The 43916-nt window shown below is 67.6% G+C and carries 36 protein-coding genes (1 of these 36 only partly in view); 18 read left to right on the top strand and 18 right to left on the bottom strand.

Features of this window, described 5'->3' with window-relative positions; genetic code table 11:
- Positions 1-114 precede the first annotated feature (114 nt).
- From JL108_RS00760 to JL108_RS00740, 5 genes are read right to left on the bottom strand one after another with little or no spacing between them, the layout of a single operon-like run.
- On the bottom strand, positions 115-828 hold the full coding sequence (locus JL108_RS00760) for a hypothetical protein (RefSeq protein ID WP_205196473.1): 714 nt from the start codon (positions 826-828) through the stop codon (positions 115-117).
- 28 nt (positions 829-856) lie between these two features.
- Positions 857-2290 carry a glycosyltransferase gene (locus JL108_RS00755; protein ID WP_205196472.1) on the bottom strand — a complete coding sequence of 478 codons (1434 nt, stop codon included), beginning with the start codon at positions 2288-2290 and terminating at the stop codon, positions 857-859.
- A 46-nt stretch (positions 2291-2336) separates the two neighbouring features.
- Entirely contained in the window at positions 2337-3476 is a 1140-nt protein-coding gene (locus JL108_RS00750) for a diguanylate cyclase domain-containing protein (RefSeq protein WP_205196471.1), read from the bottom strand.
- A complete protein-coding gene (locus tag JL108_RS00745) occupies positions 3473-5143 on the bottom strand; it encodes a cell wall metabolism sensor histidine kinase WalK (RefSeq protein WP_205196470.1) in 1671 nt (556 codons plus the stop codon). The genes JL108_RS00750 and JL108_RS00745 overlap by 4 nt, the downstream gene beginning before the upstream one ends.
- Positions 5140-6801: a cell wall metabolism sensor histidine kinase WalK gene (locus JL108_RS00740; RefSeq protein WP_205196469.1), complete on the bottom strand. Its 1662-nt coding sequence runs from the start codon at positions 6799-6801 to the stop codon at positions 5140-5142. The genes JL108_RS00745 and JL108_RS00740 overlap by 4 nt, the downstream gene beginning before the upstream one ends.
- A gap of 263 nt (positions 6802-7064) precedes the next feature.
- Between JL108_RS00740 and JL108_RS00735 the strand changes: the two genes are divergently transcribed.
- The 3 genes from JL108_RS00735 (at position 7065) to mfd (ending at position 11978) form a co-directional block, all read left to right on the top strand.
- A complete protein-coding gene (locus JL108_RS00735; protein ID WP_205196468.1) occupies positions 7065-7730 on the top strand; it encodes a 50S ribosomal protein L25/general stress protein Ctc in 666 nt (221 codons plus the stop codon).
- The gene (gene pth / locus JL108_RS00730) at positions 7727-8293 is read left to right on the top strand and encodes an aminoacyl-tRNA hydrolase (protein WP_143913768.1); all 567 of its coding nucleotides are present in this window, start codon (positions 7727-7729) and stop codon (positions 8291-8293) included. The genes JL108_RS00735 and pth overlap by 4 nt, the downstream gene beginning before the upstream one ends.
- Positions 8294-8486: 193 nt before the next feature.
- Positions 8487-11978: a transcription-repair coupling factor gene (gene mfd / locus JL108_RS00725; RefSeq protein WP_240190444.1), complete on the top strand. Its 3492-nt coding sequence runs from the start codon at positions 8487-8489 to the stop codon at positions 11976-11978.
- A gap of 197 nt (positions 11979-12175) precedes the next feature.
- On the opposite strand, the gene JL108_RS00720 is transcribed toward mfd, so the two are convergent.
- A complete protein-coding gene (locus tag JL108_RS00720; RefSeq protein ID WP_205196467.1) occupies positions 12176-12799 on the bottom strand; it encodes a GNAT family N-acetyltransferase in 624 nt (207 codons plus the stop codon).
- Between the two features lie 181 nt (positions 12800-12980).
- Here JL108_RS00720 and JL108_RS00715 point away from each other — a divergent pair, with 181 nt between their 5' ends.
- The 6 genes from JL108_RS00715 (at position 12981) to JL108_RS00690 (ending at position 17262) form a co-directional block, all read left to right on the top strand.
- Positions 12981-13613 carry a SurA N-terminal domain-containing protein gene (locus tag JL108_RS00715; RefSeq protein ID WP_205196466.1) on the top strand — a complete coding sequence of 211 codons (633 nt, stop codon included), beginning with the start codon at positions 12981-12983 and terminating at the stop codon, positions 13611-13613.
- Entirely contained in the window at positions 13610-14188 is a 579-nt protein-coding gene (locus JL108_RS00710; protein ID WP_205196465.1) for a MazG family protein, read from the top strand. Before JL108_RS00715 ends, JL108_RS00710 begins: the two co-directional genes overlap by 4 nt.
- Positions 14189-14266: 78 nt before the next feature.
- Positions 14267-15544, top strand: a complete 1278-nt coding sequence (gene eno / locus JL108_RS00705) for a phosphopyruvate hydratase (protein WP_205196464.1) — start codon at positions 14267-14269, stop codon at positions 15542-15544.
- 188 nt (positions 15545-15732) lie between these two features.
- A complete protein-coding gene (locus tag JL108_RS00700; RefSeq protein WP_307837143.1) occupies positions 15733-16119 on the top strand; it encodes a septum formation initiator family protein in 387 nt (128 codons plus the stop codon).
- Positions 16116-16616, top strand: coding sequence for a DUF501 domain-containing protein (locus JL108_RS00695; protein WP_205196463.1), 501 nt, complete (start codon positions 16116-16118; stop codon positions 16614-16616). The genes JL108_RS00700 and JL108_RS00695 overlap by 4 nt, the downstream gene beginning before the upstream one ends.
- 202 nt (positions 16617-16818) lie before the next feature.
- Positions 16819-17262, top strand: coding sequence for a hypothetical protein (locus tag JL108_RS00690; RefSeq protein ID WP_205196462.1), 444 nt, complete (start codon positions 16819-16821; stop codon positions 17260-17262).
- 9 nt (positions 17263-17271) lie between these two features.
- Here JL108_RS00690 and JL108_RS00685 read toward each other — a convergent pair whose 3' ends face one another.
- Positions 17272-19221, bottom strand: a complete 1950-nt coding sequence (locus JL108_RS00685) for a M13-type metalloendopeptidase (RefSeq protein WP_205196461.1) — start codon at positions 19219-19221, stop codon at positions 17272-17274.
- 84 nt (positions 19222-19305) lie between these two features.
- Between JL108_RS00685 and JL108_RS00680 the strand changes: the two genes are divergently transcribed.
- Positions 19306-20130 carry a siderophore-interacting protein gene (locus tag JL108_RS00680; RefSeq protein ID WP_307837142.1) on the top strand — a complete coding sequence of 275 codons (825 nt, stop codon included), beginning with the start codon at positions 19306-19308 and terminating at the stop codon, positions 20128-20130.
- Between the two features lie 164 nt (positions 20131-20294).
- Positions 20295-21482, top strand: coding sequence for an L-2-hydroxyglutarate oxidase (gene lhgO / locus JL108_RS00675; protein ID WP_205196459.1), 1188 nt, complete (start codon positions 20295-20297; stop codon positions 21480-21482).
- Between the two features lie 36 nt (positions 21483-21518).
- Here the strand turns inward: lhgO and JL108_RS00670 are convergent, their stop codons facing one another.
- The 5 genes from JL108_RS00670 to JL108_RS00650 form a co-directional block, all read right to left on the bottom strand.
- A complete protein-coding gene (locus JL108_RS00670) occupies positions 21519-22904 on the bottom strand; it encodes a hypothetical protein (RefSeq protein ID WP_205196458.1) in 1386 nt (461 codons plus the stop codon).
- Between the two features lie 11 nt (positions 22905-22915).
- Positions 22916-23617, bottom strand: a complete 702-nt coding sequence (locus JL108_RS00665; RefSeq protein ID WP_205196457.1) for a class I SAM-dependent methyltransferase — start codon at positions 23615-23617, stop codon at positions 22916-22918.
- Positions 23618-23720: 103 nt separating this feature from the next.
- The gene (locus JL108_RS00660; protein ID WP_205196456.1) at positions 23721-24659 is read right to left on the bottom strand and encodes a glycosyltransferase family 2 protein; all 939 of its coding nucleotides are present in this window, start codon (positions 24657-24659) and stop codon (positions 23721-23723) included.
- A 32-nt stretch (positions 24660-24691) separates the two neighbouring features.
- Complete coding sequence (locus JL108_RS00655) at positions 24692-24955, bottom strand: DUF6752 domain-containing protein (RefSeq protein ID WP_205196455.1); 264 nt, start codon at positions 24953-24955, stop codon at positions 24692-24694.
- Positions 24952-26523: a bifunctional 2-polyprenyl-6-hydroxyphenol methylase/3-demethylubiquinol 3-O-methyltransferase UbiG gene (locus tag JL108_RS00650; protein WP_205196454.1), complete on the bottom strand. Its 1572-nt coding sequence runs from the start codon at positions 26521-26523 to the stop codon at positions 24952-24954. The genes JL108_RS00655 and JL108_RS00650 overlap by 4 nt, the downstream gene beginning before the upstream one ends.
- A gap of 137 nt (positions 26524-26660) precedes the next feature.
- Between JL108_RS00650 and ispD the strand changes: the two genes are divergently transcribed.
- On the top strand, positions 26661-27389 hold the full coding sequence (ispD, locus tag JL108_RS00645; protein ID WP_205196453.1) for a 2-C-methyl-D-erythritol 4-phosphate cytidylyltransferase: 729 nt from the start codon (positions 26661-26663) through the stop codon (positions 27387-27389).
- A 4-nt stretch (positions 27390-27393) separates the two neighbouring features.
- Here the strand turns inward: ispD and JL108_RS00640 are convergent, their stop codons facing one another.
- The 3 genes from JL108_RS00640 to JL108_RS19630 all read right to left on the bottom strand — a co-directional run bounded on the left by JL108_RS00640 (position 27394) and on the right by JL108_RS19630 (position 32593).
- Positions 27394-27861 carry an adenylyltransferase/cytidyltransferase family protein gene (locus JL108_RS00640; RefSeq protein WP_205196452.1) on the bottom strand — a complete coding sequence of 156 codons (468 nt, stop codon included), beginning with the start codon at positions 27859-27861 and terminating at the stop codon, positions 27394-27396.
- Between the two features lie 66 nt (positions 27862-27927).
- Entirely contained in the window at positions 27928-28725 is a 798-nt protein-coding gene (locus JL108_RS00635) for an acyltransferase (RefSeq protein ID WP_205196451.1), read from the bottom strand.
- 94 nt (positions 28726-28819) lie between these two features.
- Positions 28820-32593, bottom strand: a complete 3774-nt coding sequence (locus JL108_RS19630; RefSeq protein ID WP_205196450.1) for a CDP-glycerol glycerophosphotransferase family protein — start codon at positions 32591-32593, stop codon at positions 28820-28822.
- 190 nt (positions 32594-32783) lie between these two features.
- Here JL108_RS19630 and glf point away from each other — a divergent pair, with 190 nt between their 5' ends.
- Positions 32784-33953 carry a UDP-galactopyranose mutase gene (gene glf, locus JL108_RS00625; RefSeq protein ID WP_205196449.1) on the top strand — a complete coding sequence of 390 codons (1170 nt, stop codon included), beginning with the start codon at positions 32784-32786 and terminating at the stop codon, positions 33951-33953.
- A gap of 207 nt (positions 33954-34160) precedes the next feature.
- Here glf and JL108_RS00620 read toward each other — a convergent pair whose 3' ends face one another.
- Both JL108_RS00620 and JL108_RS00615 read right to left on the bottom strand, forming a co-directional pair.
- Complete coding sequence (locus JL108_RS00620; RefSeq protein WP_205196448.1) at positions 34161-36050, bottom strand: glycosyltransferase; 1890 nt, start codon at positions 36048-36050, stop codon at positions 34161-34163.
- Positions 36051-36097: 47 nt separating this feature from the next.
- Positions 36098-37045, bottom strand: a complete 948-nt coding sequence (locus JL108_RS00615) for a glycosyltransferase (protein ID WP_205196447.1) — start codon at positions 37043-37045, stop codon at positions 36098-36100.
- A gap of 74 nt (positions 37046-37119) precedes the next feature.
- Here JL108_RS00615 and JL108_RS00610 point away from each other — a divergent pair, with 74 nt between their 5' ends.
- Both JL108_RS00610 and JL108_RS00605 read left to right on the top strand, forming a co-directional pair.
- Entirely contained in the window at positions 37120-38475 is a 1356-nt protein-coding gene (locus JL108_RS00610; protein WP_205196446.1) for a TrkH family potassium uptake protein, read from the top strand.
- Positions 38468-39145 carry a TrkA family potassium uptake protein gene (locus JL108_RS00605; protein WP_205196445.1) on the top strand — a complete coding sequence of 226 codons (678 nt, stop codon included), beginning with the start codon at positions 38468-38470 and terminating at the stop codon, positions 39143-39145. Before JL108_RS00610 ends, JL108_RS00605 begins: the two co-directional genes overlap by 8 nt.
- A gap of 336 nt (positions 39146-39481) precedes the next feature.
- Here JL108_RS00605 and JL108_RS00600 read toward each other — a convergent pair whose 3' ends face one another.
- The gene (locus JL108_RS00600; RefSeq protein ID WP_205196444.1) at positions 39482-39925 is read right to left on the bottom strand and encodes a VOC family protein; all 444 of its coding nucleotides are present in this window, start codon (positions 39923-39925) and stop codon (positions 39482-39484) included.
- A 102-nt stretch (positions 39926-40027) separates the two neighbouring features.
- Here JL108_RS00600 and JL108_RS00595 point away from each other — a divergent pair, with 102 nt between their 5' ends.
- From JL108_RS00595 to leuS, 3 genes are all read left to right on the top strand, one after another.
- Positions 40028-41716: a sodium:solute symporter family protein gene (locus tag JL108_RS00595; RefSeq protein WP_307837145.1), complete on the top strand. Its 1689-nt coding sequence runs from the start codon at positions 40028-40030 to the stop codon at positions 41714-41716.
- A gap of 10 nt (positions 41717-41726) precedes the next feature.
- Positions 41727-41987, top strand: a complete 261-nt coding sequence (locus JL108_RS00590) for a hypothetical protein (protein ID WP_143913793.1) — start codon at positions 41727-41729, stop codon at positions 41985-41987.
- Positions 41988-42125: 138 nt separating this feature from the next.
- Positions 42126-43916: the 5' portion of a leucine--tRNA ligase gene (gene leuS, locus JL108_RS00585; protein WP_307837141.1), read on the top strand. 1053 nt of this gene lie beyond the right edge of the window; only the first 1791 of its 2844 coding nucleotides appear in the window; it begins with the start codon at positions 42126-42128; the stop codon falls past the right edge of the window.

The raw sequence follows: 43916 nt of genomic DNA, 5'->3' as shown, positions 1-43916 counted from the left end.
CCCCCGCGGGGGGGGCCCCCCCCCCCCCCCCCGGGGGTTTTCGGTGGGTGCCCCCCCCCCCCCCCGGGGGGGGGGGGGGCGCCCCCCCCCGCCCAGGGTCCTGGCCCCGCGCGCTCAGTTCGCGTTCTTGGGGATCTCCTGCTGCTCGGTCGGGGTATCGGAGGCGAAGATCGCGATGGGCACCTCCTGCGTGATCACCTGCGGGGTCACATCGGGCTTGCCGGCCGCGTTCTCGGTCCACACGGTCGCCTCGAAGCGCAGCGTGATGCCGATCGTGTCCTCGGGCAGATCGCCGATCGTCTGGTTGCGCAGCTCGAAGGATCCCTTGGGCGAGGTCACGAGCATGCCCCACTGGTTGCTGACCGGCTCGGGATCGAAGGTGATCGCCGCGGCGGTCGCGTCGAGCGTGTAGGGCCCGTCGGTCACATTGCCGGACTCGGTGGTGATCGTGGATGTCACCTTGACGTGCTGCAGGAAGGTCTGTCGTTTGGTGGAGAAGGGATCGCGGAAGTCGCGGCTCATGTCGTAGGCCTGGAAGGTGAACGAGAAGTTCTTGTCGCCCAGGGGATACCAATCGTTCGTGCGCGGGGTCGACTTGGTCGGCCAGATGGTGAAGACGTAGTCGACATCGCTGGTCGTATTGTGCGACTGGAAGGTGCCGTCGTGCGTGAACTCCGAGTCGAATTCGCGCTCCGATGCCGCCGCGCTGGGGGACGGTGTCGGCGAGTCGGCGTCGTCGCCGCCGGGGAACAGTCCGCAGGCCGAGAGCACGACGAGCAGGGTGAGGGCGCAGCCGGCCAGGGCGAGGCGGCGGAAGAAGGCGTTCACGGGACTCCTGTTCGATGGGTCGCGGTGCTCAGACCGTGAAGCCACGATAGTTGCGAAGGATCTTGATGCCCATCCAAGCGGTCTGGGCGATGGTGATGACCCCGAGGACGGGCCATCCATAGGCGAGGAGATCGCTCTGCGTGCCCAGCGACAGCTGGCTCCAGACGCCGATGACGATGGCGATCAGGCCGAGGGCGACCAGATAGGGCAGCAGGTAGGCCTGTCCGGCTCCACGTTCGGCCCGAGCCTGCGCCGCCCAGTTGTCGGTCTGTTGACGGCTGAAGAACTTCGTCCAGGCCCGCACGAAGTGCCCGATCCGGATCCACATGTAGAACTCGGCAGGGAAGAGCAGTAGGGCGAAGAGCGTGTCACGTTTGTTGCGGTAGTGCATCGAGCGCGCCACCCGCATGTTCAGCACGATGGCGGCGGTCGGCGGGATGAGCCACCACCACTGGAAGACGAAGGCGTCGATCCACAGCGAGCAGATCAACAGCGTGACGAAGAGGAAGCGGGTGATGATGTTCAGCACCATCGAGAAGTGCTCGAACCAGCGCAGCCGCAGATTCGGGTGGAAGGGCTGCCCCTTGGTGTCGCCGCGTTGTCCGGGCCACATCAGTTCGATGGCGCCGAAGTTCCACTTGACCTGCTGACCGTCGAGTGCGCGCAGGTTCGTCATCCCGCCGACGTGGGCGCGGGCGGTCGCGCTGATCTTGGTGAGGTAGCCGGCGCTCTTGATCTGCAGCGACAGCAGCGAGTCCTCGACCTCGCTGTCCTTGACCCAGGGTGCCTGCTGGTGCGTGTGCCGCATGACATCGCGGAGCGCCGGGACCGAGAAGATGGAGAACTGCCCGCCGAGCACGGCCATGTTGCGGCCGCGCAGCAGGTTCTGCATGTTGAACGCGGCGAACTGGGCGCGCTGGCCGGCGATGAGGAACTTCTCCATCGGGCTGTTCAGCGCGGTGTCGTCGATCGAGTAGATCGCCGAGATGCCGCCGATGCGATGGTCGCTCTGGATCTCCGCGAGGAGATCGGCGACGGCGGTCGGCTCGGGCGTGGTGTCGCCATCGACGCCCAGCAGGAAGTCGTAGCCCTCGACGAGGAAGAAGCCGTAGTTGAGAGCGCCGACCTTCTTGTCGGGGTTCTCGCCGATGTCGTGGACGAAGACCTCGACCACCTGCTCACCCTCGGCGGTCATCCGCGCGTGCACGCCCGCATAGTGGCTCGCGACCTCCACCGTGTCGTCGGTGGTGTTGTTGACCACGACATGGATGACATCCGGAGGACGGGTCTGAGTCAGCAGGGAGTCGAGCACCGCGGAGATCGTCGCTCCCTCGTTGTAGGCCGGGACGACACAGCCCACCATCGCGCGGGCGGTGACCAGATCGCGCGGATCGTCCGGGACGGTCACCTGGCCGGTGAGGGCAGCGGTGTCGCCGTCGACGAACGGATCGTTGAACTCCATGGGCTGATCATGGCGCGGCCGGCTCACGGCCGGCTGTCGAATTGCCTCAGGATTTGCCTAATCTCTGCTCAAGAAGGGTGGTCTTCAACTCGGCGGCCGTCGCGGCCATCGAGGTGATCGCCTGTTCGAGCAGGGCTCCGTACTCCGGGGTCGCCGAGAAGGTGTCGGCGACTCCGTAGACGGCGCCGATGCGGACGCCCATGACCGTCGCGGTGCGGGACGTCAGTAGCGAGTCCTCGATGTCGCTGACGATCGCGTGGGCGCTCTGCGGTGAGGTCGCCGGGGCGAGGACGGCGAAGTTGCCGGCGCCCAGGTGTCCGATGGGCGCCCACGGCGGGACATGGGCTCGCACGGTCTCGGCGAGCTTGCGGACGGCATCATCGCCGAGCGATCGGCCGAAGGCCGAGTTGAGCGCGCGCAGATCCTCGATGCTGATCAGCAGGAAGCAGGCGTGTCCCCCGACGAGGGTCACCCTGTTCAAGCGGCCCTGTGCGGCGAACCGGAACGACTGCGGTGACAGCACGTCGAGGTCCGCGAGAGGGTTCTCCGACTCCGAGGTCGTGAACCCCCCGGCCTTGCCGCGTTCGCGCAGCAGCTGGACGAGCACGATCGCCGCCACCGTCTGCACCACGGTGAAGCCGACGAGGGCCGACTCGATGCGCGCCGTGCCTTGCCAGGCGACGATCGTCCACCAGATGGCCGATGGGACGCATGAGGCGAGATAGCCCTGGAAGATCCGGGTCACCGGGTGCTGCGCCCACGAGCCGATCTGGAGCTCGTAGATCATCGCGATCGCGGCCGCCATGGTGACGAGAGCGCCGGCGGTGACGACGAGGGCACCGTCCACATAGCCCTCGAGGACCGCCGCCGCGACGATCAGCAGTGCCGCTCCCGCGCCCATCTCGAGCCGGGGTGAGCGGTCGTGGAACAGCCGGATGCCCGACCACAACAGCGTCACGGCGATGGCCGCGCCGCCGATCGCCGCCGCTCCGGCGAATCTGCTGGGAGAGGTCTCGCTGGTCCATGAGACGTAGACGACCATGCTCGCGCTGAACACGAACTGGGCGACGGCCAGGATCCGGGCCGCGCGGGTGGCGTGGGTGAGGATCGCGGAGAGGATGAAGACGACGGTCACGGTGGCACCCACGACGAGTGCTCCCACGGCGACGGCGTGGTACGGGTTCATGCGTGTCTCCCATCGGGTGCGCCCGTGGGGAGGGTGATCGACACGGTCGTCCCCTCCCCGGGCACGCTGCTCAAAGCCATCGTTCCGGCGTGGGACTCGATGATCTGTCGACTGATGTCCAGTCCGAGTCCCGACCCGCCCACGGCGGAGTCGCGGGCCGCAGCGGACCGATAGCCGCGGTCGAAGACCCGTTCGGCGTCGTGGGCGCTCATGCCGCGACCGGTGTCGCGGATCGACAACGCGTAGTGACCGGTGTCGGTGAGGACGGCGTCGACGAAGATCCGGCCGCTCTCCACGTTGTACTTGACGGCATTGGTCAGCACATTGTCGATGACCTGGCGGATGCGCAGCGGATCGGCGTCGAGGACGATATCGGGCAGTGGACCCACGACGATGGCGATGGATCGGGCGATCGCCTGCGGGCGGACGGCGGTGATGGCGTCCTCGACGATCGCCGAGGGCCGGCACGGTTCCATCGTGAGCACCATCCCCGACCTCCCCGAGGGAGAGCGGGCGGCGAGGAAGTCGTTCGAGAGGGTGAGGAGCCGTTCGGTGTTCTTGAGGGCCACCTCGACCATCTCGCGCGGGACGGCCGGCACGCCCGGCTCGTCGAGGGCGAGCTCGAGATAGCCCAGGATGGAGGTCAACGGCGTGCGGAACTCATGGCTGACGGAGGTGACGAGCTCGTCGCGGTCGGCCTGGGCGCGCAGCTGGCTGGTGACGTCACGGGCGAGCACGATGACATTCTCGGTCGAGCCGTCGTCGCCGCGGAGGAACTGGCTGGTCCACTCGATGGCGATCGGTTGCGCACCGCCGACCCAGGTGGTCTCACCGTCGACCTGCTCACCCTGGAGCGCGCGACCGATGGGGCCGTCCGGTGCGAAGATCGGGGAGCCGTAGTCGATCTCGTAGTCCGAGAGCGCGGCCTCGAAGCGCGTGCCGCCCAGGTGGCGGAGGAGTAGCCAGGCGCTGCGATTGGCTGTGCGCAGACCGCCGTCGGCGTCGAAGGAGAACACAGCGAGATCGAGGGAGTCGAGCACCGAGGACGTGAAGCGCTCCTGCAGGCTCGCGCGTTCGAGCGCGCGGGAGAAGGCATCGGACTGGCGGTGCAGCAGCCCGCGTCGGGCCGAGGCGACGCGATTGGTCTGGTAGGCCGCCACGGCGCTGAGCACGATCAGCGAGGTCACCGCGGCGGTGGCCGGGATGCCTCCGATCAGCTGGACCTCGGCCACCTGCGCCTGGGTCCACCAGGCGGTCCAGAGAGCGATGATGGAGGCGGCGACCATGAGGGTCGCCACCAGGCCGCCGAAGGCGATGGCGACCCAGACCACCGGGAGCACCACCAACATCGAGAAGCCTGCCCCTGGGGTGGGGATGTAGAGCAGCAGGACGCCCGGCACATCGACGATCGCGAGCAGCAGAGCCCACCGGCTGTTGGACTGCCGCCAGGGGAAGAGCCCCGCCACGGTCGTGGCGCCGATGATGATCAGCGCGCCGACCAGCAGCGTCGTCGATTCGGTGAAGTCCGGTCGGACCGCGATCGTGGCGAAGAACGGCAGCGCCACGGTGAGGACGAAGAGGAACTGCCAGTGCACGATCGCTCGCGGTGAGATGACGACTCGGCGGAAGTCCCGGTCGACGCGGGCTCTCAGCTGACCGGGGATCATGAAGAGCCTCGTGCCGCGACGCCGACCTGGGTCAAGGAGATCTCGACGATGGCGGTGGTCCCCGCGCCGGCCGCGCTCTCGAGCCGGATCGTGCCCCCATGAGCCTGAGCGATCGAGAGGGCCGTGGCGAGTCCGAGACCGAAGCCGGGCAGCGCGCGACGGATCGCGGTCGGTGCGCGGTAGAACCGCTCGAAGGCGTGCCGTGTCTCCTCGCGGGTCATGCCGAGGCCGTGGTCGGTCACGGTGATCCGAGCGGAGTTCTCGTGCGTGTCGACCGCTACCTCGATGCGGCCGCCCGAGGCGCTGAACTTGACGGCATTGGACAGGACCGCGTCGACCATGCGCTCGGCGAGCTCGCGGTCGAGCGGCACCTGCAGGCGCGATGAGCCGTCCGGGCCCTCGATGACGATGCCGCGTGTGCCGGCGCTCTCGCGCCAGTGGTTCACACGCCGGCGCAGGAGATCGACGACGTCGATGAAGGAGAACGTGGGGGAGGCCCCCGCGACCTCGAAAGGCTCGAGCAGCTCGCGCAGCTTGGCCGACAGGCTCGTGACCCCCTGCTGGGCGCGGCGCAGGAACTCGCGGCCGGTCTCGTCCAGGTCATCGGTCTCCAGCAGGTCCAGATAGCCGACGATCGATGTCAACGGTGTACGCAGCTCGTGCGCGACGGTGGCGCTGAAGGACTCCGCGGCGTGCAGCGCCTCCACCAGATTGGTGATGTCGTGCGCGACGATGACGGCTCCGACCTGCTCGCCCGCCTCGGTCACGGCCGGTAGCGAGGACACCGACACCGCGTGCTGCGCTCCGGGTTCACCCACCCACTGCAGCGACTCCGTCGCGTACTCGCCCTGCAGAGCCCGGGGCAGCAACTGGTCCTCCGGTGGGATGGGGGTGACGCGATCCGGTCCGTAGACCTCGTGGCCGGCCCAGGTGGGGTCCTGCGCGGAGACGCCCATCCGGCGTCCCAGCTCCTGCGCCCGCTGGTTCGCGAAGGTCGAGGACCGGTCCTGCGAGGCGAAGAAGACGGCCGCATCCACGCCGTGTGCGATCGCCCGCATCACCGCGGCATTGCTCTCGGCGCTCGCGAGGGCGTCCTGCTGGGAGCGCCAGGCCTCTTCGGCGATGGCCCGCGATCTGCGCAGGGCATCGGCATTGGCCTGCGTGAGGATGGCGAGCGAGGCGACCACGAAGTAGAAGACGCTGATCGCCACGATGACGCGTGGGCGGCTCGGCATCGGTTCCACGATCAGCCAGAAGGCGATGCAACCGAGTCCGAGCGCCACGATGATCGCGATCGTGTGCGGCCAGTCGAGCTGGAAGGCGATCCACAGCACGGGGATCAGCGCGAGCAGCGGGATGGCGTTGTTGGTCTGGTACAGCGTCCCGGCGAGCAGGATCGTGATGACCAGCTGCGCGAGCGCCAGCCAGAAGGTGTGGCGTCGCGGCAGCCGCCCCCAGGGGAGTGTGAAGGCGACGATGTTCAGGGCGACGAGCGAGATGCCGGCGGAGACCAGGACGATGGTGTGTGGATCGGGTCCCGGATAGGCCAGCGTCATGGCGATGACGACGAGTGCGGCGATTGTGAACAGGACGACGAGCACGCGAATGAAGCCCGCGTGCGGGGCGTGCCAGGACGGTGCGGTGTTCACGTTGGCCATCGTTGTCTCCCACCGCGTTCCGGAAACGCGGTTCCTCGGCTCCGATTGTGGCAGAGCGAGCGGCTCGGCGGGGGCGTATTCGGGGTCGCGGCGTGGACCGATTTCACGGGCCTCGACCCGTGCGGTAGACTCGCGGGGTTGCCTCGGCGAGGGCTACCTCGTAGCCGTGATCGACGTGGCGCTCCTTGAGCGCTGTGCCGACCATGCGCCGGGCGGCCGCCGAGACCTGAAGTGAACGACGTCTGCTGAGGAGCATCACCCCCGTGGCCGAGATCAAGATCGCCGCCGAAACCCGCACCGAGTTCGGCAAGGGCGCCGCCCGCCGCATCCGCCGTAGCGCCAAGGTGCCCGCAGTCCTCTACGGTCACGGCACCGATCCGGTGCACGTGACCCTGCCGGGCCATGACCTCATGCTCGCCCTGAAGAAGCCGAACCCGCTGCTCTCGATCGAGTTGGGCTCCGAGAAGCACCTCGTGATCCCGAAGCAGGTCCAGCGTGACCCGCTGAAGGGCTTCCTCGAGCATGCCGACCTGCTGATCGTCAAGCGTGGCGAGAAGGTCGTCGTCGAGGTCCCCGTCAATGTCGTCGGCGAGCCCGGCCCCGATGCCATGGTCGTCACCGAGAACGCGTCGGTGTCGATCGAGGCCGAGGCCACGCACCTGCCGTCCGAGCTCGAGGCGTCGATCGAGGGCCTGCAGGCCGGTTCGCAGATCACCGCCGCCGATCTGACGCTGCCCTCGGGTGTCGAGCTCGCGAGCGAGCCCGAGCTGCTGATCGTCAACGTGACGCATGCCCCGACCGCCGCGGAAGTCGAGGCCGAGCTGGAAGAGGCCGAGGCCGAGGCCGGCATCGAGCACGACGAGCCGGAGCCCGAGGTCGGTGCGATCACCGACGAGGAGGCCCAGGCTCCCGCCGCAGACGAGGAATGACCTGGCTGATCGTGGGCCTCGGCAACCCGGGGCCCACGTACGCCGCCACCCGGCACAACATCGGGTACTTCGTCGCCGACGCGCTCGCCGAGCGCGTCGGCGGTCGTTTCTCCGCCCACAAGGGCCGGCGGGCCGAGGTGGTCGAAGGACGTCTCCAGGGCGAGCGGGTGGTGCTGGGGCGGGCGCGCTCGTATATGAACGAGAGCGGCGGGCCGGTCGCATCGCTCCTGGCGTACTACGACATCGAGCCCGACCATCTCGTGGTCATCCATGACGAGCTCGACATCGATTTCGGGATGTTGCGGCTGAAGTTCGGCGGTGGCGACAACGGCCACAACGGGCTCAAGTCGATCCGCCAGTCCATCGGTACCGGTGACTATTACCGCGTGCGCGTGGGCATCGGCCGTCCCCCGGGACGCCAGCCCGTCCACGACTACGTGCTCAAGCCATTCTCGTCGACCGAGCGCAAGGAGGTCGGCGTCCATGTCGAAGAGGCGGCCGATGCCATCGAGTCTCTCATCACCCGTGGCCTGGTCGCGACGCAGAGCGACTTCAACCGCTGATCCACGCGCCCCCGCCCAGCGGTAGGCCATCAACCTTTCGTCCGCGTGGGAGGTAGGCCATCAACCCTATCGATGCTCGATGAGGTTGATGGCCTACCTCCACCGGCCGGGGCGCGCGTGACGGGGCTCCCACGGACGGCTTCCAGCGGCGGTCGCCCGAGCATCCTGAGGCCGGCTGAGTAATCTGGACATGATGACCTCCCCCTCCTCTCAGGCCCCCCTCGCCGCTGCGATGGCGCACGAACCGGCGATCGCGGCAGCCGTCGCCGCACGCGACGCCGGCTCGCTCGAGTTCCAGATCACCGGGACCGAAGCCCTCTATCCCTTCGTGAGCACCGCCCTCGTGCGCGATGCCGCCACCGTCCTCGTGGTCACCGCGACCGCACGCGATGCCGAGGATCTCGTCGATCATCTGCGTTGCCTGGTCGACGAGCCCGATCACATCGCCTACTTCCCGGCCTGGGAGACGTTGCCGCACGAGCGGCTCTCTCCACGGTCGGACACCGTCGGGCGGCGTCTGGCGGTCCTGCGACACCTCGTCCACGGCGGCGCGGATCGCCCTCGCGTCGTGGTGGCGCCGGTGCGATCGGTCCTTCAACCTCAGGTCAAGGGGCTCGCCGATCTCGAACCGGTCGAGCTGCGTGCCGGCCAGGACATCGAGCTGGACGTCGTGGTGGCGCGCCTGGCCGCGGCCGCGTACACGCGTGTCGACCTCGTCGAGCGACGCGGAGAGTTCGCTGTCCGCGGTGGCATCGTCGATGTCTTCCCGCCCACGGAGGAGCACCCGTTGCGCGTGGAGTTCTGGGGCGACACCGTCGACGAGATCCGCCACTTCGCGGTCGCCGATCAGCGCACGGTCGAAGCGGTGGACCGGCTCTGGGCGCCGCCGTGTCGTGAGCTGCTGCTGACCGACGAGGTGCGCGAGCGCGCGGCCCGGCTCGCTGTGCAGCAGCCCGGTCTGGCCGAGCTGTTCACCAAGCTCGCCGAGGGGCACGCGGTCGAGGGCATGGAGTCGCTCGCCCCGGTGCTCGTGGGCGAGATGGAGCTCCTCGTCGATCTCCTGCCCGCGTCATCGACCGTCCTCGTGTGCGACCCCGAACGGGTGCGGGCACGGGCCCATGACCTGGTCGCCACGAGTGAGGAGTTCCTGGCGGCCTCCTGGGCGGCGGCGGCGACCGGGGGCGAGTCACCGATCGATCTTGGATCGGCCGCCTTCAAGGAGCTCGATGACGTGCGCGACCACACGGTCCGCGCGGGACATCCGTGGGGGGCGATCGGTCCCTTCGGTATCGGTGACGATGCTTCCGCGGCGGTCGACCCGGCCCCCTTGTACCGCGGAGACATGGACGCGGCGGTGGCCGATGTCCGCCGCTGGCTGGGGGAGGGACACGAGGTACTGCTGACCGTCCCGGGCCCGGGCCAGGTGACGCGGTCGCTCGAGTGGCTCGCCGAGCACGATATCGCGGGTCGGGCCGTGGAGCGGCTCGAGCCGACGAAGGATGGCTCCAAGACGGTGCAGGTCGCCGTCGCGGAGCTCAGCGAGGGCTTCGTCGCGGAGAAGCTCGGCCTGGTGCTGCTCACCTATGACGATCTCGTCGGGCAGAAGGTGGCCGACCGCACCGAGCGCAAGATGCCGGTGCGCCGTCGCAAGCAGGTCGATCCCCTGGAGCTCTCGGCGGGGGACCCCGTCGTGCACGAGCAGCATGGTGTCGGCCGATACGTCGAGCTGATCCAGCGGGTCGTGCAGGGGGCCGCGCGCGAGTACCTGGTGATCGAGTACGCACCGGGCAAGAGGGGCCAGCCGCCGGATCGACTGTTCGTGCCCATGGACCAGCTGGATCTGGTCAGCCGCTATGTGGGCGGCGAGGCCCCCACCCTGGACCGCCTCGGCGGCAGCGACTGGACGCAGCGCAAGAACAAGGCGCGCAAGGCGGTTCGGCAGATCGCCGGCGAGCTCATCAAGTTGTATGCGGCGCGACAGTCCACCCAGGGACACGCCTTCGGACCCGATACGCCGTGGCAGCGAGAACTCGAGGACGCCTTCCCCTACATGGAGACGCCCGACCAGTTGTCGACGATCGACGATGTCAAGCGCGACATGCAGCGCGTGGTGCCGATGGACCGCCTCGTATGCGGTGACGTCGGCTACGGCAAGACCGAGATCGCCGTGCGGGCGGCCTTCAAAGCGATCCAGGACGGCAAGCAGGTGGTGCTGCTGGTGCCGACGACCTTGTTGGTGCAGCAGCACTATGCGACCTTCGCCGAACGGTTCGGACAGTTCCCCGTGACGATCAAGCCGTTGTCGCGTTTCCAGACCGAGAAGGAGTCGCAGGCGGCCCTCGAAGGGCTGGCCGAGGGCACGGTGGATCTGGTCATCGGCACGCACCGGCTGTTGCAGCCGGGTATCCGGATCAAGGATCTCGGGCTCATCATCGTCGACGAGGAGCAGCGCTTCGGCGTCGAGCACAAGGAGGCACTGAAGCACCTGCGCGCCTCGGTCGACGTGTTGAGCATGTCGGCGACGCCCATCCCGCGGACCCTCGAGATGGCGATCACGGGTATCCGGGAGATGAGCACGATCGCCACGCCCCCCGAGGAGCGGCACCCGGTGCTCAGCTTCGTCGGCGCCTATGAGGACCGTCAGGTGATCGCCGCGATCCGCCGTGAGCTGCTGCGCGAGGGCCAGGTGTTCTACATCCACAACCGGGTCAAGAGCATCGACAAGGTGGCGCAGCATCTGCGCGATCTGGTGCCGGAGGCGCGGGTCGCCACAGCACACGGGCAGATGAGCGAGCAGCAGCTCGAGAGCGTGATGCTCGACTTCTGGGAGAAGAAGTTCGATGTCCTGGTCTGCACGACGATCGTCGAGTCGGGGCTGGACGTATCGAATGCGAACACGATGATCATCGAGCGCGCGGACATGTTCGGCCTCTCGCAGCTCCATCAGTTGCGTGGCCGCGTGGGTCGTGGCCGTGAGCGGGCGTACGCCTACTTCCTGTATCCGCCGGAGAAGCCGCTCACGGAGACCGCACACGATCGGCTCTCGACGATCGCGCAGCATTCGGAGCTCGGCGGTGGCATGGCGGTGGCGATGAAGGATCTGGAGATCCGCGGTGCCGGCAATCTGCTGGGCGGTGAGCAGTCGGGTCATATCGCCGATGTCGGGTTCGACCTGTACGTGCGGCTGGTCGGCGAGGCGGTCGCGGAGTTCCGCGGCGAGGAGGAGCCGGAGCGCGAGGTCAAGATCGAGCTGCCGATCGAAGCGCACCTGCCGCACGACTATGTGCCGAGTGAGCGGTTGCGGCTGGAGATGTACAAGCGTCTCGCCGGGGTCCGGTCGGCCGACGACGTCGAGGAGCTGCGCGCTGAGCTGGCCGACCGTTACGGCACTCCGCCCGATCCGGTCGAGGTCCTGTTGGATGTCGCCAGGCTGCGGGTCACGGTGCGCGAGTCGGGGCTCAGCGAGATCACGTCGGCGGGCTCGAATATCCGGTTCTCATCGGTCACGCTGCCGGAGTCGTCGCAGATGCGTCTCGCTCGGGTGTATCCCAAGAGCGTCTACAAGCAGGCCGCGGGCGTGGCGCTGTTGCCGCATCCGAAGACCGCGCCGGTCGGTGGCAAGCCCTTGCGCGATCGCGAGCTGATCGCCTGGGTCGAGACCGCGCTCGACACCATCACCGGCTAGCCCGACGTGTGGGCGGTGAGTTATCACGCACTCCGACGCTGAAGGGCGTGATGGCTCACCGCCCATGAGGAGAGGGCGAGTCTGGCCGACGCACGATGTGCTTCCGCGGTCGCTATGGCAACCACAGAAACACATCCTTCGTCCAGGAGGATGTGCGCGAACCTGATCGGGAGCGAAGGAACCGGGGGTGAGACCCCTCAGCGCGCGGTGCCCGACGCGTCCACCGCGCGGGCGTATGCGGCGAGGCGCTCGGTGAGTCCGTAACGGACGGTGGGCCACTCGCTGTCGAGGATGGAGAACACCACGGTGTCGCGGATGGTGCCGTTCTCGACGATGGTGTGCTGGCGCAGGATCCCGTCCTGTTTCGCTCCCAGCTTCGCGATCGACGCGCGTGACTGACGGTTGTGCCAGTGGGTGCGGAACTCCACGGCGATGCAGCCCAGATCGGTGAACGCCCGCTCCAGCAGCAGGAGCTTCGCCGCCGGATTGATCGCAGTGCCCTGCGCACTGCGGCCGAGCCAGGTCGATCCGATCTCCAGTCGGCGGTTGGCGGGATCGAGGTTGAGGTAGGTCGTCATGCCGACGGCCCTGTCGTTCGCCGGATCGACCACGGCCCAGGCGGCGATCTCGCCGGCGGCCTGCCGCTCGCGTCGGCGTTCGATCTCGTCCCCCATGTCTTCAGGGGAGGGGATGTGGGTGTACCAGGTCCGCCAGAGGTCGTCGACGTGTACCGCTTCTACGAGGTCGTCGTGGTGCGCCCCGGCCAAGGGCTCTAATACGACGAAATCGCTCGCCAGGATAGGCGTCTGCGCATACGACATAGGGTCACGCTAGTGCCTCGAACGCGACGGGCGGTGAGTTATCACGCACCCCGATGCTGAAAGTGCGTGATGGCTCACCGCCCACGGTCGAGGTGCGTGATGGCTCACCGCCCATGGGCGCACACGACGTGACCCAGGTCATGGGTAGGCTGGGCTCGTCCTGTGGGTATGAGGAGGTTCCATGACCGTCCGGTGTCGTCTGGCTCTGCTGGTTGTCGCAGGTCTCGTCCTGACCGGATGCGGGTCGGTGCACAGCGGCAATGCCGCAGTCGTCGGGGATGAGCGGATCTCGATGAACGAGGCCGATGAGGTCACCGAGGGCTACTGCACGCTGGCGGCGCAGAACGCCGCCGCACAGGGAACGACCTCGATCCCCGGTGCCGAGGTGCGCCGGGGAGCGCTCTCGCTGCTGATCCTCGAATCCGTCGCCGAGCAGGTGGCCGAGCGCGAGGACATCTCGATCACCGTGGCGGAACTCGATCGCTCCGACCTGGCCCAGGCGCGACAGGTCTTCGGCGACCAGACCGATCTGGTCGTCTCGACGATCAAGCGCAACGAGCGTGCGCTCGCCGTGGCCATGGAGCTGGCCCGGCGGCAGCTCGGCGACGAGGCCGACGACCTCAGCGAGCAGGAGCTCGGGCAGATCGGACAGGAGATCCTCCGCGCGGAGGCCGACTCCATGGACCTCTCGATCGATCCCCGGTTCGGCATGGAGGGCATCGGCGAGGTCGTGGCACCGTCGGGGTCGTTGTCGGTCGCGGGTCCGGTGCTCGAGGGCCAGGAGCTTCCCGAGGCGCTGAGCTGCTCGGCATGACCGATGACCCTGTGCACGACCTGATCGAGGTGATGGCGCGGTTGCGCGCCGAATGCCCCTGGACGCAGCAGCAGACGCACACCTCCCTGCGCCGCTATCTGATCGAGGAGGCGTACGAGACGCTCGAGGCGCTCGATGCAGGGGACAGCGAGCATCTGCGCGAGGAGCTCGGCGATCTGCTCATGCAGGTCGTGTTCCATGCCGAGATCGCCCGCTCCGATGGTGAGGGCTGGGGGATCGACGAGGTCGCCGAGGGGATCCGCGACAAGCTCGTCCATCGCAATCCACATGTCTTCGGCGATGTCGTGGTGAGCTCGGCGGCCGAGGTCGACGCGAACTGGCAGCGTCTCAAAGCAGAACGGCAGCAGCGCACGAGCGCCCTCGAGGGCATCCCCGAGCAGCTGCCGGCACTGCTCTACGCCGAGAAGGTGCTCGCACGCACCGGGATCGACCTCGATGCGAGCGACGACCTCGGCGATCGGCTGCTCGCACTCGTCGCGGAGGCGCGGGTCGAGGGGATCGATCCGGATCTGGCATTGAAGCAGGCCGCGCGCCGGCACGCCGAACGCGCCTGACAGGCGGCCGCTTCCGGGGTGGGCGACGCGCTAGGCTGAGAGCAGTCGGACCCCACCCTCACACCCCAGGAGACGGCCTTGGCCACCATCGATGCCATCGGCGCACGTGAAATCCTCGACTCGCGAGGCAACCCGACCGTCGAGGTCGAGGTCGCGCTCGACGACGGCACGATCGGCCGCGCGGCGGTCCCCTCGGGTGCCTCGACGGGCCAGTTCGAGGCCGTGGAGCTGCGCGACGGCGGCGACCGTTACGGCGGCAAGGGCGTGCTCAAGGCGGTCGAGGCCGTCAACGGCCCCATCGCCGATGCGCTGCGCGATTTCGACGCCGACGACCAGCGCGCGATCGACTCGGTCATGATCGAGCTCGACGGCACCCCCAACAAGGCCACCTTCGGGGCCAACGCCATCCTCGGCGTCTCCCTGGCGATCGCCAAGGCCGCCGCGGAGTCGGCCGTCCTGCCGCTCTTCCGCTATGTCGGCGGCCCCAACGCGCACGTCCTGCCGGTGCCGATGATGAACATCCTCAACGGCGGTGCGCATGCGGACTCCAATGTGGACGTCCAGGAGTTCATGATCGCCCCCATCGGCGCGCCGACCTTCGCCGAGGCGTTGCGCCAGGGCACCGAGGTCTATCACGCGCTCAAGGCCGTCCTCCACGAGGAGGGCCTTTCCACCGGCCTCGGCGACGAGGGCGGCTTCGCCCCCAATCTGTCCTCGAACCGGGCTGCGCTCGACTACATCGCCAAGGCCGTCGAGAAGACCGGTCTCACCGTCGGCACCGACATCGCCTTCGCGCTGGATGTCGCCGCGAGCGAGTTCGAGTCCGACGGCGTCTACACCTTCGAGGGCGAGTCCCGCAGCGCGGAGCAGATGACCGCGTACTACGCCGAGCTCGTCGCGTCCTACCCGATCGTGTCGATCGAGGACCCCCTCAACGAGGAGGACTGGAGCGGCTGGACGACCATCACCTCCGAGCTGGGCGACAAGGTCCAGCTGGTCGGCGACGATCTGTTCGTCACCAATGTCGAGCGTCTCTCGCGAGGTATCGCGGAGGGCGCCGCCAACTCGCTGCTGGTCAAGGTCAACCAGATCGGCTCGTTGAGCGAGACCCTCGACGCCGTCGACCTGGCTCATCGCGCGGGCTTCACGTGCATGATGAGCCACCGTTCGGGCGAGACCGAGGACACCACGATCGCCGACCTCGCGGTGGCGACCAACTGCGGTCAGATCAAGACCGGCGCCCCCGCCCGTTCCGACCGTGTCGCCAAGTACAACCAGCTGCTGCGGATCGAGGAGCTCCTCGGCCCCGCCGCCGCGTACGCCGGTGCGTCGGCGTTCCCGCGCCTGACGCGCTGAGGCCGATGGCCGCGTCCCGACGACCTCCAGCCCGCGGATCGGCTTCCGGCTCGCGCCGGACCAAGCCACCGGCGGGTGCGACGCGGAGCACCACGAGTGCTCCGCGTCGCCCCGCGGCGGCGGCGCGTCCTTCCGCCCCGCCGTCGTCGGGAACGCGGTTCACCGCTCGCGCCATCATCCTGTTGGCGGTGGTCGTGCTGCTGGTGGCCTCGTACACCACCACGGTGCACGCCTGGTGGCAGCAGCGCAGCGAGATCGGGGCGTTGAAGGCCGCGAACCGACAGGCCGAGCAGGATATCGACGATCTCCACGACGAGATCGACCGCTGGGACGACCCGGCGTTCATCAAGCAACAGGCACGGGATCGCTTCGGGTGGGTGCTGCCGGGCGAGGTCGGCTACCGCGTCGTCGGTATCGACGGCCAGCTGCAGGGCGAGGTGGGCCGTCTGGAGGAGCCTCCCGCGGCCGCCGACGACCCCTGGTACGGCAAACTGTGGGGGAGCGTCGAACAGGCCGGCAACCCGCCGGATCCGCAGGAAGAGGCGCGTCCCGACGACGTACTGGAGAATCCGTGACCCTGAGCGATGACGACCTGACGACGATCGCCGAGCAGTTGGGCCGGCCGCCGCGGGCCATCGTCGAGGTGGCGTCGCGCTGTCCGTCCGGGCACCCGAATGTGGTCAAGACCGAGCCGCGACTTCCCGATGGCACTCCGTTCCCCACGCTCTACTACCTGACCTGTCCGCGGCTGGCCGGTGCCATCGGCACCTTGGAAGCCTCCGGCCTGATGGCCGAGATGTCGCAGCGGCTCACCGAGGACGCTGATCTCGCGGCCGCCTATCGATCAGCCCATGAGTCGTATCTGGCCGAGCGCGAGGCGCTGGGGCATGTCGAGGAGATCGACGGGATCACCGCCGGCGGCATGCCGACCCGCGTGAAGTGCCTGCACGTGCTGGTGGGCCACTCGCTGGCCAAGGGGCCCGGGGTCAATCCGCTCGGTGACGAAGCCATCGCGCTGCTGGGCGACTGGTGGACGAACTCCTCCTGCGCCGACCCCTCGGTGGTCGAGTAGGAAGCTCGCCCTGCGCCGACCCCTCGGTAGTCGAGCAGGAAGCTCGCCGCGCCCCCTCGGTGGTCGAGTAGGGAGCTCGCTCCGCGAGCGACCGTATCGAGACCACACCACACGGGAGGTCCACAGATCTCCTGGGCCCTCTGGCCGTCCACAGATCCGTGTCAGCGCCACCGCGGCGGTGGTGCGGCCGTCACCTTTCGCCATGGGAATCCGCTATCACGCCTACCAGGTAGAGCCGCACTTCATCGGCCTCGCGCGGCACGATCCGAGTCTGTTCCTGTCGGCCGACGCGTCGACCGGCGGTGCCAGCCGGTCCGATGGCTCGATCGTCGGGCTGGACCAGCGCCGGCGCCAGCTGTACCGGTTGACCACGGGCGGCGCTGAGCCGCGCCCCTCCTCTCGGCTGTTCGCGGGGGACGCACGACATCCAGGTGACGATGCATCGTGGGTGCCCTGTATCCGTGTACTGGAGCCGGACGAGGTGTCGGAGATCGCCGCGGATCTGGTGCTAGTGGGGGAGAAGGACGTGTGCGCGATGTTCCGTGATGAGGAGATCGCCGGCGTGATGGCCTTTCTCACCCGGGTCCAGCACTTCGTCGTCGATACCGCCCGCGCCGGAAACGGCATCGTCTATCTCATCGGCTGAACACCGGTTTCACCAGATGGTGACGCGATCGGCGGGGTCGAGCCAGAGGTCGTCGTCCTCGGTGACCCCGAAGGCGTCGTAGAAGGCGTCGATATTGCGCACGACCTGGTTGCAGCGGAACTCCGGCGGGGAGTGCGGGTCGACGGTCAGGCGGCGGATGGTCTCGGCCGGGCGCACCTTGCTCTGCCAGGCCTGCGCCCAGGCCAGGAAGAAGCGCTGCACGTCGGTGAGACCGTCGATCGGCTCCGGCGCGGTGTCGCCGCGGGCGATCAGGTAGGCCCGGTAGGCGATGCCGAGGCCGCCGAGGTCGCCGATGTTCTCGCCGATCGTCAGCGCTCCGTTGACGGTCTGGCCGTCCGCATTCTCCGGCGAGAGCTCGTCGTACTGGGCGATCAACGAGCCGGTGAGCTGCTCGAAGGCCGCGCGGTCGTCATCGGTCCACCAGTTACGGAGGGCGCCCGTGCCGTCGTACTGCGAGCCCTGGTCGTCGAAACCGTGGCCGATCTCGTGGCCGATCACCGCTCCGATGGCGCCGTAGTTGACGGCATCGTCGGCGTCGGGGGAGAAGAACGGCCACTGCAGGATCGCGGCGGGGAACACGATCTCGTTCATCGTCGGGTTGTAGTAGGCGTTCACCGTCTGAGGGGTCATGTACCACTCGTCGCGGTCGATGGGCTGCCCGATCTTCTCCAACTCGCGATCCATCGCGAAGGAGAGCGAACGGCGGGCGTTGCCCAGCAGATCGTCCGGGTCGGCCGAGAGGGACGAGTAGTCGCGGAAGGTCTCCGGATGACCGATCTTCGGTGTGAAGGCGTCGAGTTTCTCGTGTGCGCGCTTCTTGGTCTCCTCGCTCATCCAGGTCAGCTCGCTGATGGAGCGGCGGTACGCCTCGATGAGGTTCCCGATCAGCTCGGTCATCCGCTCCTTGGAGGAGGGCGGGAACTCGCTGCGCACGTAGATCTTGCCGATCGCCTCGCCCATCGCGCCCTCGACGAAGCTCACGCCGCGTTTCCAGCGAGGACGCAGCTCGTCGGTGCCCTGCAGGGTCGTGCCGTAGAAGGCGAAGTTCTCGTCGACGAAGTCCCCGGAGAGATACGGGGCGGCCGCGTGGACGACCTGCCAGCGCAGCCAGTCGCCCCAGGCGGGGAGGAGAGCCTCGGTGAGCAGATCGGCGAGGCCCTCGAGGTACGACGGCTGCGACACGATGACCTCGGCGAGGACGGCCGGGTCGATCTCGGCGGCCGCGAGCCAGGCCTTCCACTCGAAACCGGGCAGTGCCGCGGCGAGCTGGTCCATGCTGCGCGGGTTGTAGGTCTTCTGGGCGTCGCGGATGGCGACACGGTCCCAGTGCAGTGCGGCGATGCGCGTCTCGAGGTCCATGACGCGGGCGGCGCGCTGCGATGCGTCGTCGAGGCCGGCCAGTTCGAGCATGCGCTCGACATGCGCCACATAGCCCTCGCGCACCGGCGCGAACTGGTCCTCGCGGTAGTAGGACTCGTCGGGCAGGCCGAGGCCGCTCTGCACGATGTGTGTGATGTAGCGGTCCGGGTTGCCGCGGTCCGGGGCGATGTACATGCCGATGACGCTCGCGATGCCCGAGCGTTCGAGTGCTCCCATGGTGGTGACCAGATCGGGCACCGAGGCGATCTCGTCGACGCGTTCGAGATCGCCGGTCAGCGGCGAGGCGCCCAGCTCCTCGACCCGTTCGGTGTCCATGAAGCTGGCGTAGAAGGCGCCGATCGTGCGCTCCTCGTCGGACTCCGCCGCTTCGACGCATCGTTCGATGATGGTGCGGACGATCTGCTCGGCGTCGTCGACCAGGCTGACGAAGGCGCCTGCGGTGGCCCGGTCCGGCGCGATGGGAGCGTCGCGCAGCCAGGGGCCGTTGACGTAGCGGAAGAGATCGTCCTGCGGGCGGGTCTGCGGGTCGAAGGAAGCCGGGTCGAGTCCATGCGTCACGTCGTCAGGCTAACAGCGGAGGGCACGCATCGAACCCGACGGACGGGGTCTTCCGTTCAGGCAAGGAAGGGTAGGCTTACCGACGTGTCGAAGAATATCGCGGTCGAACTCGTCGTACAGCGCACCGAGGAACTCGCTCCTCGCCTGCGGAGGGTGATTCTCGGTGGCCCGGGATTCGAGGACTTCGCGGAGCGCGACATCGACGCCACGGACAAGTACGTCAAGCTCGCCTTCCTGCGCGATGGATTCGACTATCCCGAACCGCTCGACCTCGCGGTGGTCCGCGAGACGATGCCCGCCGAGGCGCGCCCGATCCTGCGCACCTACACGGTGCGATGGGTGGATCTCGAAGCGCGCGAGCTCGCGATCGACTTCGTCGTGCACGGCGACGAAGGTCTCGCCGGCCCCTGGGCCGCGCAGGCGAAGCCAGGGGATCGGATCCACGCACGCGGCCCGGGCGGTGCGTACGCGCCGAAGCCCGAGGCCGACCATCATCTCTTCATCGGTGACGAGTCGGCCCTGCCGGCGATCGCCGCGGCACTCGAGCGGCTGCCCTCCGGCGCGTCGGCGACGGCCTTCCTCGAGGTCGACGGTCCGACTGACCAGCTCAGGTTCTCCACGGTGGCGGATCTCGATCTGCGCTGGCTCCATCGCGCGCCGTCGCATCCGGGCACGACCGATCTGCTCGACACCGCGGTGCGCGGGTGGACGTGGCCGCAGGGTCGTGTCCAGGCCTTCGTGCACGGCGAGTCGGCGCTGCTGAAGACCGTGCGCCCCTATCTGCTGGACGGGCGCGTCGATCGAGCCGACCTCTCGGTCTCCGCCTACTGGCGTCACGGGGTGACCGAGGAGGGCTTCCGCGAGTGGAAGTCCACCCAGGCCGATGCCGTCATGCGCCCCACTGCCTAGGCGACCGGTCCCTCGATCACCGATCTAGAGCCTCGGTGGTCGAGTAGCCCCGTCCGCTCTGCGGGCGCGGCGTATCGAGGCCACACCTACGGGTGTCCGTCACCGCGACCTTCAACCGGTATCCTCGGCCGAGGCCGGACGGCCGGTGAGGAAGAGGCGACTCGATGCAGAAGGCCATCGTCGTGGGCGCGGGGATCGTCGGCCTGGCGACCGCCGCGGAACTCTGTCGGCGCGGATACGAGGCGGTCGTCCTGGAGAAGGAGACCTCCATCGCCCGGCATCAGACCGGTCGCAACTCCGGTGTGATCCACTCGGGCCTGTACTACGTTCCGGGCAGCCGCAAGGCGACGATGTGCAAGGTCGGCGCCACGTCGATGTTGGAGTTCGCCCGTGAGCACGGTGTCGCGCACCGGGTGACCGGCAAACTGGTGGTCGCCACCGGACCGGAGGAACTGCCCCAGCTCGAGGTGCTGGCGCAGCGCTCGGTGCAGAACGGCGTCCCGGTCCGCCGGATCACGGCGGACGAGGCGCGCGAGTACGAGCCGCACGTGGCCTGTCTCGAGGCGCTGCGCGTCGAGACGACGGGCATCATCGACTATCCGGGGGTCTGCGAGGCGCTGGCGGGTGAGATCCGGCGGTTCGGCGGCGAGATCCGCTTCGGTCAGCATTTCGTGGCTGCGCGCTCCGAGGCCGGGGGAGTGGCCGTCGAGACCGCCACCGACACGTGGCGCGCGGATGTCCTCATCAACTGTGCGGGCCTCTACAGCGATCGCGTGGCCGCGGCGTCCGGTGTTGAACCGAGCGTTCGCATCGTGCCCTTCCGCGGCGAGTACTACGAGCTCACCGAGCAGGCCTCCCGACTGGTGAACGGACTGATCTACCCCGTGCCGGACCCGCGATTCCCGTTCCTCGGCGTGCACCTCACCGCGATGATCGACGGCTCGGTGCACGCGGGTCCCAATGCGGTGCTCGCGCTCTCTCGCGAGGGATACACCTGGAGCGCTGTCAAGCCGCGGGAACTGGCGAACGCGCTCGCTTGGCCGGGTCTCTGGCGGCTCGGTGCGAAGCACGCACGTCCGGGCCTACGGGAGATCGCGCGATCGCTGTCCACGCGCCAGTTCGCGGGCAGCCTCGCGCGACTCGTTCCCGAGATCACGGTCGACGACATCGTCAGGAGCGCCGCGGGAGTGCGAGCTCAGGCCCTTAATCGTGACGGCTCGCTCGTTGACGACTTCGCGATCGAGGTGGCGCCGAGCCAGGTGCACGTCCTCAACGCGCCGTCTCCGGCGGCGACCGCGTCGTTGGAGATCGCGAAGCGGATCAGCGATATCGTCCAGGAGGCCGCCCGGTGAGGCATCTGCCGGCACGCCCACAGCGTTCGGAGGAGTTCAGGCGATATCGTTGTACTGCGTCGGATCCCAGTCGTGCGACCACGTGGGCTCCGGGGTTCTCCACTTCTCGGTGTAGATCGTCTCGAGGTACTTCTCCGGCTGGCGCGGGATCGGGTAGCTCTCGCCCAGCAGGGAGATGATGGTCGGCGGGAACAGCGTGTCCCTGGTCAGCGCGCCGCGTCGCCCCGGATACCAGCCGATCGTGCCGTCGGCATCGTAGATCCCCACGAAGACGTCGATCTTGAAGTCGTCGCGCCACACATGCCAGTGCGCGAAGAAGTCGCCGCGGACGCGGTAGCCCTTGCCCTCCAGGAACTCCCTGACATGCTGCCGGGCGGCGCTGATGCTCGATACCTGCTCGGGCTCGAAGGCGATGATGAGGTCGATGTCGTCGTCGTGTTCGATGAGGTCGTCATCGCGGATCGGGCCCAACACGGAGCCGAACCCGAAGCAGACATCGGGAGAGAGCTCGCGCAGCTGCTCGATGATCGTGCGACCGAGACGGATGTAGGCGACCTTCTCGTCCCGGGTCCAGAAGCGGAACGACCTGCGTGCGCCATGGCTCGCCCACTCGAGGCCCTTCGACTCCAGGAAGACCTCGTTGACGAGATCGCGGAGCAGAGGCTTGTCCGCATCCGGGAGTCTCTTGAAGGCCGGACGGGCCGGCTGGTACTCGCCTCGGGCGATGGCGATGGCGAAGTTCTGGATCTCACGTCCGGCGGGAAGCTCGGCGATCGCGTGCCGCCGGGAGATGTCGGCGGCCAGCTCGCCGAACTCGTCGCGCGACTCGAAGGTGTACTCGCTGGTCCAGGCGGTGCCGTCGTCGGAGGTGAGGATCTCCAGGCCTCCCGCCCGCCGTGCCCAGGCGTCCCTCCTGTTGTTGATGATGAGGGTCGCGGGCTGCGCGAGCGCCTCGTCCAAGGCGATGCGCACCCACGGGGCCTTCTCTCGGGCGGTGTGGACGGCCCACGTGTGGTCGCCCTCGACATCGGCGAGCATGCCGTCGTCCACGCGCTCGGCCGAGTCCGCGTAGTGGCTGCTCGCGGTGATGGTGGCGGAGCCCAGGTCGACGACCCGGCCCTCGCTCACCAGCTGGAGAGAGTGGAGGTGGAGGCACTGCCGCGAGGGCAGCGTGATGAGGATGTCCTGCGTGGTGCCGGCGGCATTGATGTCGACGTGGAGGGGGGCGGGGTTGATCGCCAGGAACTCGGCGATCGGCGGACACGAGTCGAATGCGTCCCTGAGCTCACGGAAGTAGGCGGTGAGCAGCTGATCGACGGGGGGCTGCTGGATCTCCTCTTCGGGAGGAGCGCTCTCTGGGACGACTGCCTCGTTGTCTCGTCGCGTCAGTCTGCGGGCGACGCTCTGCAGGATATTTCGCATGGGGTCCTTGGTCAGGAACGCCGGGCGAGGACGCGGTAGAGAACGGGATCTTCGCCCTTGTACGGCGACAGACCGGTCTCCTCGGTCTCGAAGTCGACGTCCCAACCGTACTGGTCGCGGATGTTCTTGGAGAAGTCATCGGCGTTCTGGTAGCGCCGGTAATGGCCATCGCCGAAGACGTGCTGGTTCTTCTCGTCCTTGTCGGTCCGGAACTCGGCCATCAGGACATCGCCACGGCCGGCCTGGTCGGAGATGGTCGTCAGCAGGATGTCTTGCGTCTCCTCGGGGATCGAGTGCAGGAAGAAACGCATGTAGAAGCAGATGGCCGCCCCGCCACGCTGCTCCCTGACCGACGCGACGATGCTGGCGAGCGAGGACGTGTCCGCGACATCGCAGATGGAGAACTTCAGGCGCTCACCCAGACCATCGGCATCGGCCTTCTCGCGGGCACGCGCGACGCCCATGTCCGACCGGTCGAGTCCGACGACGTACTTCCCGGTCTGAGCGAAGGCGAAGCTGTCACGCCCCTCGCCGCAGCCGATATCGAGGATCGTCGTGGGGAGGGAGTCCTGTGTGTTCGCGAACTCGAAGAAGGAGGAGCCCTTGGCGAAGTCCACGTGCTCATAGAAGCGACGCCAGTAGGCCGCTTCTTGGGCGGTCTCGTGGGTCAGGACCCGGTCGCCGTCGTGGTTCGGGTCTGTCGACTCTCGCATCTCAGTCTTCTCGCATCTCATAGCCCGGCGGTGTCAGTGATCCATCGTAGGCCAAGTGGCCTCGTTTCGGCTCAGGCGGACCTTGCGGGAAGGGATGGATCGATCACCGCGGCTGTGGGGGATCGTCCTGGACGCGCGCGGGATGGGGATCGAATGAGATGCCGTCGAAGAGTGCGCGCCACATCTGGCGCTGGATGTGGCGCGGGAGGCGGGCATCGCGCATCTGGAGGACGACGCGGCGCACGTAGGAGATATAGGCCCACTTGCCTTCGTAGTGCCACCGGAACGATGCCTGGTTGCGGGCGCCGTAACGGAACTTCCACAGGTCGTCGTCGGTGATGCGACCGTAGTTCACGCCGCGGTTGACTCCCATGTCGTGGATGACCTGGCTGTCGAGTACCTGGACGCCCGGGCCCGCCACCCGGGTGAGGCGCTTGGTGAACTCCTTGTCGTCGAACCAGATGAAGTACTCAGCGAGCGGCAGCCCGTGTTCCTCCACCGTCCAGCGGGGCAGCAGCACCGACACGAAGGTGCACTCGCTGACCTGCACCGCGTTGAAGCCTTTCACGTAGTAGCGCGGCCAGTCCCACACCGTGACGGCCTCGTTCATCTCGCAGAGCTCGCCATCGGGGGCCTTGACGACCGAGCAGGAGAAGCTGAGCCGCTCACCGCGGTAGGACTCCAGTGCGGTGTGCTCCTCCAGCAGCCGGCGCAGCGAGGCGGTCTCGGGGTAGCAGTCGTCGTCCATGATCCAGAACCAGTCATGGCCCAGCTGCCACGCACGGCGGAGCCCCGCCGCGAACCCGCCGGCGCCGCCGACGTTCTCGGGAAGATGCAGGACGACGATGTCGTCCTCACCGGCGATGGAGTCCAGATACTCGCCGGTCCCGTCGGTGGAGGCATTGTCGACGAGCACGATGGCATCGGGGCGATGCTCGCTGGCTCTGATCGAGCTGATCGTCCGCTGGAGCTTCTCGAGCCGGTTGAAGGTCACGACGACCGCCGCGACGGTCCCATAGGAGGTGGAGCTGGTGTCGGTCATTCGATCCCCTGATGATCCTGCGGATGATTCGGTCACTCGCCGTCCTTCGCGAGGCGTCGTTCCACGATGTCGGTGAGCTCGGCGATCCGCAGTGCATCGCGGCGCGACTCGTCGATCTCCTCGCGCAGCTCTCGAACCTCCGTCGTGAGCCTCTCGACGGCCGCCTCCAACTGCGTGGTGCGATCGCCGGAGTCGGCGGACGGTGCCGCGGAGGAGACCCGTCGCCCGAGCCGGGCGACACGCTCGGCGAGACGGGGCGAGATGGCGCGAAGTGCCGACAGGATCTTGCGCTTCATGAACTGGTTCCTTCCGAGGACGCTGGCAGCGGGACGATCGGGAAAACGAGGGTACGGCGACGCCGGTCGCGACGATGCGCCCGAGGGCGGGAGAGCGGGCCCGCGTCGAGCCCCACGGCGGCGAGCTCTCGCCTGAGCTTCGGCAACTCCAGATGCCAGGTGCTGGGATCGCGGAAGGAGACGTCGGCAGCGGGCAGAGTGTCCATGCGGACCAGGACGGTGCCACCACGGCGCACGACCTGCCGCAGGACGCGCAACACCTGCTCGCGGCCGACGTGTCCTAGACGTTCGAGCAGATGGGAGACGAGCACGTGCGCGGGTCGCGGACCGGCGGTCAGCTCCGCGATGAGGTCGGCGCAGGCGCGCAGATCGTTGAGATTCGCTCGCACGAGCGTGGCGTCGGCATCGGCCGCGTCGAGGCGCTGCCGCGTCAGCATCAGAGCGTTGGGAGAGTAGTCCACCGCGGTGACATCGAATCCGTGGGACGCCAGCCAGACGGTGTCGGCGCCGTCGCCGCAGCCGAGGTCCACCACGTGGCTGCCCGGTGGGATGAGCTTCGTCAGCCGTCGTGCAGTGTTCGCATCCTGCGAGGAGGGTCGGGCTCCGGTGTGGACGTCCTCGTACCGCTCTTCCCAGAAGTCGCGCTGGAAGTTGAAGGATCCGAACCAGTTCCGGAACCGGCGCTGGGTCGCCCGCGGGGTGCGCAGCTTGTAGCCGGGCAGAGGGGTCCGCCAGTTCTCGTCGTAGTTGATGACCAGCCAGTCCTCGGGAACAGCGGGAGCGGGATAGGTGCGGCCTTCCAAGGTCACCGTCGAGAACGGCAGCATGCTGGACTCGGCCATCTCCCCGCGGACGTGGAACGGCTGGTTGATGGTGCCGTCCTCGCGGAAGAAGGCGGTGAACAGGTCGACGTACCCGTCGACCTTCCCATCGGCCGTGCGGAAGGTGAGCTGGAGGTGGGCGGTGGAGTGCCGCACGATCTCGATACCGCGCGCCTCCAGCTCGCGTTCGATCCCGAAGCTCTCCAGCGCGAGGTCGCTGGGATGGGTGTGACGGCTGAGGTAGGCCAGATCGGCGTCGTCATCGTGGCCGAGGATCCTGCCTTCGCGCACCGCTCCCAGGAGAGTGCCGCCGACGATGAAGGGACGCAGCTTCCGGCTCTCGCAGAAGATGACCAGGTCGTCGAGGTGATCGAGCAGCCGGTCGCGCAACCCCTCCTCGGAGCCGGCGAAGGACTTGCCGAGCCGGCCCCACTTGTTGACCGCCAGCCAGCGACCGTGGGAATCCACCACGGCGATCGGCTCCTGGGAACCGGCGAAGCAGACACTCCGTGCGGCGAACGCCTCTCCGGAGGAGGAGTCGACCAGCTCGATCTCGGCGGTGCCGCGGAGGAAGGGCAGAAGCGGGGCCGGCCACTCGCGCAGGCCATCGGCCGGCGGGGGAGTGGAGAGCAGGTCGATCGACCAGACGCGGTGTCCGGAGATGAGGACGTCGACGGAGGAACGCCCTTCAATGAGCGAAGGCTCGAGCCGGATATGGTTCTCGGTCACGTCGAGCTGTCGGGTCATGGTGATGGGGCCTTCCTCCCTTCGGGCTAGAGCCAGGCTACTTGCTGTCCTCTGCTCGTCGGACAGGCCCGCGGTCATCGGCTTTCGACGGCCCGGTGATCGGTGGCGCGCGTGGCGGCACCGGTAGAGTCGCGCGAGTGAGCGACCTGCGGACCGTGGCGGTGATCTTGGCGGGCGGCACCGGCACGCGGTTCGGACGGCCGATCCCCAAGCAGCTCATCGAGCTCGCGGGACGACCGATCATCGAGCACTCGATCGCCGCCTTCCACGCGGCCCCCCAGATCGACGAGATCGTGGTGTTGATGGCGCCGGGACATCTCGACGACGTCCGTGAGCTGGTGGAGGCCTCCGGCTATGACAAGGTCACCCGGATCCTGGAGGGCGGCTCGTCTCGCAGCGAGACGACCAGCATCGCCCTGGGCGAGCTGGGGGACGAGGACTGCCGGGTGCTGTTCCACGACGCGGCCCGTCCGCTGGTCACCCAGGAGATCATCGCGGCGGTGACCGAGGCGCTGGAGCGCTTCGATGCCGTCACCGCGGCGATCCCGTCCTCGGACACGGTGTTCGAGGTGGAGGAGAGCGACGAGACGACCCTGATCTCCGGCGTGCTCGCCCGGCCGCGTCTGCGTCGGTGCCAGACGCCCCAAGGCTTCCGGCGCTCCGTGCTGTCGCGCGCCTATGAGCGTGCCTGGAAGGATACCGGCTTCGTGGCGACCGATGACTGCTCGGTGGTCGTGACGTACACCCCCGAGGTGCCGGTAGCGGTGGTGCCGGGGGACGAGCGGAACCTCAAGGTCACCGGACCGGACGATCTGCACATCGCCGAAGGGCTCATCGAGATGAGCGCACGATCGGATCGTTCGTGACGGCTCAGGGCAGTCCGCGGTAGTTGTCGACGACCTGCTGCAGGATGTCCAGTGCGTGTCCCAGGCGCTCGATCTCCTGGGGCTCGGGTGCCGCCAGTTGGGCCTTGAGCTCGGTGCTGGAGATGCCGTCGGTGCGTTCGAGATAGCGCACCTCGCACAGATCCGTCAGCTCGTCGAACTTCCCCTCCCAGTCCGAGCCGATCGCGAAGATATCCACCCCGTAGGTGATGATGTCGGCGCGCTTCTGGGCCCAGTTGTTCTCCGGGATCACCTGATCGACGCTCCGCATCGAGGCGACGATCTCCGCGCGATGCTCGTAGGGGATGAAGGCGTGCTTGCCTTTGCCCGCATTGAACTCGTCGGTCGAGACACCGACGATCAACCGGTCGCCCAGCTCCGCCAGGCGACTCAGCAGCCGCACGTGGCCGATGTGGAAGAGGTCGAACGTCCCATAGGTGAGAACCGTCGTCATGGGGTGATCCTCTCAAACTCCTGGTGGCGATCGGCGGGGTGCTCGCGAAGCGGGTACCCGCGCGGGTCAGCGCCCTCTGCGGGAGAAGGCGCCGAGCAGGCGGCTCAACAGCCGGCCGCGTCGTATCGAGCGGAGGCGTGCACCGGTCTCGGGGTCGCTACTCGGGCGGGTCGGCGACCAGTACGGACTCTTGCGAATCGTCGAGGCGTCGGGCTTGTAGTACGGCGGGTCGATCGACAGGTGGGGGCGCTCCCAGGCGATGTCCCGGCGGACCACGCGGGCCGGGGAACCGGTCGCGATGCAGTTGTTCGGGATCCGTCCCTTGACCAGACTGACGGCGCCGATCACGCTGCCGTCGTCGACGGTGGCGCCGCCGAGCACCATGGCGTGGTCGCCGAGCCAGACATGGTTCCCGATGGTGACGTCCATGGCGGGGTTGACGCGGCGCGATGTCGCGATGTCGAAGATCGGGTGACTGTCGTCGCAGCGGAGCCGGCAGTCCCTCGCCAGCATGACGTCATCGCCGATGCGAAGCGTCGAGCCCTCGGCGGCGGAGATGAGGCATCGGCTCGTCGAGGTCACCCCGGTGCCGATGAGAACGCTCGCATCCTCACCGATCCGTGCCGCCACCCTGAGCCGTCCGGACGGGCTGCCGCCGCCGATCACCATCGTGCCGCCGTTGCAATCGAATCGTGCCTCGAGTAGACCGATCTTCGCTGTCGAGTCGACACGCAGCACATTGTCGCGTCCCGAGAACTCGACCAGGATCTTCGACGTCAGCGGCGGGCCGTCGTAGTCGATGACATTGCCGTGGTCGTCCTGATAGGGCGCCAGCTCGGTCAGCGTGATCGTATCTCCGGGCATCTGAACTCTTCACTGGATGGGCGATGGGGAATGGTGAGAGGACGACCGGCCGTTGCCGGACGGAGTCACGTCGACGAGCGTCCGGGCCGATGGCTCACTCGGTCGGCGGGGCAGTCTCGGCGTGGACGATCTTCTTGAAGGCTTCGACGGCCGAGCGCTGATGGACGTACGGATCGAATACCTCGGGCGGCGCGACCTCTTCGGAGGCGATCGTCGCCAGCGCAGCGGTGAGGCCGTCGCGAGTCGGTTCGACGAGCAGCCCGAACCGCCCGTCCTGCAGCAAGGAGGCAGGGCCGGGGATATTGGTCGCCACCACAGGGGTTCCGAGCGTGAGCGCCTCCATCAGCACCATGGGCTGTCCCTCATGCAGGGACGGGAGGAGCATCGCGTCCGCGCGCTTCATGACGGGGTAGGGGTTCGACCGGTGTCCGGCGATGAAGACCCGGTCCGCGATCCCCAGCTCCTTCGCCTGGCGAGTGAGCGGCGCCTTGCTCGGGCCGTCGCCGAGGAGCGTCAGGTGCAGCGTCGAGTCGCCCGCCGCGACGAGGTCGTTCAGGGCGTCGAACAGCGTCGCCTGGTTCTTCTCGATGGACAGCCGGGCGACCACGACGATGTGCTTGCCCGGGCGGGACAGCCACTCCGCGAGGTCGTCCTCGAGGGGTTCCTCGCTCTGGCTGAGGATCTCGGAGATGTTGATGGTGTTCGGCATCGGGACGTGGAGCTCGCCGGGCACGGAGAACTCCGTCTCCAGCTCGAGCTGGTTGAGCCGACAGGTCGGTTCGCTCACCGACGGAAGGGCGTCGAAGTGGGACAGGAGCCGCCCGATCGATCGCAGGTGGGGGTATCGGAGCGTGCGCTCCTTCTCGAACTCGTTGTGCAAGACCGACACCCTACGCGTCTCCGCGGGGAAGCCGAGTCCGAACAGAGCTGCGTGGTAGAGCCCGTAGCCGTCGAAGTCCACGACCGCGGCGAACCGGCTCTCGCCCAGCAGCCGACGGCGTTCCCGCTGCATGCGGGTGCTGAGAACCTCGAGGATCCCGCCGGTGATCGGCTGATCAGCTTCCTGCAGGCGCGCCCAGGCGAGGTTCTCGCGGCGGGTGAAACACCGGTGCTGCACCGTGATGGTGAAGTCGACGGCCGCGTGCAGTTCGGCGATCCCCTCCTGGCTCGCGCGATTGGCCAGCGCCCCCTTGGGGACCATCAGCCGGGAGTTCTCGGCGATGTCGGCATCGGAGGAGATGAGATTGCGCAGCGATCGGGTGATGCCATTCGGGTAGAGGCTGGCCGTCGCGATCAGCACCTCTCCGGAGTTCGGCGCTGAACTCGGGAGGTCGCTCGGACGATCGGCGAAGAGCTCCTTGACCACGCGTTCGGTCGCGTATCCATCCTCGTTCGCCCAGGTGTGGGCCGTCGCCGACTGAGACCAGTCGCACCCGTCGGCCTGGTCGACCGCGCGCTGGGCCTCGGTGCGCAGGTCCGCCTCGTTGTCACAGCTGACGCCGGGAACTTCGTCCAGGGTGAAGTAGAGCCCGCGGGTCGAGCTGTACTCCTCGAAGTCGTGGACGTAGTTGACGATCGGGCGGTTCAGCGGTGCGAAATCGAAGAGGAGGCTGGAGTAGTCGCCGACGAGCACATCGGTCACGGCCAGTAGCTCATTGGTGTCGACATCATCGGGGACGACCGTGATGTTCGCCGGCAGGGTGCGATAGTCCAGCTTGTTGGAGATCAAGTAGTGCACCCGGAGCAGCAGGTGCGCTCCCGACACCTGGGAGAGCGCCGAGATGGCCCGGAGGTACGGCTCGATGGACGTATCGGGGGACGCGTTCACGCCCCGCCACGTGGGGGCGTACAAGATCGTGCGCTGGTCGCCGGTGACGCCGAGCCGGGCGCGCAGAGCGTCGCGGTCGTCGACGCTCATGCCGAGGGTCAGGTCCATTCGCGGGTGTCCGGCGATGACGAGGTTCGCGGTGGACAGCGTGTCGATGTCCTGAGTGCCGAGCATGATGCGGGCGGTGTGCTGGTCGGGGAACGCCAGATGCGTCGCCTGCAGCATGTTGCGCGCGATGTTGTCGTAGTGATACGGATCGCCGACGATATCGCGTCCGAGGGTCTTCCAGGGCACACCATGCCAGGTATTGAGATACAGCTGGCCTTCGCGACGAGTGAAGTGCCGCGGCAGGGTGTTGTTGTTGACCAGGGTGCCGGCGGTGGCGAGCTGCAGGCGGTATCCGTCGGAGTGCATGCGGACGAAGGAGATCTTCGGATGGTCGAGCAGGCTGCGGTGGATGGTGGCGCCGTCCTGAATCGCCCACACGTGGTGCAGCTCGGGACGCTCGCGCAGGAGGTACTGGCAGATGGCCAGGGGATTGCACGCGGTCCGCACTCCGTGGAAGCTCTCGTACATCACGGTGTTCGGTTCGAGAGGCAGCGTCTCGTAGGCGGCGGCGTACCGTTCGAAAGGTCCGAGCGGCGCGAAGGTCTCCTCGGCCTCGCTGGGGTGGGGAGCGAGATGCTGGGACGCGCGCAGGAATGCGTGGAGGGCCGCTTCGTCGTCGTGGAGGGCGGCCAGCCGATGACCGAGTTGAATGTGCAGGCGCTGCACATTGTCGACGGAGGAGGCGGAGGCGGCCAGACGCTTCAGGAGAGGGGCGGCCTCGTTGGGGTCGCCCTCTCGGAGCTGGGCCGCCGCGAGCCGGCTCAGGTCGGCGAAATGCGGATCGGCCTCGGCATCGAGATCATCGAGGGTGTCGACATCGGTCGTCGAGCTGGTCCACACCTGCACGGCCTCATCGCCGCGCCCGGCCGCGTGCAGCGCTCGGGCGAGCCGGTGGGTCAGCGGTAGACCAGGATGGCGGTCGAGCGCCTCGCGATACTCGTCGACGGCCTGATCGTGGTTGCCGGCGAGCTCCTCCGCGAGTGCGGCGATCCTGGCGACATCGGCCGAGGTGGCCTGACGGTCGCGTGCCCGTAGGTGCTGGACGGCCTCATCGGGCTTCTCCATCCGCAGCAGCGCGGTGGCCAAGAGGGCGAGACGCTCGTTCGCTGCCGAGGGAGACGTCGCCGGTGTCGATTCGAGTGCGGTGACCGTGCTCGGTATCGCGCTCTGGTAGTAGTGCAGCAGCGCGATTCGCAGCTCCTCGGCTGTTCCGGGAAGACGCTCTTCGCCGGCCTTGGAGTAACAGCCGGCGGCCTGCTGATGACGGCCGAGGCGCTCGTTGCAGACGGCTCGTCGGTACCAGTACGCCCAGTCCGGGCCGTCTGGTTCGCCGTGTTCGAGATAGTCGAGCGCCTCCTGGAACCGATCGGCCTTGAACAGCTCGGTGCCGATGAAGCGCGACCAATAGCAGGTGTCGGCCGGATTCGAGCGGATCTCGATCACGCGCTGGGCGGCCTCGACGGCCGAGGCCAGGTGCCCGCGCTGGCTCCTGTTCCGTGCCTGTGCCTCGAAGGGCGGTGCCCAGTCCGGGGCGAGGTCCATCGCGTGGGCCAGCGCGAGATCGCCTCGCCAGGCGCTCTGGTTCTCGTGCCAGGTCGTCGCGCAGGCGAGGGACCATTCCGCCGATGTCTGAGCCTTGGTCTCCCAGAGTCCTTCCACGACGTCGAGCGCGGCCTGCTTGCGACCGATGCGACGAAGCTGGCGGGTGATGGGCGCGACCGCGTCCGGTGACGTGGTCATGGCGCGAAGCAGGCGGTTGACCAGCACCTCGCCGATTCGTCGCTCGGAGACCCGTTGCCAGGCGTCGGCGTCGATCAGTCTCTGGAGGAGGTGAAGGCTGTACCGCCACCGCTCGGCAGGGCGTGCGGCGATACGGGCGCTCTTACGGGTCATCGCCGCGGCCGTCCGCAGCCGGTCGGTAACTCTTCGCACGGGTCAGAACTATACAAGGGAGAAGGTGAGTTGCTTTGCCCGATGTTCACGCGATGTTTGGCTGACATCGACGTGTCAGGAGGCTGTGCGAGGCTCGGGAGAAGCTTCTTCGTTGCCATCGCCCCTTGGGTTCTGAGGCAGTATGTCTGTCCGGCTAGACTGCTCGGGTTGTCTCGAACCAGGAGAGTGTATGAATCCCGACCTCGTGGTCGTCGGGTCCGGTTTCTTCGGACTCACCGTTGCTGAGCGCGCGGCCCGCGAACTGGACCTCAAGGTCGTGATCGTGGAACGGCGCGATCACCTCGGTGGCAATGCCTACAGCGAGGACGACCCCGACACCGGGATCGAGATCCACCGATACGGGGCGCACCTCTTCCATACCTCCAATGAGCAGGTCTGGGAGTACGTCAACCGGTTCACCGCGTTCACGTCCTACCAGCACAGGGTCTACACGAACCACCGCGATGTCGTGTATCCGCTGCCGATCAATCTCGGCACGATCAATCAGTTCTTCGGGTCGGCCTATTCGCCATCGGAGGCGCGTGCGCTGATCGCGTCCCAGGCCGACGAGGTCGATACCGCCGCCGCCTCCAATCTGGAGGAGAAGGCGATCTCGCTGATCGGGCGTCCTCTCTACGAGGCGTTCATCCGCGATTACACGGCCAAGCAGTGGCAGACGGACCCCACGGAGCTGCCCGCCGAGATCATCACCCGGCTCCCGGTTCGTTACACCTACGACAACCGCTACTTCAACGACACCCATGAGGGGCTGCCGGTCGACGGTTACACGGCGTGGCTGGAGCGGATGGCCGACCACCCCAATATCGAGATCCGGCTCTCCACGGACTTCTTCGACGCCTCGCAGCCTGTCAACAAGGCCGCTGTCGTGGGTCAGGTCCCGATCATCTACACGGGCCCGGTGGACCGTTACTTCGACTATGCCGAGGGCTCGCTGTCCTGGCGCACCCTCGACTTCGAGCGTGAGATCGTCGATGTACCGGATTATCAGGGGACCTCGGTGATGAACTACGCCGACCGCGAGGTGCCCTACACGCGCATCCACGAGTTCCGGCACTTCCATCCCGAGCGCGCCGACCGCTATCCGGACGACCGCAGCGTCATCATGCGCGAGTTCTCCCGCTTCGCGGAGTCCGGCGACGAGCCGTACTACCCGGTGAACACCCCGGCGGACCGTGACGGACTGCTCAAGTACCGCGACCTGCAGAAGGGCGAGGACCGCGTCGTCTTCGGCGGCCGGCTCGGCACCTATCAGTACCTCGACATGCACATGGCGATCGGTTCGGCGCTCTCGACCTTCCGCAACACGGTCGCCCCGATGTTCGGCGCGTCGACGGACTGAGCCTCGGCCGCGGGCGACCCGGTCGTTGGGCGGTGCGTCAGCGTCCGTCTATCCACCCGGACGGACGCCTACCCACCGACGCCATCGGAGAATGGACGCTGACACACCGCTCGCCCGCAGGCCCCGAAGCACCGGCGGCTGTGTTTGACTCGCGACGCCGTCAGACATGCGCTGCACACACGCTCAGACGAGTTGCGGCCGGCTTGCTCAGCCCTCGAAGGTGCGGTGCCAGCGCTCGCGGGAGGTCAGCTCCGGGAGCGCGGCGCGATACTGCGTCGCGAGGTCATCCCAGCGATCCCCCAGTTCCTTGTGCAGGGCGATGCTCTCGCGCAGGAGCCGGCGGTACTCGTCGCGATCGCGCCGGTAGACGGACTTTCCTCGTCCGTCGGCCGCGCTGATGAGTGCGGAATCGAAACCGGGCACCCGCCACCAGGTCGCGTCGTACTTGGACAGCTCGACCTGTGGTTCGGCCGCGCCGTCGGTCGGGCGGATCCAGTGACGCAGCGCCGCCTTGGCCGTGAAGACGACGCGGCCCAGCCCGTGGGGCGCCCGCGGTGCCTTCTCGTACGGATAGTGTCGCTGCCCCTCGCGAGTGGTGGGCAGGGCATCCACCTCGGTGATCACCTGCGTCTCGCTGAAGCCCTTGGCGTAGGCGCGCAGCTCCGGCATGACCGACGGCCAGTCGCGATCGAGGTGTCCGGGCCCGGACAGCAGATCGCGTAGCGCTCGGTGCCGCAGCTCGATCGCGTAGTACTGCATCGAGATCAGGTGCTTGAGGTCGATGCGGCGGCTCGCCTTGACCAGGCTCCCGCCGCCGGGGAATGGGGAGTGCAGCATCGCGGCCAGCAGCCGGTTGCGCGCGTGGTAGTAGGCCTGCCAGTCCTGCGCGTCGTCCTTGTCGAGCCACGACACGTGCCACAACGCCGCACCGGGCAGACTCACCGTCGAATAGCCCGCCTCACGGGCGCGCAAGGCGTATTCGCTGTCGTCCCACTTGATGAAGACCGGCAGAGCGAGTCCCAGCTTCTCGATCACCTCGACCGGGATCGTGCACATCCACCAGCCGTTGTACATGGCGTCCTGGCGGGCGTGCATCCACGGTGTCTGACGCAGGTTCGCGGCGCGGAAATCGTGTCGATGCTGCTCGGGGAAGGTCGGTGACCACATGAAGTGGTCCATCTCGATGCCCTCGGCCCACGCGTGCAGGACGGGCTTGTCCAAGAGGTCGAACATGTGCCCGCCCACGATGGTCGGCCGTCGAGAGGCACGAGAGAACTGGATCGTGCGCCAGATGCTCTCCGGCTCGATCTCGACATCGTCATCGAGCAGCATCACCCAGCTGCTCCGGCCCGCCTCGACGGTCTCGCTCATCGCCCGTGAGAAGCCGCCGGACCCGCCGAGATTGGGCTGCCGGACGATCTGCAGCGTCGAGCCCAGACGCGCCGCGACCTCGCTGTATCCGTCGGCCCGGGTCACCTCGTCCGTGCCCTGATCGACGACGTAGACGCGATCCAGCAGCTCCACCACCTCGGGAGCGTCGGCGAGCGTCTCGAGGGTGCGGACGCAGTAGTCGGCCTTGTTGAACGTGGTGATGCCGATCGAGAGCGTCCCATCGCCGAACTCGGCATCGGTCGACCACGCACCGTCGCTCACGACGACATCGGTCTCTGCGGCCGTCACCTCGAACCAGTACCAGCCGCCGTCGCTGAAATTGCGCACCGGAAGCTCGAAGCGCAGGTCGCGGTCGTCCTCCACGTGTTCGAAGGCGACACGCTGCTGGATGCCCTGGGGATTGGAACGATAGACGGTGACCGTCCCGGTTCCCTCGGTGCGCAGGGTCAACGTCACCGACTCCACCCGCGTCCACCGCTGCCAGTACGCGGCCGGGAAGGCGTTGAAGTAGGAGGCGAAGGACACCCGCTCGCTACGCCGCACCCGGAGGCTGTGACGCGACTCCACCCGCATCAGATGCGTGGCATTGCTGACTCGCACCGTCTCGCCGTCGATCGTGGTCCAGCTTTCCGGATCGGCGTACAGCGGCATCACATCCGGGTCGCCGTCGGCCGGAAAGACGACGTGGGCGAGAACATGGCTCATGGGTGCAGTGTCTCCCAGAAAGATGAGAAGTCGTTGAACGGCGGGCGTCAGTCCAGGGGAGGCATGGGGCGCCAGCCGCGGTCGCGCCAGATCGTGCGGCCGTCGCGCCAGCCCTTGATGAGCACACCCACGCCCTTGAGGCCTCGCTCGACGGCGACCAGGCGGAAGACCTCCTTGGCGAAGGTCAACGCCGTGCCCAACGCGAATCCGACCCGGTTCAACTGCCCGTGGGCGTCGAAATAGCGTCCGACATAGGCCCGGTTGCGCATCACGTGGTACTTCGCCAGCGGGCTCGAGTCGTTCAGGTGCCGTAGGCCCAGGTTGATCTGCTTCTGTTCGCGCTTCTTCTGCAGCACATAGGCGTCGACATACGCCACCTGCGTGTAGCGCGACGCCAGCCAGGCGTAGACGGCGTCATCCCATGAGATGAAGAACCGGGGATCGGGGAGTCCGATGCGCCGCACGATGTCGGCATGGATCAGCATGCCCTCGAACGTGCCGGAGTTGGTGATCGCATAGCCCTCGGGATTGAACGCCTTGCGCGTGTACGGCAGCGGCACCCCGAGGAACTCGTTGAACTTCGCCTGCCAGAAGAAGGGCGTGCCGTCCACGTCGTACCGCCGTCCGTGCAGCACCTGGAACCGGCGCATCCACGGATCGAAGCGCTCGAGCGCCTCGGGGAGGATCTCGACATCGTCGTCCATGAGCCACACCCAGTCGGCGCCCTCGTCGAGCGCGACCCGTGTGCCCTCGCTGAAACCGCCGGAACCACCGGTGTTCGTCGCCAGCCGGTGGTAGACGAGGACTCCGTCGTCGAACCGCTCACGGAACGACTCGACGACCTCGGAGGTGTCGTCGGTACTCGCGTTGTCGACGACGACGACGCGATACGGCGAGCCGTGCATCGTGGCGGCACTCTCCAGCAGCTCGCCCAACAGCGCCGAGCGGTTGAACGTGACGATGGCGATGGCCAGGCGGTCGGTCGTCGAGGTCACCGCAACAGGGTAACGGTGCGTCCTGTGCGCTGTTGCGCTGCACGCCGCCGGGAGCGCGGTACCGTCATCGGGTGATGAGGCCCTCGCGTCGCTTGCACATCCCTGCCGCCATCGCACATCCCGTGCGATTGCTGCCGCTCGCCTTCCTCGGACTCATCATCGTCGGCACGTTGCTGCTGCTCCTGCCGTTCGCCCGGCAAGGGGATGCGTCGCCGGACTTCCTCGACGCCTTCTTCACCGCCACCTCCGCCGTCACCGTGACGGGACTGGCGACCGTCGACACCGGCACCTACTGGTCGCCGATCGGGCACGTCATCATCCTGCTCCTCGTCGAGATCGGCGGCATCGGCATCATCGCCCTCGCCACCGTCCTCGGGCTCTTCATCGGCGGCCGGCTGGGACTGCGCACCCAGATGCTGGCCCAGGTGGACATGCACGTCGTGAGCCTCGGCGACGTCCGTCCGCTCTTCCGCAGGGTCACCGTGACCCTGCTGAGCTTCCAGGCCGTCATCGCGGTCATCCTCACTCTCCGCTATCGCGCGGCCTACTTCGACTCCTGGCTCGACTCGCTGTGGCACGGCGTGTTCGACGCGGTCATGGCGTTCAACAACGCCGGATTCTCGCTCAACCACGACAGCCTCACGTCCTACGCGGGCGATGTCGGCGTCATCGTTCCGATCTCCATCGCCGTCTTCATCGGCGCGGTCGGCTTCCCGGTGCTCGCCGAGCTCTATCGCGGCTGGCGCCAGCCGAGCCGGTGGACCATCCATACGCGGCTGACCGTCTGGGGGTCGTTCCTGCTCCTGGCGATCGGCTCGCTGGCCTTCCTCGCGATCGAGTGGAGCAATCCCGACACCCTCGGCTCGCAGCCCTTCCTGGAGAAGATCGCGACCAGTGTCGAGGGCGGGATCATGACCCGCTCGGGTGGTCTCCAGAGCTTCGACTGGGCCCTCGTGCGCCCCGAGACCCAGGGCATCGCCGTCATGATGATGTTCATCGGGGGCGGCAGCGCGAGCACGGCGGGTGGCATCAAGATCACCACCTTCCTGCTGCTGGCCTTCGTCATCCTCGCCGAACTGCGCGGTGATCCCGAAGTGCGGATCGGCCGACGCTCCATCAGCGGCCGCACCGTCCGCACAGCGCTGTCGATAGCGCTCATCGCGGTGATGCTCGTGGTCGGCGGCACGCTGCTGCTCATGCTGCTGTCGGGGGCCTCGTATATCGACGCCCTCTTCGAGGTGACCTCGGCCTTCGGGACGGTCGGATTGTCGACCGGACTCACCCCCGAGCTGGATGCGCCGTCTCAACTGCTGCTCATCGGCTTGATGTTCGTCGGCCGAGTCGGCACGATTGCCGCAGCGTCGGCCTTCGTCCTACGTCGCCGTCAACCGCGGTATCACCTTCCCGAGGAGCAGCCGATCATTGGGTAAGAAGAGCGACAACCCCCTCACCGCTCCCGTCCTCGTCGTCGGCATCGGCCGTTTCGGCGCGTCCGTCGCGCGGTCGCTGGAGCGACTGGGACACGAGGTGCTGGCAGTCGACGAACGTGCCGACCTCGTGCAGAAGTTCGCGAGCGACTTCACCCACGTCGTCGCCGCCGACACCACCGATACCGAGGCACTCCGCCAGATCGGCGCCGAGCAGTTCTCCCGCGCGGTAGTGGGTATCGGCACGGATATCGAGGCGAGCGTGCTCACCGTGCTGAGCCTCGTCGAGCTCGGCGTCGAGGAGGTCTGGGCCAAGGCCATCAACGCCAAGCACGCGCGCATCCTCGAGCGGGTCGGCGCGACGCACGTCGTCCGCCCCGAGTCGGCGATGGGCGAGCGGGTCGCCCACATGGTGACCGGCGCGATGATCGACTACATCGAGTTCGACGACGGGTTCTCCATCGCCCGTACCCGGGCCCCCAAGATCGCCGTGGACCAGACCCTCGAGCAGTCGGCTCTGCGCAGCAAGTACGCGATCACGGTCGTGGGGGTCAAACGCCGCGGCGAGGACTTCACCTACGCCCGGCCCGAGACGCTCATCTCCGCCTCCGACGAGCTCATCGTCTCCGGGCCCACCCGCAAAGTCGAGGTCTTCTGCGCCCTCCAGGGATGACCGGCTCCCTCCGTACGCTCGCCGTGCCTGCTCGATCACCGGTCCCGGCCCTCGGCGGTCGAGTAGCGGAGTGCGCTCAGCGAACGTGGCGGCGATGGAGGCCACACTCCGGGTGGTTTCGATACGGTCGCTCGTTGAGCGAGCTTCCTACTCAACCACCGGTCCTGAGCCTTCGGTGGTCGAGTAGCCGAGTGCGCTCAGCGCGCGTGGTGTATCGAGACCACACCCACCGAACGTGATCTCGATACGGCCCCGCTCGCAGAGCTCGCCGTGCCTACTCGATCACCGAATCCCCGCCCTCGGTGGTGGAGTAGCGGAGGTCGCTTCCGGTAGGGGTTACTCGGCTGCGGGCCTGAGCTCTTGGGCGAGCATCACGATGATGCCGCTGGGGCCACGGACGTAGGTGAGCTTGTAGACGTCTTCATAGGTCGCGACACCCCGTAACGGATGGCAGCCGTGTCGCGCGGCGATCTCGAGGGCCTCGTCGAGGTCGTCGACGGAGAAGGCGACCCGGTGCATGCCGATCTCGTTCGGACGTGTCGGCTCGGTCTCGATCGCCTCCGGATGGAGGTACTCGAACAACTCGAGCCGGCCATGCCCGTCAGGGGTCTGGAGCATCGCGATCCTGGCGTGGTTGCCGTCGAGGCCGACCGCGGTGTCGGTCCACTCGCCGCTGACCGTGTCGCGGCCGAGGACGGTCAGGCCGAGATCAGTGAAGAATGCGATCGTCGCCTCCAGATCGCGGACGGCGATGGCGACATTCTCGAGCTTGATGGACATAGGGGAATCGTAAGGCGCCGAGCGCTCTCGGACCCGCCCTCGGGCCGCCCCGACTCGGCACCCGGCAAGCACCCGAGGATGGGAGTAACGTCACACGACGTGATAGCGACAGCAGACTCCACATTCCGTCTCGACGCGAATTTCGTGGACTACCTCATCGTCGCGGCCTACTTCGCCGTCGTGCTGGGCATCGGCCTGCTGGCCAGGCGCCAGGTGTCCAGCAGCATCGACTTCTTCCTGTCCGGGCGCTCGCTTCCCGCGTGGGTCACGGGCCTGGCCTTCATCGCCGCCAACCTCGGCGCGGTGGAGATCATGGGGATGTCGGCCAACGGCGCGCAGTACGGCATGGCGACGGCTCACTACTTCTGGATCGGCGCTGTTCCGGCGATGCTCTTCCTCGGCATCGTCATGATGCCGTTCTATTACGGCTCCGGCGTGCGCAGCGTGCCGGAGTTCATGCGCAAGCGCTTCGGCACCGGCGCGCATCTGGTCAACGCCCTCAGCTTCGCCGTGGCCCAGCTGCTCATCGCCGGCATCAACCTGTTCCTGCTCGCCACGATCGTCAACCGGCTCCTGGGCTGGCCGCTGTGGGTCTCGCTGGTGATCGCGGCGATCATCGTGCTCTCGTACACGGCGCTCGGCGGGCTTTCCGCAGCCATCTACAACGAGGTGCTGCAGTTCTTCGTGATCGTCGCGGCGTTGCTGCCGCTCACGATCATCGCGGTGCACAAGGTCGGCGGGTGGCAGGGGCTCACCGAGAAGATCCAGCCGGGCCCCGAGCAGCTCGAGTCGTGGCCCGGCACTGATCTCACCGGGATCGACAACCCCGTCCTGTCCGTGATCGGCATCGTCTTCGGCCTGGGCTTCGTCCTGTCCTTCGGCTACTGGACCACCAACTTCGTCGAGGTCCAGCGCGCGATGGCGTCGAAGTCGATGTCCTCGGCGCGGCGCGCCCCGATCATCGGCGCCTTCCCGAAGATGTTCTTCCCCTTCATCGTCATCCTCCCGGGCATGATCGCCGCCATCGTGGTCCCCGAGCTGGCGCAGCTCAAGGGAGGCGACAGCGTCGAGGGCGTCACCTACAACGACGCGATCCTGCTGCTGATGCGCGATCTGCTGCCGAATGGCATGCTCGGCATCGCCATCGCCGGACTGCTGGCCTCGTTCATGGCAGGAATGGCAGCCAATATCTCGGCCTTCAACACCGTCTTCAGCTACGACCTCTGGCAGCAGTACGTGGTCAAGGACCGTGAGGACAGCTACTACACGCTCGTCGGGCGCCTCGCGACGGTCGCCGCCACGGTGATCGCGATCGGCACCGCGCTCATCGCCTCGAACTACTCGAACCTGATGGACTATCTGCAGACGCTGTTCGGGTTCTTCAACGCCCCGCTCTTCGCCACGTTCATCCTCGGTATGTTCTGGAAGCGCATGACCGCGACGGCCGGTTGGACCGGACTCGTCTCCGGCACCCTCGCGGCCGTCCTGGTGGCGATCCTCAGTGAGGACGCGCTCGGCGGCCTCAGCATCGGCGCGCTGCCGCTGAGCGGCCAGGGAGCGAGCTTCGTCGCTGCCGGTGCCGCCTTCGTGGTCGACATCGCCGTCAGCGTCGCCGTCACCTCGGTCACGGCGCCGAAGCCCGAGAAACAGCTGGTGGGTCTCGTCTACGGCCTGACCCCGAAGGAGTCGCTGGTCGACCCGCAGGAGAAGGAGCTGCCGTGGTACCAGTCGCCGGTCAAGCTCGCCGGCATCGCGCTCGTCATCATCATCGTCTTCAACGTGATCTTCTGAGGTGACCGACATGAACGATCAGCAACCCCGCGAGCATCCCGGCCAGAGCAAGACCGCCGGTGCCTTCGACATCCGCACGATCATCGGCGGCCTGCTGGGCTTCTACGGGGTCGTGCTCGTGATCGTCGGACTGTTCTTCACCTCCGACGAGCAGTTGGCGAAGGGCGACGGCTTCCACGTCAATCTCTGGACCGGTATCGGGCTCCTCGTCACCTCGGCGATCTTCATCGCGTGGGCACGATGGCGCCCCATCGTCGTCGAAGAGGAGTAGCCCGAGGCGACGAGGTGGGCGGTGACCTATCCCGCACCTCTGCCGTTGGCGGTGGGCTATCCCGCACCGTCGGCCGCGAACTGCGGGATAGCGCACCGCCCACGGATCGGGGGAGAGGCCGCTGGCTAGCATGGGCTGGTGACCACCGAGAATCCCACGCCCACCGACACCGGCCACCGCTACACCAGCGAGCTCGCCGGCCGACTCGAGTTGCGCTGGCAGGACCGGTGGGAGGACGAGGGCACCTTCGACGCCCCCAATCCGGTGGGCGATCTGGCTGCCGAGGGCGAGCAGCGTGCCGCGGGATCCAAGTACTTCCTCATGGACATGTTCCCGTACCCCTCGGGTGCGGGGCTGCACGTCGGTCACCCCCTCGGCTATATCGCCACTGACGTCGTCGGCCGCTACCGGCGCATGCGCGGCGACAACGTCCTGCACGCCCTCGGCTACGACGCCTTCGGGCTCCCCGCCGAGCTCTACGCCGTCCAGACCGGTCGTCATCCGCGCGAGACGACGCTGGAGAACATCGCCAACATGCGGCGGCAACTGCGGCGCCTGGGCCTCGGCCACGATCCGCGTCGTTCGTTCGCCACGATCGATCCCGACTTCGTCAAGTGGACCCAGTGGATCTTCCTGCAGATCTTCAACTCCTGGTACGACGAGGACCTGAACCGGGCTCGCCCCATCGGGGAGTTGATCGCCGAGTTCGAGAACGGCGCCCGCGACGTGCCCGGGGGAGCCATCTGGGCCGACCTCTCGGCCGCCGACCGCGAGGAGATCATTGCCGAGTACCGGCTCGCCTACATCAGCGACGCTCCGGTCAACTGGGCTCCCGGCCTCGGCACCGTCCTCGCCAATGAGGAGGTCACCGCCGAGGGCCGCAGCGAGCGCGGCAACTTCCCGGTCTTCAAACGTCGCCTACGGCAGTGGAATCTGCGCATCACCGCCTATGCCGACCGGCTCATCGACGATCTCGACCGCGTCGACTGGCCGGAGTCCGGCAAGCTCATGCAGCGCAACTGGATCGGCCGTTCCCACGGCGCCCAGGTGCAGTTCGCGGTGTGCGGCGTCGACGAGCCCGTCGAGGTGTTCACCACCCGCCCGGACACCCTCTTCGGCGCCAGCTACATGGTCCTGGCCCCCGAGCACCCGCTCGTCGACACGCTCACGGCCACCGCCTGGCCGTCCGACACCGACGCGCGCTGGACCGGCGGGGCCACCACCCCGGCCGAGGCCGTCGCCGCCTACCGGGCGAGCGCCGCGGCCAAGTCCGATGTCGAGCGCCAGGAAAACAAGGAGAAGACCGGAGTCTTCACCGGCGCCTTCGCGACCAACCCCGTCAACGGCGAGCAGATCCCCGTCTTCATCGCCGACTACGTCCTGATGGGCTACGGCACCGGCGCCATCATGGCGGTGCCCGGCCACGACGAGCGCGACTTCGAGTTCGCGCAGAGCTTCGGCCTGCCCACTCCTCGGGTCATCGACGGCGAAGGCGAGCTGCCGTTCACGGGTGACGGCCGCGTCGTCAACTCGTCCAATGACGAGATCAGCCTGGACGGTCTCGCGGTGTCCGAGGCCAAGGAGCGCATCGTCGCCTGGCTCGAGCAGCAGGGGACCGGCGAGGGCACCACCACCTACCGCCTCCGCGACTGGCTGTTCAGCCGTCAGCGCTACTGGGGTGAGCCGTTCCCGATCGTCTACGACGAGGACGACACGCCCATCGCGCTGCCCGAGAGCATGTTGCCCGTCGAGTTGCCGGAGGTGCCGGACTACTCGCCGCGCACGTATGCCCCCGACGATGTCGAGAGCGAGCCCGAGCCCCCGCTCGCCCGCGCGACCGACTGGGTCAACGTCGAGCTCGACCTCGGCGACGGCCCCAAGACCTATCGCCGCGAGACCAATACCATGCCCAACTGGGCCGGCTCGAGC

The sequence above is a fragment of the Aeromicrobium sp. YIM 150415 genome, from assembly GCF_016918125.1.
GTDB lineage: Bacteria > Actinomycetota > Actinomycetes > Propionibacteriales > Nocardioidaceae > Aeromicrobium > Aeromicrobium piscarium.
The sequence above is the reverse complement of the archived record's forward strand: the minus strand, read 5'-3'. Positions and strand labels throughout refer to the sequence as shown.

What these genes read in the sequence shown, in the direction of transcription:
- JL108_RS00755 (WP_205196472.1), bottom strand. Translation starts at nt 2,290, where the DNA reads ATGGAGTTCAACGATCCGTTCGTCGACGGCGACACCGCTGCCCTCACC.
- JL108_RS00750 (WP_205196471.1), bottom strand. Translation starts at nt 3,476, where the DNA reads ATGAACCCGTACCACGCCGTCGCCGTGGGAGCACTCGTCGTGGGTGCC.
- JL108_RS00745 (WP_205196470.1), bottom strand. Translation starts at nt 5,143, where the DNA reads ATGATCCCCGGTCAGCTGAGAGCCCGCGTCGACCGGGACTTCCGCCGA.
- JL108_RS00740 (WP_205196469.1), bottom strand. Translation starts at nt 6,801, where the DNA reads ATGGCCAACGTGAACACCGCACCGTCCTGGCACGCCCCGCACGCGGGC.
- pth (WP_143913768.1), top strand. Translation starts at nt 7,727, where the DNA reads ATGACCTGGCTGATCGTGGGCCTCGGCAACCCGGGGCCCACGTACGCC.
- mfd (WP_240190444.1), top strand. Translation starts at nt 8,487, where the DNA reads ATGACCTCCCCCTCCTCTCAGGCCCCCCTCGCCGCTGCGATGGCGCAC.
- JL108_RS00720 (WP_205196467.1), bottom strand. Translation starts at nt 12,799, where the DNA reads ATGTCGTATGCGCAGACGCCTATCCTGGCGAGCGATTTCGTCGTATTA.
- JL108_RS00715 (WP_205196466.1), top strand. Translation starts at nt 12,981, where the DNA reads ATGACCGTCCGGTGTCGTCTGGCTCTGCTGGTTGTCGCAGGTCTCGTC.
- JL108_RS00710 (WP_205196465.1), top strand. Translation starts at nt 13,610, where the DNA reads ATGACCGATGACCCTGTGCACGACCTGATCGAGGTGATGGCGCGGTTG.
- JL108_RS00690 (WP_205196462.1), top strand. Translation starts at nt 16,819, where the DNA reads ATGGGAATCCGCTATCACGCCTACCAGGTAGAGCCGCACTTCATCGGC.
- lhgO (WP_205196459.1), top strand. Translation starts at nt 20,295, where the DNA reads ATGCAGAAGGCCATCGTCGTGGGCGCGGGGATCGTCGGCCTGGCGACC.
- JL108_RS00670 (WP_205196458.1), bottom strand. Translation starts at nt 22,904, where the DNA reads ATGCGAAATATCCTGCAGAGCGTCGCCCGCAGACTGACGCGACGAGAC.
- JL108_RS00665 (WP_205196457.1), bottom strand. Translation starts at nt 23,617, where the DNA reads ATGCGAGAGTCGACAGACCCGAACCACGACGGCGACCGGGTCCTGACC.
- JL108_RS00660 (WP_205196456.1), bottom strand. Translation starts at nt 24,659, where the DNA reads ATGACCGACACCAGCTCCACCTCCTATGGGACCGTCGCGGCGGTCGTC.
- JL108_RS00655 (WP_205196455.1), bottom strand. Translation starts at nt 24,955, where the DNA reads ATGAAGCGCAAGATCCTGTCGGCACTTCGCGCCATCTCGCCCCGTCTC.
- JL108_RS00650 (WP_205196454.1), bottom strand. Translation starts at nt 26,523, where the DNA reads ATGACCCGACAGCTCGACGTGACCGAGAACCATATCCGGCTCGAGCCT.
- JL108_RS00640 (WP_205196452.1), bottom strand. Translation starts at nt 27,861, where the DNA reads ATGACGACGGTTCTCACCTATGGGACGTTCGACCTCTTCCACATCGGC.
- JL108_RS00635 (WP_205196451.1), bottom strand. Translation starts at nt 28,725, where the DNA reads ATGCCCGGAGATACGATCACGCTGACCGAGCTGGCGCCCTATCAGGAC.
- glf (WP_205196449.1), top strand. Translation starts at nt 32,784, where the DNA reads ATGAATCCCGACCTCGTGGTCGTCGGGTCCGGTTTCTTCGGACTCACC.
- JL108_RS00620 (WP_205196448.1), bottom strand. Translation starts at nt 36,050, where the DNA reads ATGAGCCATGTTCTCGCCCACGTCGTCTTTCCGGCCGACGGCGACCCG.
- JL108_RS00610 (WP_205196446.1), top strand. Translation starts at nt 37,120, where the DNA reads ATGAGGCCCTCGCGTCGCTTGCACATCCCTGCCGCCATCGCACATCCC.
- JL108_RS00600 (WP_205196444.1), bottom strand. Translation starts at nt 39,925, where the DNA reads ATGTCCATCAAGCTCGAGAATGTCGCCATCGCCGTCCGCGATCTGGAG.
- JL108_RS00590 (WP_143913793.1), top strand. Translation starts at nt 41,727, where the DNA reads ATGAACGATCAGCAACCCCGCGAGCATCCCGGCCAGAGCAAGACCGCC.